The organism is Desulfobulbus alkaliphilus, from assembly GCF_016918545.1.
GTDB classification, from domain to species: domain Bacteria; phylum Desulfobacterota; class Desulfobulbia; order Desulfobulbales; family Desulfobulbaceae; genus Desulfobulbus; species Desulfobulbus alkaliphilus.
On sequence record NZ_JAFFQC010000028.1, the window covers coordinates 1 to 47,544 of the forward strand.

The window sequence follows — 47,544 nt, forward strand, 5'->3', positions numbered from 1 at the left end:
CTGCCGGGGCATTATCGCCCTGCACTGGATCTTGGTGGCATGGTTGCTGTTCAAACAGAGTCACCCTCCTCCGTAGTAGCTGTTGAATAGTGTATTGACCCCAGGGCTATTTGTGGGGAGTTGACAGATCGAAGATGCCATCTCGTTTCACGAGGGCATCTCGGGAAAAATCCTGGTGGAAAAGATGAATCCCGCCTGGCTGATTTTTTCTGATGGGTTTAACTACAGCAAAATATCATCACTGCTTAAACGGATTCTTGATTTTTTCCTGGCTTTGTTCGGCCTTGTTGTCAGCCTGCCTATTACCGTGATCACGGCGATCCTGATTAAGCTTGAATCGCCAGGGCCGATTTTTTACCGGCAGGAGCGGGTGGGGGCGAAGGGCAGGGTTTTCTCCATTATCAAGTTCCGCTCCATGCGCCAGGACGCGGAGAAAAACGGTGCGGTGTGGGCATGCTCCAACGATGCCCGGGTTACCCGAGTGGGAGGATTTATCCGCAAGGTGCGCATCGATGAAATCCCGCAGATGTGGAATGTGATCAAGGGGGAGATGAGTTTTGTCGGACCTCGGCCGGAGCGACCGGTGTTTGTCGAGCAACTGGTGGATACATTGCCCTATTACGCTCTACGTCATTTTGCCAAGCCGGGCATCACCGGTTGGGCCCAGATCTGTTACCCCTATGGCGCGTCGGAAGAGGATGCCCTGCGAAAACTGGAGTATGATCTGTATTACATCAAGAATCAGTCATTTTTTCTTGATTTGCTCATTGTGTTCAGAACAGTCAAAACCGTGCTTTTTCAAAAAGGGTCACGCTGATTTTTTTACGGATTGCCCCGGGAAATGAAAGCAGGTTGGTGTTGGGATTCGTGCCTCACCCCAACGGGTCTCAATTTTATGCCGGGGTCAATGGATGTCTTTGATTTCCCTTTATGTTTTTCCGCCTGAATCGAACCTGCGTGGGCAAACGATACAGCCGTTTGCCCACCCTACGGAGCATCGGTGTTGATTGCTGTTTGGTCAGTAATATCGTGGGGTTGGTAGGGTGAGCAGGAGTCTTTTTTCCTGCCCACGGCCCACGCGGTATCGTACAATCTCTTTCCCCCGCCTTGAACCATGAGAAAACCAGACAATGTCGCAAGAAATTGACAATCCCCATGACAAATTGATCAAGCAGGTGCTCGGTGAACCGGAAAACGCCGCCAGTTTCCTGGCCGCCAACCTCCCCGCTGAACTGGTGACGCACCTGGATCTTGATAGCCTGGCCGTGGTGCAGACCTCGTTCATCGATGCGCAATTTGCTCAATCCGAAGCGGATTTACTCTTCTCGGTCACTGTTGCCAACCGGCCGGGATACGTGTATCTTTTAATCGAACATCAGAGTAGCCCGGATGGGTGGATGATGCTGCGCCTGCTCAGCCCTGAATCCGTGACGGCGGGCTTCTTGTTTTGGATATATTTGTCTGTAATCAGAGTATAAGTGTAGATACATTTTTCATAAAACGCCTTCACCCGCCGCCCTTCGGGGCGTCCGTCCGCACGCCATCTTTATTGCCCGTAACCGTTCGATAAAGTTTACTTTAATCGAACGGTTACGGACAACAAAGCTGACGCACGGATGAACGCTCACGGATCCAGGGCAGTTACATGGTTCAGGTGTGGAAACGGTTTCAACGAGAGACACCTGGCTGCGAACGGTTGCCGCCCATCATTCCCTTGGTGGTGTTTCATGGCTCCAGGGGCTGGCAGGGGCCAGTGACCTTTGCGGATCTTGTGGATGTGCCTCATCAGTGCTTTCTGCCCTACACGCCGGCCTTTCAATGCAAGCTCTTTGATTTGTCTCCTCATGGCATGGAAGAATTGACCGGTAATGCCATGGTACGGATTTTAAGCGATTTGTTCATCGCCCATGGGTTGCCCGAAAGAGACGGCTTGGGGAAGCTGGAAAAAGCGTTTACAACCTTGAATGAACTCCTGCAGGCTCCAGGGTTTGCTCAATACCTTGAAATCGTATTCCGATATGCCCTGCAGATAGGCGATATCCCCAAAGAACAACTGGGGCGGATGGTCATCGAGACCATTAAAAAACACGATGTGGAGGATTTTCTCATGACCACTTATGAACAATTGAAACAGGAAGGCAGGATGGAAGGCAGGTCAGAAGGTGCCAGCCGGGTGCTGCTCCGCCTGCTTGGGAAAAGATATCCCGAGGGTGCGGATCGGCTCCTGCCTCTGCTTCAGGAGCTGACCCCGGAACAGCAGGATGCCTTGAGCGAGAAGATCCTCGATGCCGTCAGCTTTGAGGAGATTCACGCCTGGCTTACGTCTATCCGGGGTAATTGAAGTTAATCTTGTTGGGGTTCATGCTTTATCCCAATGAATCTCAATCTTCTCCCAGGGTCAATGGATGTCCCTGATTTCCCTTTACGGTTTTTCACCTGAATCGAATCCGCGTGGGCAAACGATACAGCCGTTTGCCCACCCTACCCAGACATCGGTGGTTTTAGGATTTTAGTCAACAATATCGATGGTTTTGTAGGGTGGGCAGGCGTCCTTTTGCCTGCCCACGCGGTATCGTACAATCTCTTTCCCCCGCCTTAAACCATGAGAAAATTACACCATGTCGCAAGAAATCAACAATCCCCATGACAAATTGATCAAGCAGGTTCTCGGTGAACCGGAAAACGCGGCCAGTTTCCTGGCTGCTAATCTGCCTGCCGAACTGGTGACCCACCTGGATCTTGATACCCTGGCCGTGGTGCAGACCTCGTTCATCGATGCGCAATTTACTCAATCCGAGGCGGATTTACTCTTCTCGGTCACGGTTGCCAACCGGCCGGGATACGTGTATCTTTTAATCGAACATCAGAGCAGCCCGGATGGGTGGATGATGCTGCGCCTGCTCAGTTACATGGTTCGGGTGTGGAAACGATTTCAAAGAGAGACACCTGGCTGCGAACGGTTGCCGCCCATCATTCCCTTGGTGGTGTTTCATGGCTCCAGGGGCTGGCAGGGGCCAGTGACCTTTGCGGATCTTGTGGATGTGCCTCATCAGTGCTTTCTACCCTATACACCGGCATTTCATTGCAAGCTCTTTGATTTGTCTCCCCATGGCATGGAAGAATTGACCGGTAATGCCATGGTACGGATTTTAAGCGATTTGTTCATCGCCTATGGGTTGCCCGAAAGAGAAAACCTGGGGAAGCTGGAAAAAGCGTTTACAACCTTGAATGAACTCCTGCAGGCACCAGGGTTTGCCCAATACCTTGAAATCGTATTTCGATATGCCCTGCAGATAGGCGATATCCCCAAAGAACAACTGGGCCGGATGGTCATCGAGACCATAAAAAAACACGATGTGGAGGATTTTCTCATGACCACTTATGAACAATTGAAACAGGAAGGTAGGATGGAAGGCAGGATGGAAGGCAGGATGGAAGGCAGGTCAGAAGGTGCCAGCCGGGTGCTGCTCCGCCTGCTTGGGAAAAGATATCCCGAGGGTGCGGATCGGCTCCTGCCTCTGCTTCAGGAGCTGACCCCGGAACAGCAGGATACGTTGAGCGAGAAAATCCTCGATGCCGTCAGCTTTGAGGAGATTCACGCCTGGCTTACGTCTATCCGGGGTAATTAAAATCACGACGTGATGTTGGGGTACGTGCCTCACCCCCATCTACGGGCTCTTGCTGAGGTAATGCCGGCAAACATCTTAAGGGCGACACCTCGGAACCGCGTGGGCAAACGATATGACCGTTTGCCCACCCTACCCGGGCATCGGTGGTGATTGCTGTTTGGTCAATAATATCGGAGGGTTTGTAAGGGTGGGCAGGCTTCTTTTTGCCTGCCCCCGCGGTATCTCTTGCTTTAATTGCTTGCATCGTGATACAATGAAAGCAATTAAAGCACATGGATGAGGTGAAATCATGCCATCAGTCACTATTAGAAACGTGCCGGATGAGGTTCATCGCGCTTTGCGGGTAAGAGCCGCACAGCATGGCCGAAGCGCCGAAGCTGAAATGCGTGAGATACTGGAAAAAGCCGTCCAGCCGGAAGGAAGGATAAAACTTGGTTCTTTACTTGCCTGCATTGGTCGCAAAATCAATTTGAGCGATGATGAGTTTTTGTTTCTTGAGCAGACCCGAGATAAAACTCCGGCCAAACCTGTGGATTTTGCATGATACTCTTGGATACAAATGTCATTTCCGAGCCGTTGCGTCGTGCTCCTGAAACCCGTGTTATTAACTGGATTGATGCACAATCACTGGAAACGCTCTATTTATCAGCAATCACCGTGGCAGAACTGCGTTGTGGAGTTGCCAATCTTCCCGTTGGCAAGCGACGAGATGAACTGCAAACCAGTCTGGAAAATCAAATTCTGCCGCTGTTTGCCGGACGTGTACGTCCGTTTGATATCGACTGCACAACCGCTTATGCTGAGCTCATGGCAAAAGCCAAATCCGTCGGCGTAGCAATTGCCGCAGCAGATGGATATATTGCGTCTATTGCTGCTACGAACAGATTCAGCGTCGCGACACGAGATGTCAGTCCATTCCAAGCCGCGGGTGTCAACGTTATCAACCCTTGGGATGATTAAAAAGCGAAAAGGGGTCAGGCCTCCAAGTCGTTAAGTTGCCGTAGTGGAGAATTAGGGGTTTCCTCCTGATACCTGGCCTTTATTGGGACCTGAATCCGTGACGGCTGGACTCTTGCTTTGAATATATCTTGCTGTAATCATGTTATAATTACAATAGAATCCTTGACAACACCTTTCACCAGCCGCCCTTCGGGCCATCCGTCCGCACGTCATCTTCATTGCCCGTAACCGTCCGATAAAGTGTACTTTAATCGAACGGCCACGAACAACGAAGCTGACGCACGGACGAACGCTCACGGATTCAGGTGGGAAATAATAAGGTCATTCAAGGTACGTATTGTCAAGGATGTCCGTATGTTTCCAACCATGCACCGATTTTTGCCAACAAACCAGGACCTCTTTCCCATGGCTGTGAAAATCAACACGATGGATCCGGATCCCAAGGATTGAATATCTGGACACCTGTCCCTTTAAAATCATCGACATTGCGAGTGACAACTGCCATACCGTGAACCAAGGCTGTGGCCGCGATCAGTCCATCCCGGATCGGATGAGGGTTCGGAACGTGTAATTTTGCGCTCTGGAGAGCGACCGCCAGGTCGATCGGCAGAATACGGCCCGCAAAGGCTGGGAGAACATGGCTGTCAAGCCAGATCCTGAAAATGGCCCCTTTTTCCGGATCACGTCGTTCGGCAAGAAGTACCCCGATCTCTAATTCCTGAATTGTTACCACTGAAAGATAGAGGTCGGGCGTGTCGACGCTATCAGCCCATTGAGCAACATTTTCATCAGCCTTGCCGAGGCGGACTTTCCTCAGCTCGGAGACTACATTCGTGTCAAGAATGAACATTACAAAAGCTCAGCAGTACGTGGGACCTCACCAGACCGGGGGATTTCCAACTCAAGGTCTTCGCTGCCGGGCATGGCCAGAAGATCGGCAATCTTCTGCCTGCTCCCGGAAAGCTGTTGATACTCTTTCATGCTCAAAAGAACATGGGCCGGCCGGCCTCTGTCGGTGATAAACACCGGGCCATTATTTGCGGCCTTTTTTGCCTCGCTGATATGTTGATTGAATTCACGGCTGGATATTGTTGTGATAGGCATAATGCACCTCCTTTTGGATTTTCATGTAGTAACATTGCTACATGCGCTGCCATTGTGCAAGGAAATAGTACAATATACGGGGTCAGACCACCTAGTTGCCATGCCAGCAGGTGGAAACAGGCTTGGATGCTAGTTTCTTATCAGGACACGAGCGCACCCACGAGCCAAGAGTTGTAGGGTGGGCAGGCGTCTTTTTGCCTGCCCACGCGGTAGCTGTTTCTCAATCCAATCGCCGGACGGCATCAATGTATATTTCCTTATCGCGCCGAGGGCCAACCGCCAGAACATAAACAAAAACCTTGGTGGCGACGACGCGGTATACCACCCGGTAGTCGCCGACTCTCAGTTTACGGAAACCGGCCAGGTTCTGGGAAAGCGGGGCACCGAACTGCAACGGTGCTTGCGTGAGCTTTACGTTAATTGCCCGCATCACCCGGCGGGCTGCTGCCGGGCCGATGCTTTCCAGATCTCCGGCCACATCCCGATGGTAGAGTATGGTCCAACGCATCAGGCAAATTTGTTCATCATTTCTTCATGGGAGATACCTTCAGCCGGTTCAAAGGTATGCAGGCGGGCCAAGGCCAGGGCGGCGAGGCGCAAATCTTCCATTTCCTCTTCCATGGCCTCGTAGGCATCGATGGACATGAGTATAGCCTTGGGAGCATTGTTTTTCAGGATAACAAATCGATCTGTGTCGCCTTTTTCCAGGGCTTCAAGGGTAACGGACGTCTTTTTTGCGAGTGCAGTTGCTGATAAGTAATCTTTCGCGCGCATAATTTTCCCTTTTCTTTGTGCGTTATTTTGCACATAATAAGCTGATTTCATGGTGGTGTCAACGAGCAGAATGGGGTCAGGCCTCCAAGTTGTTAAGTTGCCTGTTTTGTTCACTGCTGAAGGGTGATATTTTGCATCCGCGTGGGCAAACGATACGGCCGTTTGCCCACCCGTAATAAGGGGTAATAAGAGGTCAAGTCTGCTTTTGGCTTTTTTGTCACGGAAGAGGGGGCAGAAAGATAATGTGAGATGGTGGGGTTCGTGCCTCACCACCAACCTACGGCCTGGTTTCCATGGAGGGTGTTGACCTTTATGCAGCTCGAACGCCCGGTATTGCGGATGACTTCCAGGCAGATTTCCATCGCGTTGCAAATATTAGACAAAACGGTTGTCCTCTGCTAAAATTCAAATTATCCATTTTTTGTTCGCGAAGGTTGCTAATGGCCAGTTTTTCTCCCAACCTCTCCATCTTGCCTCCGCCGCAATTGCAGCTTTAGCCCGAGCTAGACGCCACACCTGGTTATTGTATGTTCAACGGCCGGAAGGAGGATGGCATACACCATGAAACCTTTGCCAACCACATCCGAACTCTTGAAAGTTGCTCGTCGTGTTGTCTGGTTCAAAGAACCGGAGGAGGCTTTAGCCGAGCCGGTGCATTTCCTTGCCCATGTGATGACGTATGGGACTGTCGAAGATCTCCAGGCCTTGCAGGGTGTTGTCGGGATGGAAGATTTTCGCGAAGTTCTGGAGAAGGCCCCCGCCGGTGTATTTGATGCCAGGTCATGGGCCTACTGGAATCTCAAATGCGGGCGTGTTCCTTGTCCCCCTCTTCCTGTGCGGCAGGGTCTGCAACCCATTCGCCCTTTGTCGTGACTATCGATGATGAAGGATAGTGTGTACCATGGAACCGCGTGGGCAAACGATACGGCCGTTTGCCCACCCTACGCGGGCATCGGTGGGGATAGATTTTTGGTTAATAATATCTGGTAAATAGAGATTTCCCCTGCTATCGCACGTAAACTTTTTCGAAGTATGGAAAAACAAGGGCAGCGAGAATGGAAAAAGAAAAAATTATCGACACTCTGCGTATGTATAAAAAAGAACGAGCCGATCATTACGGTATCATAACCATCGGTATTTTTGGTTCGACAGCACGGGGTGATGCTCGTGAGAAGAGTGATGTGGATATTGTCCTCCGTATCCGGGAACCCGACCTGTTCATGCTTTTAGGAATAAAGGAAGAATTAGAAGAAAGACTCCATCGTCCGGTTGATATTGTTACCTATGGAGACAATATGAACCTTTTCCTCAAAAAAAGAATCGACGAGGAGGCAGTGTATGTATGACCAGGAACTCTGCTTGGAAATCCTTCGGCAGATAGAAGGGGCCGCAATCAAGATCTGTGATCGTTTCCAGGTGATACACCAACCATCCGACTTCACTGATAATCCAGCTGGAGTCGAAAAATTGGACTCCATCTGCATGATGTTGATCGTTATAGGAGAGTCACTGAAAAATCTCGAAAAAGTCACCGGAGGAAAGCTCCTTGCGAAATATCCTCAAATTGATTGGAAAAAAGCTATGGGTATGCGCGATATCATTACTCACCATTATGCGGATATCCATGCGGAAACTATTTTTTTTACGTGCCAACGTAAAATTCCTCCACTCCTTGAAACAGTGAGAAAAATGACCCGAGATCTGCGGTGAACTGACGATGCTTTTGAATCGTTTTCAGGTTTGGGCTAACTTGCACAGGCTCTGGGATCTGCCCAATACCTTAAAGGCGACACCTTGCATCTGCGTGGGCAAACGATACGGCCGTTTGCCCACCCTACCGAAGTATCGTTGGGGGTATATTTTTAGTCAATAATATCGAGGGGTTTGTAGGGTGGGTAGGCGTCTTTTTGTCTGCCCACGCGGTGGTATAATCATCCTATTGGGGCAATATGTCGCATTCGTTATCTGTTGAATATTCGGAGAGCTTGCTGGTTCATTTCCGTCGGGCCGAGGTTTTGCGGACAGAAGCTGTTGGCTTGACCGCCATCGATTTGAACAGTCGTCAATTATGTGATCTTGAATTGCTGCTGAACCGGGGTTTCTACCCCTTGAACGGGTATCTGGGGCCTGATGATTATAATCGGGTGCTGGAAGAGATGCGCCTGACCGATGGCACGGTATGGCCCATGCCGATCAGTCTGGATGTCTCCGAGGCGGTGGCTTCGCGGCTGCAAACCGGGCAGCGGGTGGCCTTGAACGATGAAGAGGGTTTTCTGCTGGCGATTTTGACGGTGGGTTCGATCTGGCGGCCGGATAAAGCCCATGAAGCGGAGCTTGTGTACGGCACGCGAGATGCGGAACAGCACCCTGGAGTGCAGGCGCTGTATCACAAAACCAGGGAATGGTATGTCAGCGGCCAGGTTGAAGGACTAGCCTTGCCCATTCATCATGATTTCCGTACCCTGCGGGCGACCCCGGCGGAGACCCATCGGCGTTTTACCCAGTACGGCTGGCGGCGGGTGCTGGGTTTTCACTCCCGTGATTATCTCCATTGCGCCCATCGGGAAATGGTATTGGCCGCGGCCCGTGACATCAACGCCAACATTTTCATTCAGCCGGTTGCCGGCCTGGATCATCCCGGTAATCGCGCCCATTACACCCAGGTGCATTGCTACCAGGAATTTGTCAAGCAGTTCCCGGCCAACATGATTTTTCTCGGTCTTCTCGTGCTTGCCGACCGCTTTGCCGGCCCGCGGGAAGCGCTCTGGCATGCCATCATCCGCAAAAATTACGGCTGCAGCCATTTCATGGTGGCTGGCGACCATGGCGATCCCTTTGCCCATTTCGGGGACAAGCTTTTTTATCCTCTGGGAGCGGCTCAGCAGTTGGTGGCGGACAGGGCCGCCGAGACCGGGGTCGAGATGGTGCCGGAACGGGCCATGGGCTATGACGAGGACAAGGCCCAGTATGTTTTCCTGGATGCGGCCGGTGCGGATTCCGCAGTGAAAACCATCACTTCCCAGGAGTTGAAGCGACGTTTGCAATGGGGACTGGAAATACCGGCCTGGTATTCTTTTACCGGTGTCATCGATGTGCTGCGCCGGGCCTTCCCGCCTCGATCCCGGCAGGGGTTCACGGTGTTTTTGACCGGTTTGTCCGGGTCGGGCAAGTCGACCATCGCCAAGGTGCTCATGGTGCGGTTCATGGAAATGAATGATCGACCGGTGACCCTGCTGGATGGGGATATTGTCCGCAAGAATTTGTCGTCCGAGTTGAATTTCAGCGAAGAGCACCGCAATCTCAATGTGACCAGGATCGGCTTTGTTGCCAGTGAGATCACCAAGAACGGCGGTATAGCGTTGTGTGCGCCCATTGCCCCGTATGAGGCCTCTCGGGCAGCTAATAGGGAGTTGATCAGCCGGTATGGCGGGTATATCGAGGTCTATGTGTCCACCCCGCTGGCGGTATGCGAACAACGGGATCGCAAAGGGTTATATGCCAAGGCGCGCCAGGGGTTGGTCAAGGGGGTGACCGGAATTTCGGATCCGTATGTGCCGCCGGTTAATCCCGAGTTGACCATTGATACCAGCACCATGACCCCGGCGGAGGCGGTGCAGGAGATTTTGCTGTATCTGGAAGAACAGGGGTTTGTGGCGTAGGGGGTTGGGGAGGGTATACACGCGTGGGCAAACGATACAGCCGTTTGCCCACCGAAGTATTGATGTTTATATGAAACTTCTCTCTGCCACAGGAAATTAGGGACACTTCCCCTATTTCTCCTTTTCTTTGCAGAAAAGGAGAAATAGGGGAAGTGTCCCTAATTTCCTAATTTCCTAGGGGAAGTGTCCCTAATTTCCTAATTTCCTAGGGGAAGTGTCCCTAATTTCTGCATCCGGTTCCGCTGCCGTGCGGAACCGGATGGACACGAGCGAAAATCACTCGTCAATGGTAATATTGTCTTTTATTCTTTCCAGGGTTTTGTCGCCGATACCGCTGACCTTGGTGAGATCGGCAACGGATTTGAAGTCGCCGTTCACGGTGCGGTACTCGATGATGGATTCAGCCTTGACCTGTCCGATTCCTGGCAGGGTAGCCAACTCATCGCCATTGGCGGTGTTGATGTTGACTCTGGCAAATCCAGCGGTTGCCAGGAAAAGTACGAGCATCAGGGCCACGATCAACTTTTTCATACCTGTCTCCTTTGGTGGTTTTTGTTGCAAAGCAAGGTTAATGTTCTTTACATGATAGGCCTCGTAAAAAAGGAATGTCAAATGCATCTCAGTGCTTAACAGGCTGAAATCACCCATCAATAGTACGAGATTTGTTCTGCTGCAGGCAATTTGGGGTTTTCATTTTTTTTATTTTTTTCTGTGTGATGTTTGGGAAATTAGGGAAATCAGGGACACTTCCCCTATTTCTCCTTTCTTTTGGAGAAATAGGGGAAGTGTCCCTAATTTCTTCTTTCTTTTGGAGAAATAGGGGAAGTGTCCCTGATTTCCTCTGTTGGTACTGATTATGAATTTGAAACGTATCCTGCCCATCTTTCTGCTCACGGCCTTGCAGGTTTCCTGCGCGCCGCAGTATTACCAGGGTCCGGTCACGGATCATTTTGATGGCGTCCGGTTTGCCAATCCCGGGTCCCCCATGGATAAAAATTATTTTGATCTGCTGAAATGGATGGTGAACCGTGATAAACAGCCATGGCCGCCGTACCGGGAATTGGAATACACCGATAAACCACCGGCCCTGGTTGAGGGTGATCTGCTGCGGGTTTCCTTTGTCGGTCATGTGACCCTGCTACTCCAGACCCAGGGACTCAATATTCTCACCGATCCGGTATGGTCGGACCGGGCCAGTCCTTTTTCCTGGGCCGGACCCAGGCGGGTGTATCCACCAGGGATCCGTTTTGAAGATCTGCCGCCGGTGGATCTGGTTCTGATCAGCCACAACCATTACGATCATCTTGATCTGGCCACCATTGCCACTATCTGGCACCGGGATCAGCCCCGGATCATTGTCCCCCTGGGCAACGACACCATCATCCACGCCCGTATTCCAGAGGCCGTGGTGGAGGCGTATGATTGGGGCGACCGGGTGGAGGTGGCCCCTGAAGTCACCGTGTACCTGGAGCCCATGCACCACTGGTCGGCCCGCGGTCTGTTTGACCGCAACCGGGCCCTGTGGGCTGCCTTTGTCATTACCACGCCCGGAGGCAATTTGTACTTTGTCGGGGACTCCGGCTACGGCGAAGGTAAAAATTTCCGGGCCGCTCGGGAGAAATTCGGGACCTTTCGGTTGGCTGTTCTGCCCATCGGTTCCTATGAACCCCGCTGGTTCATGGGCTCCAACCACATGAATCCGGAGGAAGCGGTCCTGGCCTACCAATTGTTGGGGGCTCCCTTGACGATTCCCATCCATTATAACACCTTTCAACTGACAGATACCGGATATGAGGCACCCTTGCGGGATCTGCAGACTGCCATGGAGGAGTACCAGGTACCTGAGGGTCGTTTTCGCGCAATGAAGGTAGGGGAGCATTGGTGGGTCCCCTGATGCGGGAACCTAAAATTAGGGACACTTCCCCTATTTCTCCTTTTTTTTCGGGAAAAAGAGAAATAGGGGAAGTGTCCCTAATTTTAGGAAGTATTTTTGGTGAATTTATCGGCAATCCCCTTTACCATCCAACTGGAGAGTGTCCATTTCCCGCCTTGTTTGCGCTGTTTCTTTTTGAACCGATTGGAGTTATGAATATTGTTGTGGCCATACCTGGACAACCGATACACTGTCGGTACCAACGACCTGTTCCTGCAAATGGACCAGGGGCCTGGGGGGGCCGGTAAGCGTGAACCATACACGGTACATTCAAGCCGGTTGCCTGGTGCTGATGTTGATCGGCACCCCTTTTTTTTTCATTGGCGGCCCCGGTTATTATAGTTCACGATCGTTCCAGGCTGCCTGGAACCTCGGGCATGTCCTCTTTTTTTTCCTCTTTTCCCTCTGGCTCTTTGAACAGCTCAGGGGCAGGAAGTATGTATGGTCTCGGGCCAAGAGTTTTGTGTATGTGTTTGTGGTTGTTTTCCTGGTCGGTCTGCTGGTGGAGTATCTGCAGTTGCTGGTCAACGGCCGTGCTCCCGATCCTTTTGATCTGCTCCGTAACCAATTGGGCTGCCTGCTGGCTTTTGCCCTGGTGACCCGTCCACCGCTTTTCAGTCGGCACAGGTGGCAAGTCCTGTTCAGAGGTGTAGTTCTGGTTTTGTTGGCCATAACTTTGTGGCCGCTGACCAAAGCGGTGTTTGACGAACGCCTGGCCGTGGCCCAGTTTCCAGTGCTGTCCGATTTTGAGACACCCTTTGAACGATTTCGCTGGATGGATCCCCGTCAGCTCCGGGAGGAAAAGGAACAGGTCCGCCACGGGAGAAAATCGGTGCGGGTCCAATTGTCCACCGCCAAATACTCGGGTGTCTCGCTGTTTCATTTTCCCGGCGACTGGCGTGGGTATCAAACCCTGCATTTCAGCGTCTATAACCCCCTGACGGAGAATCTTGAACTCCATTGCCGGGTGCATGATCTCCTCCACCGAACCAGCGGCGCCGGTTTTCATGATCGTTTCAACCAGCGCTTTTCTCTGGCCCCGGGATGGAACGATCTGGTCGTTTCCCTGGAAGCAGTGAAAAATGCCCCCAGGGAACGGAGCATGGATATGAGCCGTATCCATGGATTTGGTCTTTTTGTAGTTCAGCAGCCTGATCCACTGGCCTTGTATCTGGATCATGTGTATCTCAGCAGGTAAATAGCGTGCATCGTCTTTTTCGTCCCCGTTCCTTTGTCTCTCTGCTCCTCACCGGGTTTGTCGTTGTTGTCCTGCCTCTGCTCATCGCCCTCGGCAGTTCCATTCACATTCTCGATGGCCTGGTGCAGCAGAGCGCGGTGGCGGTCTATCGTACCGTAGGTCGCATCGACAACTCCAGAAAGATGGTCAACCTGCTCCAGGCCCAGGAGCGCGCGGCACGCTTATTCACCGTCCTTGGGGATCGCGAGCATCTCAAGGACGTCAATGCCCGCCATCAGGATCTGGAAGAGCTGCGTCAGCAGATGCGGCAATTGTCGAACGGCGACAAGGAAATGATAACCCTGATCGAACAGTTGCAGGCTCAGGAACGGCATCTGGTTGCAGTTTTGAATCTGAGGACAGGCGATCCGGAGACCAGAAGAAAAATACGCAATGAGGCGTTGAACGGCTATGAAACGATTGGGTCCCTGGCCCTGCGGATAGAAAATTTAAGCAACATGTTGATGGTTCAAGAAATCGATCTTCTCAAGGACCAGGTTCGGATCAATAAACAGGCGCTTGTCTGGCAGGTTTCGGGTTTGATCTGTTTCAGTGGCCTGCTGGTGGTTCTTTTTGTCGTTTTGATCGTCAAGCCCGTCACCCAGGTGGATCGGAGTATTGAACGGCTCGGGGATGGCGATTTTGAAACCCCAATCAATGTCCGCGGCCCCAGGGACCTGGAGGCCATCGGGAGTAAACTCGATTGGCTGCGCAAACGCCTCAAGACCCTGGATAAGGAAAAAATTCGGATGCTGGCCCACATCTCCCATGAACTGAAAACGCCGCTTTCCTCTATCAAGGAAGGAGCAGGGTTGCTCAAAGACGGCCTGGTGGGGCCGTTGGGCCGACAGCAGGCGGAAGTGGTGACAATCCTGGACAGCAATTGCGATAAACTGCAGAAGCTCATTCAGGACATTCTTGATTTCAATATGGCTCGGGCCAAAGAGGTCCCATCCGATCTTGAACAGGTCAGGCTGGACCACCTGCTGACCGAGGTGGCCGGCGACCATCACAATGCCATCCTGGCAAGAAATATCCGTCTGATCACTGAGCTGATACCAGCCATGGTCAACGTCAACCGCAACCAGTTGAAAGTCGTGTTTGATAACCTGCTCGCCAATGCGGTCAAGTTTACGCCTGACAACGGTGACATCGCCATTTTCATGAAAAAGAAGAACAACAGGGTCAATGTGCTGATTGAAGATTCCGGACCAGGGGTGAGTGAAGAGGATCGATCGCAGATTTTTCTCCCTTTCTACAAGGGAAACAGTCGTGATCACTCCGTTGTTAAAGGTTCTGGCCTTGGTCTTGCAATAAGTAAAGAATATATCCAGAATTGCAGCGGAACACTCCGTCTGCTGCCCAGCAGCAGAGGGGCCCGTTTTTCAGTGACCCTGCCTACCGCGGGGGGAGTACAAACATGAGTAGATGGAGTGTGGTGGTCATAGGCCTTGTGGGGTGTCTTGTCTCTGGCTGCGTCGGCTTGATGCCGGGATCTTCCCTGCCTGATCAGCCCGGGGCCACGGTGATTTTTCAGCCATCGGAAACGGACATGATTTTATCGTGTCTGGCCGAGCGAGAGGGGTTGACCCGCAATGAAATGCGGGCGGAATATGCCGTCATCGAGGAGCAGGTCAGTGGAAATGATACGGATAGTATACCGCACCTGATTTGTCTGAGCCTGCATCGTCAAGCCAGTTATCAGCAGTTCAAGGATGGAATGGAATACCTGGCCGATCTCATTGATGCCAAGCCGGACCAAGCCGCCAGTCTGCGGGGTATTCTCATTCTTGCTCAACGCATCGACCGGGAAAAAATCAGCAGGTGGACCCTTGCCAACAGAAATCTTGATGAGAAAGAAGGGTTGGAAGCCGAAAATCGAGAACTGCTGGAACGGAACGAGGCGCTTAAAAACAACGCTGTGCAGGATCAGGCCCGGATTACAGAGTTGCAGAATCAGATTGAACAGTTGAAGGATATTGAAAATATTCTCAAGAGCCGAGAGCGTTGATATGAAAGCGCATCATCACAGAATACTGCTGGTCGACGATGAGGCCGATCTCCTTCGTTTATGGAAATTACGCCTGGAAAGCAAGGATTATGAGGTTGCGGTCGCGGAAAGCGGGGAAGAGGCTCTGGCCACCTTTGCCGCTTTCAAGCCGGATGTGGTGCTCACGGACCTGCGTATGCCGGGCATTGACGGTATTGCCCTGTTTGAGTCGATCCGCGCCCTCAACAAATCGGTCCCGGTCATTATCATCACCGCCCATGGCTCCATCCCCGAGGCCATTGATGCCACCCGGCAGGGGGTATTTTCCTTTTTGACCAAACCCATCGAAGGTGTGGCCCTGGTTCGGGAAATTGAGAGGGCCCTGGAGGCCTCCGGGAGCCTGCGCTCGGAAGGGGAAGCCCGGGAGGAGTGGCGGCAGCATATTGTCTGTCAAAGTGCGGTGATGGAAGAATTGCTTTCCCGTGCCCGCCTGGTTGCGGAAACGGATTCCACCATCCTCATCCGCGGCGAGAGTGGTACAGGCAAGGAATTGCTGGCCATCGCCATTCACAAGGCCAGTAAATACCGAAAAGGGCCTTTTATTCCAGTGAACTGTACCGCCATCCCGGAATCGCTACTCGAATCGGAGCTGTTTGGCCATGTCAAGGGGTCGTTCACCGGGGCCATGAAAAGCTATGCCGGCCTTTTCCAGTCCGCCCACAACGGCACCCTGTTCCTCGATGAAATCGGCGATATGCCGCTCCATATCCAGGTTAAACTGCTCCGGGTCCTTCAGGATCGGCAGATCCGTCCGGTGGGCAGTTCCCGGCCGGTGCCGGTCAATGTGCGGATTATTTCCGCCACCCATAAAAACCTGGAGGAAGCGATCCGCAACAACACCTTTCGCGAGGACCTGTTTTACCGGCTCAACGTGGTCAGCCTCGAGCTGCCTCCCCTGCACAAGCGCAAGGAAGACATCCCGCTGCTGGCCGAGCACTTTGTTGCGATTCTTACCGATAAATCAGATGCTCAGGCGAAACGCTTCACCCCGGAAGCAATGAAGCTTCTGGTGGAAGCCGAATGGCCGGGCAATATCCGTCAGCTTTATAATGTGGTGGAGAATGCGGTGGCCTTGGCCACGTCAACCTTTATTGGTGAGGAATTGCTCTATGACGCCATTAAGCAACACCAGAGAAAGGTTTTACCCCTGGCCGAGGCCCGCCGTCAGTTTGAACAGCAGTATCTGATTCAGCTCCTGCGCACGACCCAGGGCAATGTTTCCCAGGCTGCCCGGCTGGCGCAACGCAACCGCACCGATTTTTACAAATTGCTTAACCGTCATCACATAGTCCCAGCCCAGTATAAGGATTGAGGGGGTCGATGGTGGGGTACCGCGTGGGCACGATACAGCCGTGCCCACCCTACAGATCCCCGGTTGTGACCGAAAGGGCTACGAATCGACCGGTGGCGTGGTGCCGCGTGGGCAGGCAAAAAGACACCTGCCCACCCTACGAATCCCCGGTTGTGACCGAAACGGATACGAATCGACCGATGCCGCGGTAGGGTGGGCAAACGGCTGTATCGTTTGCCCACGCGGATATTGCGGATGTCGCGGATGTGAGGGCAAACCCCGACAAACCGGACAGGGAAACACCTCTCGCCTGTCTTTTAAAAGCGACATATTCAGCAGGCAAATATGTTTTTTGTTGTAAAAACAAAATTTTAAAATGTATGTTATTTGCGACAAAAAGCCACATCCTTATTCCTCGCCCTACGTCACATCCCGTCCATCATCGGTTGGCAGGCGGGGCACCAATAGGTCGCCCGCCCGGCAAGGGTGGCTTTGACGATGGGGAGAGCACAACACCGGCAGGGCAGTCCCTGGCGGCCATAGACCTGATGCTGCAATTGAAAATACCCGGGATGGCCACTGGAGCCGAGGAAATCGGCTATGGTCGAACCACCGGCATCAATGGCCTGCTGGAGAATGATCCGGCTATGGCGGGCAATGTCCTCCCAGGCCATGCCAGGAAGCTGACCAGCGGAAATCCGGGGGTGGACGCGGGCGGCAAAGAGAATTTCGTTGGCATAGATATTACCGATTCCAGCCACCAGTTTTGCGTTCATCAGCAGGGCTTTCACCGGTACCCGTCGGCTTGCCGCGAGCTGGAGCAGTCGGCTGCCGGTGAATGCCGCGTCGAACGGTTCGATCCCCTCACCCTGGCAAAAGTTTTTTTCGCATGAGGCGGCCTCGTCCGCCGACCACACCGCAACGGAGCCGAATCGACGTGAGTCATTGAGCCGCAGTTCCTGACCATTGTCCAGGCCCAGCATGAGGTGATCGTGCCGATGCCGAGGACTCGTTGCCGGCAACAGCCCGATTTTGCCGGTCATGCCCAGATGGATCACCAGCACCGCGCCACTGGCCATCCGCAGCAGCAGGTACTTGGCCCGCCGGTCAATGGCGATCACCTGCTGCCGGGCAATATGCGCCTGGAGGTGCTCCAGAGGCATGGCGGTGCGCAGGCGGTGACCGCTGCAGGCCAGGGTCATCACGGTTCGCCCGGGCATCTGGTCCTGCAAACCTCTTCGGGTCACTTCCACCTCGGGGAGTTCAGGCATGTTCACCTCCCGTGGCCACAGCCACCAGGTACTCATCAAATCCCATGATGCGGACTAGCGCACGCCCATGATCCCGCACCTGCAGACAAGTGGTCCAAATCTCATGGGACTCCACCGTCCTTACTTCAGTCAGGCTGATACGGTCAAACAGGCTCGGTGCATCGGGCAGCCAGCACTTCTTGACCGCCTCCTTGGCAGCCCACAGCAGGGTCAAGCGCACCAGCGGGTCGGGGATACAGTTGAGTCGGGCCAGTTCCGCTGCCGAGGTAAAACGTTCCTGCACGGCATGCAGTCGATCGGTCTTGTGCTGAATGTCGATGCCGCAGGGACCAGCAGCTGTCGCCACGGCCGCTGCATAGCGTCGGCTGTGGGAGATGGAGATCCTGGTTTCGGCCAGCTCTGCTGGTGCGGTGAGGACCGGCTGGCCGCTTGCTCCCGGCAGGAGTGCATAAGCGCTGTACGGCCATGATACCGCTTGCCTCATGCCACCCAGACGGGCAAGGCAGTGCTTGGCAACCAGTCTGCCGCCCAGCCATTCCAGTCTCCGTTTGGGATAGGCAAAGCGGGTAAAGATCCGGGCTTCGGCCGGAGCAAGCAGCGCGTGCAGGGAACTGCAATGCGCTTCCTCATCCAGCAGTGGCCGCAGTTGTTCAAGATCAAGGAGCGTCAGCCGGGCACCATGCGCTGCCAGGGGGGCGAAGCGAACGGCAAGGCGGTCCATCTCGGCCCAGAGGGGACGACAGGCAACGGCAATGTCATCCGGCACAGAGCTTGTTTTCTCTGCCAGATCCGGTATAATTGAATATTGTATCATTTTCGGGTGTTGCGCACGCGCTCACCAGTTTTCCGCCAAGCAATCTCTGGTCAAGCAGGTATGCCGATATTCAACGAAATGACCTATTTCGACCTGGTGGTCGCCTTTCTGTTTGTTTTTTTTCTCGTCCGGGGGGTATGGATCGGCTTCATGCGTCAGTTGGCGGCCTTTCTTGCCCTGGTGGGCAGTTATTTTGTGGCTGCCCGGTATGCCGACGACATCATGCCGTATGCCGAACGCTTTGTTGACAATCCCAAACTGTCGTTTTTTCTCTGTTTTGCCGGTCTTTTTCTGGTTGCTGCCCTGGTGTTCACCCTGTTGGGCAAGGTGCTGCAGGGGGTGATGCGTATTACCCTGCTGGGCTGGTTTGACCGACTGCTGGGCATGCTCCTGGGGGCAGTCAAGGCCGGGGTCATGGCCTCCCTGCTCTATATGTTTCTGGCGGCCACCCTGTCGACAACCAACGATCTCCTGCGTAATTCCATCACCTCCCCCTATCTGAAACAGGGGGCCGCCGTTCTTCGATCGCTGATTGATGATCCCCGTCTCAAAGAGTATTTCCTGCACAAGGAACCTGCCATTCTTTCCGATCTGCTGCCGGCACAGCAGCAGACGGACACGCCGGATGAACTGTAACTTTTGCCAACATAAACATAGTTGATTATTCTTCGGCTTCCCGCAGCAATTGGTCCCGGTACCGATCGACAAAGGTAAGGATATCCTCTTGCCAGTCGGCCATGACATCGAGACCGGCGGCCTTGAGCCGGCTGTTTTCGAGGATGGAATTCGCCGGACGGCGGGCCGGAGTCGGATACTCGGCGGTGGTGCAGGGGATCATTGAGTAGGGCACCTTCATGGCATCGAGAAAAAATCGGGCGCCTTGATACCAGGTCGAGTGGCCCGCGGCGGAAGCATGGACAATGCCGGTGAGGTCGCTGTCCAGGAGGGTCTCGATCTGGCGGGCCAGGCGCCAGGACCAGGTCAGAGAACCGTGCTGGTCATTGACCACCCTGATCGTCCGGGAGGGATCAATCAAGGCCAGGCGGAGCATGGTCTTGAGAAAATTTTTATTACCGATACCATACAGCCAGGCGGTTCGAATGATGAGGTGATTGTCAACGCTTTGCGCTGCCTGTTCGCCGGCCAGTTTGCTTTCCCCGTAGACCGAAAGAGGATGGGGAGGATCGTCCTCCAGATAGGGGTGCGGTGCCGGTCGGAGGCCGTCGAAGATGTAATCGGTGGAGATCTGCACCAGCCGACTGCCATGCTCGGCACATTGCCGGGCAAGAATCTCCGGGCCCCGGGCATTGACCTCCAGGCAACGCTGCCGGTCATGCTCGCAAGCGTCCACTGCTGTGTAGGCGGCACAGTTGATCACCACCTCCGGGGTACAGTCGGTAAAAATTTTTGCCACCTGGTGTTCGTCGGTGATATCGATCAGGGGGACATCGCAGCAGGAGGTGTCGTGATGCTGCGCCAGAAGGTGGTGGCAATCTCTGCCCAGTTGGCCATTGGCGCCGGTTATGAGGATTTTCATGGGTAGGTGAGGAGGCTGAGGTTATCTTGTTTCTGGAGGAACCCTGGTCAGGTTCCGTTGAGCATGTCCATGAGGTAGGTGCCGTACTGATTTTTCATCATCGAGGCAGCCAGTCGTTCGACCTGGTCGTGGTCGATATAACCGAGACGAAAAGCGATTTCCTCGAGGCAGGCGATCTTGAGGCCCTGCCGTTCCTGGACGGCCTGGACATAGCTGGCAGCCTGTTGCAGGGATTCGTGGGTGCCGGTGTCCAGCCAGCAGAATCCGCGGCCAAGCAGTTCCACGGTCAGTTTTCCCTGCTGAAGATAGTGCAGGTTGACATCGGTGATTTCCAGCTCACCCCGGGCCGAGGGGCGGATCGACTTGGCAATGGCCACCACGTCATTGTCGTAGAAATACAGACCAGGAACCGCATAGCGGGATTTAGGGCGGGCAGGTTTTTCCTCGATACCGATAACCCGGTTGTCGGCATCGAATTCGACCACCCCGTACCTCTGCGGATCCTTGACCAGGTAGCCGAAGATGATGCCGCCTTCGTTGAGAGTGCTGCAGCGGCGGACAATGGCGGCGAAATTGTGACCGAAAAAGATGTTGTCACCCAGAACCAGGGCGACCGGGTCCCGGCCGATGAAGTCCTTGCCGATGAGAAAGGCCTGGGCCAGGCCTTCCGGTCTGGGCTGCTCGGCATAATGCAGTTGGATGCCGAGCTGAGAACCATCCCCGAAAAGTTCCTGGAAGCGGGGCAGATCCTGGGGGGTGGAGATGATGAGAATATCGCGGATGCCCGCCAGCATGAGCACGGACAGGGGGTAATAGATCATCGGTTTGTCGTAGACCGGGATCAGTTGCTTGCTGATGACGCGGGTGAGCGGATAGAGGCGGGTGCCGGAACCGCCGGCGAGAATGATTCCTTTCAAATTGTTTCTCCCCTGAGGGTGGGCAAGGGAATACTTGCCAGGTGGTGAAGGGCTGTGATACCCTCTTTGCATGGACTTGAACCCGTGAAGGCGAGTGAAAAGTCATTGTCAAGGGTTCTGCTGCAATTGTAGTATGATTACAGCGAGATATATCCAAAGCAGGCGTCCAGCCATCACGGATTCAGGATTATTTTTTGCCTGCACTTTATACCGTATTTTTCTTATCTTTCAAACACGGTTTGAGGATACACCATGACAACCGCGCTGCGTTGCTTTACCGCCTACGATGTCCGCGGCAGGATTCCCGAGGATTTCGATGCTCACCTTGCCCGCCGCATCGCCCTGGCCTGCGCGGCGTTTTTTTCCATGCGTAAGGTGGTTCTTGGTCAGGATATGCGGCTGAGCAGTCCGGAGATTGTCGAGGCCATGACCGCCGGGCTGCTGGCCCGGGGAGTCGATGTCATCGATATCGGGCTCTGCGGTACGGAAGAAGTCTATCATGCCGTGTTCAGCGGTGTCGATGCCGGGGTGGATGGGGGTATAATAGTCACCGCCAGTCACAACCCCGCCGAGTACAATGGGATGAAGATCGTCCGCCGCGAGGCCCGACCGGTCTCCAACGACAGCGGCTTGCGGGAAATCGCCGCCATGGCCGGAGATGAGAAGTGGTATCAAACCCTGTGCGCCCAGCCTGCGCAACAAGGGGGTTTCCGCACCGTGATGGCCTCCAAAAAAGCCTACATCGAGCATCTCCTGGGCGCTGTCGACTGCCGGGGGATGCGGCCGCTGAAACTGGTCGTCAACAGCGGCAACGGCTGCGCCGGGCCGGTGGTCGATCTGCTGGCCCCGCATCTGCCTTTTGAATTCATCCGCCTGCAGCACCAGCCCGATGGCCGTTTTCCCCATGGCGTTCCCAATCCTCTGCTGCCGGAAAAGCGTGCAGCCACCGCCGAGGCGGTCCGTGCTCATGGGGCCGACCTGGGTATTGCCTGGGACGGCGATTTCGACCGCTGTTTTTTCTATGATGAAAACGGTCGTTTCATCGAGGGCTATTATATCGTCGGCCTGCTGGCCACGGCTCTGCTCACTCTTCATCCGGGGGCCACGATTCTCCATGACCCCCGCCTGACCTGGAACACCAGGGAACTGGTCACCGCTGCCGGCGGCGTGCCGGTGATGACCCGCACCGGCCATGCCTTTATCAAGGAGGCCATGCGCGCCCAGGATGCGGTCTACGGCGGCGAGATGTCGGCTCACCATTATTTCCGCGATTTCGGCTACTGCGACTCGGGTATGCTGCCCTGGCTTTTGGTCTGCCAGTTGATGAGCCAGACCGGCCAACCCTTGTCCGCTCTCTGCGATGCGCGGATGACGGCTTTTCCGGTGAGTGGAGAAATCAATTCCCGGGTAAGCGATCCCGATGCCGTCCTGGCACGGATCAAACAGCACTACCGGGACGGCAGCATGGATTATACCGACGGCATATCCGTCGAGTTTCCCGCGTATCGTTTTAACCTGCGGGCCTCCAATACCGAGCCGGTTCTGCGGCTTAATGTCGAGACCAGAGGGGATGTGGAACTGCTTGAACGGAAAACCAGAGAACTTCTGGACCTGATTCGATCCTGACCTTGAAGGGGGCAACCCGGCGGAGGGGTCGAGTGGCCCCTGACAGTTTCCCAATCCTGAATCCGTGAGCGTTCGTCCGTGCGTCAGTTTCGTTGTTCGTGGCCGTTCGATTAAAGTACACTTTATCGGACGGTTACGGGCAATGAAGATGGCGTGCGGACGGATGGCCCGAAGGGCGGCTGGTGAAATTTAGTACCAAGGATTCCGCTCCAATTAAAACATGATTACAGCAAGATATATATAAAACAAGAGTCCAGCCGTCACGGATTCAGGCCAATGAGAACATTCAAAGTATGAGGTAATCAAGGTGGCAATCCAACCTGTCATTCTTGCCGGGGGGACTGGTTCCCGGCTCTGGCCCTTGTCCCGGGAGCTGTATCCGAAGCAGGTCATCAGCCTGACCGGAGAGTTGTCCCTGCTGCAGACCACCGTGCAGCGGGTTGCCGCTCTGGAAGGAGCGTCCGCGCCCATCATCGTGGTTGGCGAGGAGCACCGCTTCATGACCAAGAACCAGATCGAGGATCTGCAGATAGCCGATGCATTCCATATTCTCCTCGAACCCTTCGGCAAGAATACCGCCCCGGCCATCTGCGGCGCCGCTGCCTATGTGCTCAACCAGGGACGGGGCGAGGATGTCCTGCTGGTCCTTCCCGCTGATCACCTGATCATCAAGACCGAGGCCTTTGCCAGGGCGGTGAAAGAAGCCGCGGTCCTGGCCCGGCAGGGTCGGATTGTCACCTTTGGCATCGTTCCTGATCATCCGGAGACCGGCTACGGGTATATTGCCCGTGGGCAGGGATCCGAGGTGACCGGATTTGTTGAAAAGCCGGATCAGGCTCTGGCTGAGCAATACCTGGCGCTGGGCAATTATCTGTGGAACTCGGGCATGTTCGCTTTCACTGCCGAGGTGCTTTTCGAGGAGATGGCCCTGCATGCCCCGGAAATTGTCGCCAGCATGACCGAGGCCGTCCACCGGGGACGACCGGACGGCGTGTTTTTCCGCTTCGACGGTGCGGCCATGACATCCTGCCCCTCGGATTCCATCGATTACGCCCTCATGGAAAAGACTTCCAGGGCCGCCGTGGTGGAGGCGGATATCGGCTGGAGCGACATAGGCTCCTGGCGCGCGCTCTGGGAGGTTGCCGATAAGGATGGCAACGGGAACGCTGTCCGCGGTGATGTGCTGCTTGAGGACGTGCATAATTCGCTGATCCGCTCCGAGCATACCCTGGTGGCGGCGGTGGGTCTTCGTGACACCATGGTGGTGGAGACCGCCGATGCGGTGCTGGTGGCGCCCATGGACCGATCCCAGGACGTCAAGAGCATTGTCACCAGGTTGAAAAAGGAAAAACGGGGGGAGTTTCATGTCCACCGGACGGTACACCGTCCCTGGGGGAGTTATACGACCCTGGAGGTCTACGATCGTTTCCAGATCAAGCGGATCACCGTCAAGCCCGGAGAGCGATTGTCCCTGCAGATGCATCACCACCGGCACGAGCACTGGGTGGTGGTGTCCGGCACCGCCAAGGTGCAGAAAGGCGATGAGACCATCCTGCTCAAGGAGGATGAAGCCACCTATATCCCCTCCTGCACGGTGCACCGGCTGGAAAACCCCGGGGTGATCCCTCTCGAACTCATTGAGGTGCAGATCGGCAGTTATCTGGGCGAGGACGATATTGTCCGCTTTGATGATCAGTACGGCCGGCAGCAGAAGGAGCAGGGATAACCGATCAGGCGTAAACGCCTACAGGCCCGGAAATTGTTCAGGAGTAACGGTCCGTTTTAGTAGCGCTATGCGGCCAGTGGCGACCGTGTCAATATCCTGAATCCGTGAGCGCTGTCCAGCCGTCACGGATTCAGGTATGTCCTATCACTCGTCTCTGGTGGGCAGGGGGTGCCTGGTGGATGCGTCGGTATGCAGGGCGTGAAAGGCGGCCACATAGCTGTCGAGAGCACGTTTATCTCGATCCGAGACGTGGAAGAATTCAACACCGTTCTGGTGGCGACCGGCTACGCTGGTCGAGTAGATGATATGTCCCATCACATCGATCAACTGGTCCTGTAATCCCAGGGTGATCATCACCTGCTGTCCCAAGGGCAGCGGTCTGTGTGTTTCCATCAGTATCCCGCCCTTACTGACATTGAGAGTCCGGGCCATGGAGTATTCTCCCTGCCGGCCTTTGGCGTCGACCACGAGGTAATCGAGCAGGTTTAACGCTTCAGGCCTGGGAAATCGTCTGCGTTCGGTGGTCATGTACTAACCTGCGCATGGTTTTGTAAGGAGGTCGGCATGGTTTGCTGTTTTTGCCGATACTGTGCCTGGAAATACCGATAAAAGACTCCGGATGATGGGTGCGGCTTCCACGCTGACACCCGGTCAACGGTTCGCCCTGTTTCCGCTGCTTTCGGCCGTTCATCTGCTTCCGCATGCGTGTTGCATCGGAGGCGGTTCGTTACCATGGCCGCGTTCGGTGAAGGCGCCACGGTTGCAGTTACTTATTTGTACAGCTACCAATGGGTTTTGTCAAACAGATGGACAATCAAAGAATGCAGCACTGCCGTGTCGCGGCGCGAATCGACATTTTTGTTATATATCCCGGACAGCGTGACAAATATGTAGGCTCTGTTTGATGCGAGATGGTTTCTTTTCTGGAATTTTTTTATATTATTTTAACATGTTATAAAATTTTTTTTAGCGTTGGCACATTTTTTGATATATCCAGGGTGTTCAGGGTTGATGCCCTTCCGTGTCAGGAGCGGCGGTGTTTTGATGGTCCTCCCTGCTGGTTCAGTTTCTTTTTGAAGAAGAGTTGCCTGGAAAGCTTGATTGTTTTTCTGTCTTGTGACAGTATTGCGAAAAAATCTGACAATATTGTCTGGTTTCAGATGGGGCGGCGATGGTGCATGGTGCATATCCGCCGACAGCGACTGATCGTGTTCGACTCGTGGCTGTGTTCCGCGGCAAAACGGGCGGAACCGGTCAGCAGGAGCGAATCAGGACCGGAGTCGACCAAACATGCGGACACTGCAAAAACGCATGGATCCACTTGAACGTAAGGGAATTGAGCGAGGAAAGAATCATGAAAAAAATTGAGGCCATCATCAAACCGTTTAAACTCGATGAAGTCAAGGATGCCCTGAACAGCATCGGCATCAAAGGAATGACCGTCAGCGAGGTCAAGGGGTACGGACGGCAGAAGGGGCACACGGAGATCTATCGTGGTGCGGAATATATCGTTGATTTTGTTCCGAAAGTCAAGCTAGAGGTCATCGTTGACTCGACCTTGGTCGACCAGGTTGTCGATACCATCATCCAGGTGACCAGAACCGGGAAGATCGGCGACGGCAAGATTTTCATACTTCCGGTGGAGCATGTGATTCGGGTTCGAACCGGGGAGACGGGCAGCGAGGCTGTTTGATGGCAGGGGCTTTCCGCTTCCACAGAGAAACGCTGGCGGAATCCTGGCGGCAAGGTGTCGGTGGCCTGGACATCCTCCACCGCTACGCTGGGCTGGTGGATAACTTCATCGTCGAGCGCTTCACCACCGCCGAGGCGGTGCAGGCTGCCAAGGGGTCGATTGCAATCATAGCCCTGGGCGGATACGGTCGGAGCGAACTCTATCCCTCCTCGGACATCGACCTGCTCATGCTGCATGACCGGCGCGCCAGGAAGGCGATGCAGGGAGTGGCGGAGGCGTTGCTCTACCCACTCTGGGACGAGGGGTTTGAGGTTGGCCACAGTGTCCGCGGAGTCAAGGATGCGGTGGCCTTTGCCCAGGAGGATTTTCATTTTCAGGTGGCCCTGCTCGATGCCAGGCTGCTGGCTGGCTCGCAACCGCTGTTCGACGGTCTCCTTCATCGCTACCGGAAAAAGGTGCTTGATGGGCGAAGGAACAATTTTGTCCGGACCATGGAGGCCTTCAAGGCGGAACGATGGGCCAGATTCGGCAGTCATACCTTTCTGCTCGAGCCCCACATCAAGGAAGGCAAGGGGGGGTTGCGTGATATCCAGGCCATGTTCTGGGTTGCCAAGGGCGTGTTCGGTTTGAAGGATGCCGAGGCCATGCAGTCCGCGGGCATGCTGGCAGGAGCGGATCGCCAGGCTCTGGAAGCATCCTGGTCCATGCTGGCCCGGCTGCGAATGGGATTGCACCATCTCGGGCGCAGGAAAAATGATCACCTGATCTTCGAGTTTCAGGAAGAACTGGCCACAGCCTTTGCTTATCGTGATCATGGTGGCATGCGGGCGGTGGAACATTTCATGCGGGATGTCTATAGCCACCTGCAGACGGTTTCCCTGGTCACTGATCTGTTCTTTGAGCATGTGCATGAGGTTCTGGGCATGACCAGCGGCTCCTCGGTCGAGCAGCAGCTGGAGCGTTCCATAGTCCTCCGCGGTGGGACGGTTCGTCTGGTGGACAAGGATAGCCCCCTGGAGCGTCCGTATCTGCTGATGCGGTTGTTTCTGCAGTCCGGACGGACCGGCATGCCGCTCCACCACCGTACCCGGCGGATAATTACCGGTCATCTTGATCTGGTGAATGGTGCGTTTCGGACCTCCAGACGCGTGGCGCGGTTCTTCCTGGAACTGCTGACCGAGACTGCTGAGGTGTTCCCGGTGCTGGAAACCATGCTGGCCACCGGCCTGCTGACCCGATACCTGCCGGAATTCGCCGCTGTGGAGTCGCTGGCTCAGCATGACCTGTATCACCTCTATACGGTGGACCGGCATCAACTGCAGACGTTGGCTGAACTGACGCGGGTGCGGCAGGAGATGCCGGAGTTGTTTGCCGAAATTCAGGAGGCGGAAGTTGTCTATCTGGCGGCGCTTATTCACGATATCGGCAAAGGGCGACAGACCGACCATTCCCTCCTGGGGGAGCAGATGGCGCTGGATATTGGGCGACGTCTGCACTTGACCGAGGAGGGGCGCGAGACCCTGGCTTTTCTGGTCCGCTACCATCTTTATCTGCCGGAAAACGCTTTGCGTCGTGATTTCAGTGATCAGGAGTTCATCCGTCAGGCAGCGGAGTTGATCAAGACAGCCGAACGGTTGACCATGCTGTACCTGCTGACCATCGCTGATTCCAAGGCCACCGGACCTTCGGCCTGGTCAAACTGGAAAGCCAGTCTGCTGGGTGAGCTGTACCTGACCATCAAGAGTCGCCTTGAATCAGGCGGCCAGTCGTGGATGGATGAAGGAAAAGGGGAGGAACAGGGAATCAGTTGGCTGCGGGAACAGGTGCTGGCCGGATTGAACGGTCAGATTGTTGCGATAGATGTCATCAGCCTGCCTCCCGATTACCTGATGAGTTTCAGCCCGGACACGGTAGTCCGGCACCTGATTCTGCACCGTCAGGAGGCGGGCCGCCTCGGTCAGCGGATTCTGCTTTTCCCTGATAAGGGAGAGCGGTCCTGGTCCCTGTTGGTCATGGGCCGGGATCGGCCAGGGTTGCTGGCCAAGTTCTGCGGGGTGCTGGCCCTGCATAATCTCTCGGTACGCTCGGCACGGATCTTCACCTGGCCGGATGCCACGGTGGTGGATGTCCTCGAGGTCGCCCCGATGACCGGAAAAACCTTTGCCGAGCAGAACTGGGAGCGCATTGCCGAGGATTTGAACCTGGCGGTCAATTATCGTCTTGATGTCGGTTACCGGCTTCATGAAAAAATGGCTGTGCCGCTGTATGGGCATGGGTATGGATCCGGTCGCCAGGTTCAGCATCTGGAGCGCAAGGTGCATCTTGACAACCAGAGTTCAAATCAGTTTACCCTGATCGAGGTCCATGGCAGCGATAACCCGGCAACCCTGTATCAGTTGACCCAAACCCTGGCCGATTTCGGTTTGACCATTCACCGGGCGCGCATCGCCACCGAGGTGGAACAGTTGATTGTGGTTTTTTATGTACTGACCCGGGAAGGTGGCAAACTGACCGACCCGGTCGCGATGGAAAAGGCGGAAATGACCCTGATGCACATCATCGGCGGCGAGGTGAAAAGCCTGGCCGTTGATACCCACCTGAATCCGTGACGGCTGAACGCTCACGGATCCAGGGCAAACACAACATGAACAACATCCGGAGCAAGCCGGATTTCGTGACAACCAACCAGAGAAAAGGAGCCAGTTATGACACGAGACGAAATAATGAAAATCATCAAAGAAAAAAACGTCAATTTTTTCCGCCTGCAGTTTGTGGATATTTTCGGGTTTTTGAAAAATATCGCCATTCCCAAAAGCCAGATCGATAAGGCCCTGGACGGTCAGATCATGTTTGACGGGTCATCCATTGAAGGGTTTGTGCGCATCAACGAGTCCGACATGTACCTGAAACCGGATTACGACACCTTCACCTTGCTCCCCTGGCGGGAAAAGGACGGTAAAAATGCCGCCCGCATCATCTGTGACGTCTACAAACCCGATGGAACACCCTTCATGGGTTGTCCGCGTAATAACCTCAAACGGGTACTGGCCGATGCCCGTGGCATGGGTTTTACCATGAACGTGGGCACCGAGTGCGAGTTCTTCCTGTTCAGGCGCGATGAAAATGGACGCCCCACCGCGATCACCGATGATGTCACCGGCTATTTCGATGTCGAACCCGATGATAACGGTATCGACTGCCGCCGTGATATCATCGAAACCCTGGAGGCCATGGGTTATGAGATTGAGGCATCTCATCACGAGGTGGCCGAGGGTCAGCATGAGATCAATTTCAAATATGCCGATGCCCTGGCCGCAGCCGACAACACCGTGACCTTCAAGTGGGTTGTCCGTTCCATTGCCGCCGAGTACGGTCTCCACGCCACCTTCATGCCCAAACCGGTGTTCGGTATCAACGGTTCCGGGATGCACACCAACCAGTCGCTGTTCAACCTCGACGGCACCAACGCCTTTTTTGATGAAAAAGGAGAATTGCAACTGAGTGAAACTGCCTATAAATACATTGCCGGGATCATGAAAAACGCCACCGGATTCTGCGCGGTCACCAATCCGTTGGTTAACTCTTACAAGCGTCTGGTGGCCGGTTACGAGGCGCCGGTGTATGTGGCCTGGTCGGCCTCCAACCGTTCGGCGCTAGTCCGTATTCCCGCCTCCCGCGGCATGGGAACCCGGACCGAGGTGCGCTGCCCGGATCCCACCTGCAACCCGTACCTGGCCTTTGCGGTGATGCTTTCCGCGGGTCTTGACGGTGTCAAGAACGATCTGCCGGTGCCGGCGTCTGTCAATGTCGATATCTTTGAGATGACCCCTGCCGAAAAGGTGGAGGCAGGTATTGCCAGCCTGCCGGCCAACCTTTACGAGGCGGTGCAGTCCATGAAGGCCAACCCCATTATTCAGGAAGCCCTGGGACCGCATATTTTCGAGAAGTATGTCGAAGGCAAGGAAAAAGAATGGGATTGCTTCCGTACCACCGTCACCGAGTGGGAGCTTGATAACTACCTGCGCCGGTATTGATCGTTCTTTCCGGTAAACAACAGTAATGGACAAAAGGCGGCCCCCGGATGGGCCGCCTTTTTTGTTTGCCCGATATGTCAGGGAAATTAGGGAAATTAGGGACACTTCCCCTATTTTCCACGCCTTGTGGAAGGTTCCTGTTTTTTTCCATAAAAATAGGGGAAGTGTCCCTAATTTCTTCCGTACCTGGCCTTTGCCGTCATGCTTTCCGCCGGTCTTGACGGCATCAAAAACGATCTGCCAGTGCCGGCATCGATCAATGTCGATATCTTTGAGATGACCCCTGCCGAGAAGGTGGAGGCCGGTATTGCCAGCCTGCCGGCCAACTTGTACGAGGCGGTGCAGTCCATGAAAGCCAACCCCATCATGCAGGAGGCCCTGGGGGGAAATTAGGGACACTTCCCCTATTTTCCACACCTTGTGGAAGGTTCCTGTTTTTTTCTATAAAAATAGGGGAAGTGTCCCTAATTTCTTCGGGATTCGGGGGGATTTTCCGAAAAAACGGAACCGTATTCAAGGTTCCGGGTCAGCACAAAAAAAGGCCGCTCCAATGGAGCGGCCTTCTGGGCATGCGCGAGGTCAATCTTAGTTGTTGTGCCGCCGTCGGGCAAATCCGGCCAGCCCAAGCAGGCCACTACCGAAGAGGAGCAGGGTGCTGGGTTCAGGAATGGGAGCACCGGTGATCTCCATGCGGAGAATGTCGTTGGCACAGACCTGGGTGAACTGCATCAGCAGGTTGGAGGTGCCGTCCCATTGCATTTCAGCTAGGTCTATAGTTATGGTGAGGGTGTCCCAGCTAGTTTCTCCATGGAATACATCATATGCTATTGCCCAACTTCCTGTCTTCAGTGGTTTTTCACCTTCATCCGGGGTAAAGTAAGCATAGGGTTCTGTATCGCGAATTGTTCCAGGGTTATGATTTCCTTGTTCAATTTCAAACAAACTAGCAGTGCCCTGAACGGGATATTTTTTATTGTCAGATACGTAACTTGTATAGTCTAAGTCAACCACATAATCCCATCCCGAAAAAACAATCTCACCAACGTCGGTGTACTCGGTAGCGATAAAAAGGTCACCTAGACCCCATTTCCCAATCCCAAAATCATTACGAAAATATCCAGGGCCTTTGCTGGATATGCTGGATGCATAGATAACCAAGTCTATGGTAGTATTTTGCACGCTGTATGAATACCCATACAGGTCAAAAGCGTTACCAGTATTCAAACCCTGTCCTGTATTATCCCCGGCGTAGGAGTCCCAATTCTTGTGCTCAAAACTCGGGCGTGTAGAACCGTTAACTATATTAGAAGCGAAAAAATCAGGTCCAATGTAATTGTCTTCAATAATGCCTGCCTGGGCGGTAGCAAGACTCCCCAGGGTCAAACCGGTAATCGCCAGTGCGGTAATCAATATTTTTTTCATAATTTCCTCCTGAGAAAGAGTTGCAGTTTACTGTTTGTCTTGCAAAAAAATGTCCTTCTGTTGTTTATTTTGATTGTTTGTTTGATTTTATAATGATTTCATGGTGTTGATCCCATGTCGAAATGGTTTGAATATATTGTCTCTGCGCGAAAAGCTTGTGTTTTTAAATCGGATTTCCGGGAATTACTTATAAAATCCGCACAAGAGGAAAAACAGGCATGATCTTTCCGAAATTTCGGAAATAAATTTTAGCATGATTGCAACCAGATAATGATGCTTTGTGACTGGTCGGTTCAACCGTGTTCCTCATGTATGTCTCTATAATAAACTCTAAAAGAAAAGAGACAATAGTACCATGGTACAATAGACGGTAAAGTTGTGATGTTTTACCCTGAAGTCAATTGAACATGACTTTTCTGGAGGGAAACAAAATGACAACTCATACCACAGAGCCCATTGGGACAGCATTCATTGTCTATGGTACGGTCAAGGCTATCGCCCCGGACGGCACGGAACGTATCCTGACGCCTAACAGCCCCATCCATGCCGGTGAACGACTCGTCACTGGCCCGGATGGCAGCATTTCCGTTCTTTTTCCGGATCAGGACGGCCAACTCGACCTGGGACGGATGTCCGATGTGCTGATCGACGAGGATATCTTCGCTGGTGTGGACCAGGGGGCAACCCCTGATGTCGTGGCCATGGTGGAGGATATCCAGGTCGCTCTCCTCGAGGATGAGGATTTCGACCCTACCGTTGATCTGCCTCCTCCCGCTGCGGGAGGAGGTGTTGCCGGGGCCGGTGGCGGTGGCCGGAACATTGTGGTTTTCACCGCAAACCAGGAGGAAGTACTCCCTGATTCCGGCGCGGAAACCACCGGCATCGGCTACAGCTTTCTTGATCCTCCCGGAGGCATTATCCCGGAAGACGAAACCGTGGAGATTGCCGCAGCTCCCCCGGCCACTCCTCCAACTGTTCCCTCGTTTGTTCCACCTGCTCCGCCCCCATTCGATCCACCGGAGGATCCACCGGACGACCCGCCGGATGATCCAGTCGAGTATCCCATTGGCATGGCGGTACGTTCCCTTCGCGAGGCCAATCTCGCCGACGGAACCGACCCTGACAGCACCGCATTGACTGTTGAGGGGACCTTGGCGGATCTTGATGTCGATTTCGGTTCCAGCACCACTGGTGTTCTTGATTTTGGTTCCGGTTCGACCATCGTCATCGACGGTAATAGCGGCAGTAGTATCTCCATTTCCGGGGACTACGGAGACTTGATTATCAGGGGAGACGGTACCTGGAGCTTTACCCTGGTTGATAATACCCTGGATCATTCCGTTCCCGGAGGGGTTGAGTTCGATGATGTAGTCAATGATCTCTTTCCTTTTGCTGCCATCTATCCCGATGGGACCAGGGTGGAAGGTGGCAGCGTCCTCATCAAGGTCCTTGATGACGGGCCTTCGATTTTGCTTGACGGCGAGATTACCCCAATATTGGTGCACGAGGATGCCTTGGGAAATCCGGGCTTCAGCAACGACCCCGATGCAGACCATTCGACAGGTATTATCGAACCGGGCGGTGAAGACAGCTTGGGGAATACGTTTACCGATATCGGTAGTATTGACTTGTCGACCTTGGTTACCTTGCAGTTTGGTGCCGATGGTCCAGGTTCGATTTCCTATCAGATCACCGGGATCGGTCCGGACGGCGTTACTTCGGGCCTGACATCAAACGGTGTTGAAGTGTTCTATTACATTGAGGGGGAGGTACTGGTGGCGCGGGCCGGTGGACCGGAGGGCCGCGATGTGTTCACCTTCCAGGTCGATGGAAATGGCCTTGCGACCTTTGACCTCAATGATCAGCTCGATCATCCACCAGCGTCCGGTGATGACGCCTTCCTGACTATTGATAACCTAGGTCAGTATGTCCAGGTTAGCATCACCGACGGTGACGGCGACACAGCCACCGCCACTTTTGCCGGGTATGTGCAGGTGGAGGTGGAGAACGATGTACCTGAACTAGTTGAAGTTGACAAGGTTCCTGTGCATTATGTTGCAGAAAATGGGGTTTTTAATTTTCCCACAACAGTTGCAGTGGCCCTGGATCCATTTGTGACTCCAGGGGCAGATGAACCGCTGTCCTATTTTTGGGCACCAATCGATGACGATTATGATACGGGTCTTTCATCACAAGGCATGGCGGTGCAATACGCGGTGAATGAAGGGCGTGATCTTTTGAACGCATATACGAAATTCATGGATGAGGACTCGGAAACCATTTTTACAGTCACCTTGAACTCAACAACCGGTCAGGCGGAATTTGAGCTTACCGGCACCTTGGATCACTCCGCGGATGATCGTGGCGTCATATTTCTTGACTTCGGTGAATTAATTCAGGCCACCGATGCCGATGGTGATTATGTAACAATGGATGGTTTGGTGAACATTGGTGTCATCGATGATCCTTCCTCTGACAATGGTGAAGTTGTGATGCGCACCAGTGGAACAGGCGAAGGCGAGCCTGTCGCCATGATGGCTGGAGCAACAACCCTTGCTTTCCCTTCGGATGAAGATCAGGGAACACCAGCGATAACCGATGACGGGAAAGAAATTGATCAGGATGAGGATGCTGTTCATTCCGAGGTGAACTCAGCGGGCACCGGTGCCGACAGCGAGAAGGAAACTGAAGGGCAACAAGAGGGCAAGTCCGAGAAAAAGGACGAGTCAGAAAACAATCCCGAAGAACGTAAGACCGATGGACAGGAAGTATCGGAAGGCGAAGAAGGGGCCGATTCCACCGATGACCTGGCCAGTGGTTCATCGGATTCCACCGATGACCCGGATAGTGGCTCTTCGGACGGGGAAGATCTGGCTGCTATCGACGGTGGAGTAGAGGAGAACACCTCGCTTTCCTGAACCTTCACAACCCCCACTCCTCACAACCCGCAACACCCCTGGTGTTGCGGGTTTCTTATTTCTGCTTCATCAATAAGGCCAGACCCAGGCGGCTGCGGATGGCGGTTTTAAAGTAGACCGCACTGAGGTGGGCCTTGACCGTCCGTTCAGTTATCCCCAACTGTTCGGCGATCTCCAGGTTGGCGAGACCGTCCGCCACCAGGGTGGCGATCTGGAGTTCCCGCTTGGATAACTGAGCCAGGAGTCGTTGCCGTTGTTCCTGGTCCGGGTCGGTGTTCTCCTTAGGGGCTGGCGCGGTTCCGGCGATGAGCCGCTGCATCAATTGCCGGTTGATCCAGACCGCCCCGGCGGCCACGGCTCCGGCGGCCTGGGATAAGCGTTGCGGGCTGGTGTAACTGTTGGCATAGCCCACCACCCCCAACCGGAGAAACCCGAGCCCTTCCTGGTCATCGGGGCGGTCAGAGAGGACAAACAGGCGGCAATCGGGCAGTCGGTCCCGGATATAGGCGATGATCTCCGCATCCACCAGGGGGCGATGGAGCAGGAGCAGATCAAAGCTGACCCGGTCCTGTACCAGCAGGGTGAGGTCGCGCAGCGAGGCGGCCTGGTGCACGGTGAAGGCGGGAGTCAGGGCCTGGTGCCAGCGCTTGCGCAGATCGGAGACGGTGCTGCAGAGAATGAGGTTCATGGTCAACGCTCCCGGAGGGCGGTATGCCTGGCACGCAGGACGGGTTTGAGCAGATAGGAAAGGATGGTCTTCTTGCCGGTCATGATATCCACCGAAACCACCATCCCGGGGATGATGGGCAGGGGGGCTGTTTCGCTGCCCAGGTGGGTCTGATGGGTACGCAGGCGGACCAGGTAGTAGTCATCCCCTTGGTTGTCGGTGATTGAATCGGCGCTGATATGCTCAAGGACAGCCTCGAGGCCACCGTAGCTGGTGAAATCATAGGCGGTGAATTTGACCATGGCCTCCTGGTTGGGATGAAGAAAGGCAATGTCCTGGGGTTTGATTCGGGCTTCCACCAGCAGGCTGTCTTCCAGAGGGACGATTTCGATCAGGTCCATGCCCGGCTGGATGATACCGCCAACGGTGTTAACCAGGATCTGGTTGATGGTACCGCGCACCGGTGAACGGACCGCGGTGCGGTCCAGGCGGTCCATCAGGGCCACCGAGCTGGCGGCGATGCCCTCCAGCCGGGCATGGGCCTCGTTCAACTCCCGGCGAGCGGTGGAGTGAAAGCTCAGACGTTCGTCTTCCATGGCCTTCTCAGCTTCGATGATCTTGGATTCGACCCTGGGAATGGCCAGGCGGGTGGCCTCGATATTGCCCCGCATTTCACTGGCCTGGCGCTGCAGCCGCAGTACTTCGACTTCAGAAACCGCACCTTGGGCCACCAGCGGTTCGGTCAGGGAGAGTTCCCGTTGCAACAGAGTCTGGGTGCGGTTCAGTTCCGCCAGCCGGGATTTCAGTTCCGCCAGTTCCTGTTGCCGTTGCCGGCGCTGTTCCTCGAGGATCTGGATCCTGGCCGCCAGTTGCTGGGCGCGGGTGTCGTAGAGTTGTTGCTCGCGTCTGCCCAGCTCCGGTCGCTCCTGGGTCACCTCGTCGGGGAGGACAAAGGCATTGTCATGGGTTTCCGCCTCCAGACGGGCGATCTGTGCCTTGAGGGCCAGATAACCGGCCCGGCTTTCCATATAGGGAGCGGCAAAGCGGGTTCTGTCGATTTCCAGAAGCAGTTGACCTTCGTTGACGATCTCACCGACTTGAACATGCAGTTGGGAGAGAATGCCTCCTTCCAGGTTCTGCACCACCTGAATCTGCCGTGATGGAATGACCTTGCCATTGCCCCGGGTCACCTCGTCAATTTCGGCAAAGGCCGCCCAGGTAAGAAACACGACCAGAAACAGCCCGGACAGCCAGATGATGACCCGACCACCCTTGGGGGTCTGGACCAAAAGAGTGGTGCGAATATCCGTGGTCAGGTCCACATCCCCGCTGGGCAGGCGGTGGAAGACTCCGGCCGTTTTCCCGGGCCGGCTGACGGGGGAACTGGGTTTTTCCATGGCGGCGTACAGCGGTTAGAGTTGGATCTGGCCGGATTTCATGGCGTTCAGGACCTGGTCACGGGGACCGTCCGCCACCACCGTGGCGTTGTCGATGAGCACGATCCGGTCGACCAGGTCGAGCAGTGATCCCCGATGGGTAATCAGGATCAGGGTTTTGTTGTTCAGCAGCTTAAGCAGGTTGGTTTTCAGGCGGCTTTCGGTGCGATTGTCCATGGAACTGGTCGGTTCGTCCAGGATCAGGATCGGTGGGTCGTGGAGCAGGGCTCTGGCCAGGGCCACGCATTGTTGCTGACCGCCGGAAAGCCCCCGTCCCTGTTCACCGACCTCCAGATCAAAGCCTTTGGCATGTTTACCGACAAAGTCGTTGACTCCGGAGAGTTCGGCGGCCCGGAGAATGAGGCTGTCATCCACATCCGGCGATCCGAGGATGATATTGTCCCGGATGCTGCCCCGGAACAGGGTGATGTCCTGGGGTACATAGCCGATGAAGCGGCGCAGTTCAGCCGGATCGATCTGCCGGATATCGGTGTCATCCAGGCAAACCATGCCTCCGGTGGGCTGATACAGCCCCAGGAGCAGTTTGCCCAGGGTGGTTTTTCCCGAGCCGATGGGGCCGATGATCGCCACCCGTTCGCCTGGTTCGATGGTCAGGGAGATGTTCTTCAGGGCCGGCGATTTCTGCTCCGGGTAGCTGAATTCGAGGTTGGTCAGGGTGATTCTACCCTGGCAGTGACCGCGATGAAGAAAGGAGGTCTCCGTCGGTCGCTCCACTGGCAGTTCCATGATTTTGTCGAGGGTGGCCAGGGCAATTTTGGCCCGATGATAGCGGGTGGCGAGATTGACCACCTGGGACATGGGGGCGATGGCCTGGCGGGAAAGGATGACCAGGGCAATGATACCACCCTGGCTTAGTTCCCCGGCCGCTATCCGGTAGACACCACCAATGACCACCCCCACCACGGTCAGGTTCATGATGAGGTCGGAAAAATGGCTCACCGAGGAGGAGAACAGTCGGGAACGGCTGCTCCAGATGGCGATATAACTCACCGCCTCCTCCCAGGCCCGCTGGATCTGACCTTCCGCCCCCAGCAGCTTCACGGTTTCGATGCCGGAAAGCCCTTCCACCAGAATGGAGTTTTTCTGGGCCGAGGCCTGGAAGCTCTTTTCCACAGCATGTTTGAGTGGCGCCTGAATGAGGAGACCGAACAGGGCCATGAGCACCACCGCGGTCAGATGGATGTAGACCAGCGGTCCCCCCAGGTACCAGATGGCGGTCAGCGCCAGCACCATGAAAGGCAGGTCGATGAGGCCGGTGATGGAGAACGAGGTGATGAAGTCGCGGACCGATTCGAACTGCTGCAGATTTTTGGAAAAGGCTCCCACTGATTTGGGGCGGACCTCCAGGCGCAGACCGAGTACTTTTTCCAGCAGGGCCGCCGAGATGCGCAGATTGGCCTTTTTACCGGCTTCATCGATAAAATAGCCCCGCAGGCCGCGCATGAGCAGGTTGAAAAAATAGATGATGCCAATACCGACGGCCAGCACCCAGAGCGTATCAAAGGCCAGGTTGGGAATAACCCGGTCATAGACGTTCATGGTAAAAAAAGGCCCGGCGAGACCAAAGATATTGATGAGCAGCGAGGCTAGCAGGACATCGCGGTAAATGCGCCAGGATGAAAAAATCGTGCCCCAGAACCAGTGTTTATGTTCCGGGATACCAACCTTCCGGGACTGGGCGTCCTGGCGGAATCGCGGCCGGACAAAAAAGGCATAGCCGCTGTAGAGTTGTTCGAGTTCTTCAAGAGCGAGTCTGGTCTCTCCCAGGTCGGCCTCCGGCAGGAGGACGGTGGCCTCCTGGTTCTGGAAGTCCACGGCGGCGAGCAGACAGGCCCGGCTGTCCTCGAGGAGGAGCACCGCCGGCAGTTCCAGGCCGGTCATGCGGGACAGCGGTCGTTTGAGAAGGCGTGAAGCCAGTCCGGCCCGGGCAGCGGCTCGGGGGAACAGTTCGACCGTGAGGCGGTTGTCCACCAGGGGCAGGCCGGCCCGCATCGCTGTCCGGGACATCTGGAGATTGTAGAGCCTGCCCAGCTGCATCAGGCAATCGAGCAGCGGGTCGTCGGCGGTTTCGCCCTGGTAGCGAAAAAGGCCGGGGTCGGAGTGTTGGTGGATATCCTGTTTGGTCATGGGCGTGGGGGTAAGGGCGGTTGTCGAACGGCGGACTCTTATGCTATTATGCCGTCATTAGAGAAAGTGTATCACAGAGAAGTCGAGCATATCAAGAGCCGCAAGGAGTTATAACCATGTTGTGTATCGAGCGGGATCAGAGCGGGGCCATCGTGGCCATACGCCGGGTGGAGGGTCGGCCGGGGCTGGAACCTGCCTCGTTGCTGGATGAGGAGGTGCTCGGTTTTCTCCGTGACACCGGGGAGTTGGAAAATCTGACGCATTTGTTGACCCTGACCGATACCGCTATTGTCCGGGTCCTGGAGGATCTCATCGATCTGCTCATCGAGAAAAAACTGATTCTGTTCACTGAATTACCGCCGCCGGCCCAGGAAAAAATCCAGGAGCGGAAACTGTTGCGCAGTCGGATCGGCTCCGCCTCGCTCATGGTCGATGATATCCTCTGAGATTTTCAACGTACCAGTTCGTCCAGCGGGCGAGGGTGTTGAATAAAAAACCCCTGAGCCCCGTCCAAAGGCATGGTTGCCAACGTACGCCACTGAGCCTCGGTTTCGATTCCCTCCACCATCACCTTGATATCGAGGCTGTGGGCCGCGGTGCACAGGGCGTTGATGAAAAAAGAGCTGTCGCCGTGGTCATCCTGCAAGGTGTTGGTGAGAGCGCGGTCGATCTTGACATAATCGGGCAGGAGTGATTGCAGATAACCGAAATGGATCAGGCCCTGGCCAAAGTGGTCGATGCCGATGCAATGTCCCCGCGGCCTGATCCGTCGTGCGAAGGCGGCGATCAGGTCACTGTGGCGGAGGAGACGGAATTCGGGGAATTCGAAATTGAGCCGCAGGCCTTCCCGGGCGCATCGCTCCAGTTGGTCATGCAGCCAGATCACGAAGGTTTGGTCGGTCAGGGAAAGAGGAGAGAGATTGATGGCCGTGGGTAGAGAAGTCCTTCGCAAAAGTGGTTCGGCCAGAATCTGTTCGATGATCATCTTGTCCAGAGCCGGCATGAGGCCGAGACGCTCCGCCGTGGGAACGAACTGACCCACAGAAAGAAGTCTATTGTCGGGTGCGGACACCCTGGTGAGGATTTCAAGATGGATGCTGGTGCGCTCCGGGTCGCGGAGGCTGACCGTAGGCTGGCCATAAAGGATAACGGACCGGTGTTCCAGGATACAGTCCAAAAGATCTCGCCACTGGCTCTGCCCCATGGTGATGGTGTGCTCATCGGAAACCGCTCCCAGCAGGACGGCCGGTGTAGTGTTGCCGTAGCCGGCCGAGGCCAGGGCGGTGTCGGCCTGTTCCAGCAGATGACGGCAAGAGGTTGCCCGCTCATACACTACCCCGCCACAGGCGATGATGACCGGATCGGGCAGATCAGTCGTCGGATGACGGAGAGCGTCCAGGGTGGCGGCCGCAATCTGATGGGCGAGATCAGTACCGAGGTTTGGCAGCAGCAGCGCGAAATCGCCCCCGCCCAGGCGGGCGATGACCGCTTCGGGTAATTCACGGCAAACCTGGCTCATGATGGCAGCGCTTTCCCTGAGCAGGCGATCGCCGGCCTCGTAGCCCCCCGTGCGGTTGATTTCCTGGAGGCCCTGGATCCGCAGGAGCAGAAAGGCACCCTGTATCGTCCCGGTTTTCTCTTCAATTTTTGCTTTGACCTGGGCTTCAATATAGCGTCGGTTGCCGACCCCTGTCACTGGATCCTGGTAGGCCCGTTGCCGCAGGCTCTCGGCAACGGCGGCCTGTTCCTCGAACATCTCCCGGATTCTGCTGGTCATTCGATTCATGGCCAGAACCACCTGGCGGAGTTCCCTGGTCCGCGGCAGCTGATCCTGGATCTGGAAGTTCCGTTCGCAAAGGGCCAGTGCCTGTGCCTCAACCCGCCGCAAGGGGCCGAGCAGGCCACGTAGTCCGAGGCCACCAACCAGGGTGATGATCAGGCCGGTGAACAGGAACCAGCGCCCGGTGTCACGGGCCGACTGCCAGAGCATCCGGTAGGCATAGCCGGGGTGACTTTCCACGGTAACCGACCCGATCTGACGCCAGCCCGCCATGACCAGGGCCTCCCCCCGTGGCGGTTCCAGCTCCACCATGGTGGTGAACCAGGTCGGTACCTGGTCCAGGTTGACGTTAATAGACCGGTCAACCAGAATCTGGCCCTCGATGTCCACCACCCGAATACGCTGGTAATAGCCCCGATCAAACAAGGCACTGACCATGGTTTCCATGACCGGCACATCGACGCCATCGGTGAGGGCGGTCAGGGAAAGGCCAAGGGAGGTGGCCGTGTCCTGGGCATGGGATGTCAGTTGACTGACAAGGTATGCACGGGTACGTTTGAGTTCGGCCACCCACAGCCCGATGCAGAGACAGAGCAGAATGATGAAGGCGAAGCCGAGCAATTGTCGGAACAGGGTCATGGTATATCCTTGAGAAAAGACAGTTCTTGGTCGATTCGGGTCAGCAGATCGCTCCAGCGGCTGAGTCGGCTGCTGTCCCCGACCAGTTTTCCTCTGCCGCGTTGTTTGGCCAGCCACAACCCGGTGCCGTTGATACTGTACACCGGCAGCAGGTCCGTTCGTTGCGACGAGGGATCGATGGTGTCCACCAGGTTGTCGAGTACCAGCGGTTCGGCTCCGGGACTTGGATAATAGGTGAGAACCATGTGGGCCTGATTGAGGTGCAGGGCCTTGGCATAGGTCAAGGTCAGTTTGGCTTCAGGGATGCCGAGCAGGAGCAGGGTGAAAAACTTGGCAATGGCGAAGTCCTCGCAATCGCCGCCGCCACTGGCCAGGAATTCCACCGGCGTGGCCCAGTAATCCTCTTGTTGCCAGTGGATGATATCATCGATGAAGTCCAGGCGGTTGAAGAAGCGGTTGACTGTATCCAGCTGTTCCTTTTCACTGCTGGCATCCGAGGTCTGGATCAGGTGCTGCCATTCAAGTAAACGTTGTCGTGCCGCGGGGCCATACTGTTTTTCCGCCATGCGCAGGGTCTGCTCGGGAATGACAAAGGGTTCATCCGGGCAGACCGTGACCACCGTGACAACGAGAACAAAGAGAAGCAGCGGGAAGAGGAGGACGCCACGTTTGCAAAGGATAGGCAACCGACCCAGGGACATGCTCACCGCGACAGAAAAGAGGGGAAAAAGTGCCGCCCGGAAACCGTGAGCGGTCGTCCATGCGGCAGCCTAGCTTATCGTGGCCGTTCGATTACACTACGTTGTATCGGACGGTTACGGGCAATGGATGTGTGTGGACGAATGGCCCGAAGGACGGAGGGTAAGGCGTGCTGTCAAGGAAACAGTCGCACTTAGCACCTTAATATAACACGATAAAGCAAAAAGAAGTAGTTACCCATCACCGGCTCAGGTGTCGGTGGGCAATCCGTGTACTGCCTGTTTGCCGCTTTTTGCCGGCGGGAGAGGTGAAACCGGCAACCCCTCCACCAGGTATGGAGGGTTTACCGGTTGAGCATGCCTCAAAAGGGAGAAATCTCAGGATTGGGTCCTGGAATCAGTCCGGTGTGAGGTGTTGTCGTTGTCGACAAACCCTTCCTCCGGCCAATCAAGCTGCAGAGCGGTGATCAGCTTGCCGGTGCTGTTCATGATTCTGTAGCGGGCATACAGGCCATCATAATCGGCGGTAACCAGTTGCCGGGCCGCATCGAGTCGTTCCGCTTCGGCATCGAGTACATCCAGCAGGGTGCGCTGGCCAATATTCCATTGTCTGGTGTACGCTTCCGCTGTTGCAGTGGCGAATTGCAGGCGTTGTTCGAGATAGCCGATCTTCATGTTGGCAGCCTCATGAGCCTGCCAGGAAAGACGTATGGATTCGACAACTTGTCGATGGGTATGGTTGCGGATTTCCCGGGCCTCGTTGATGAGTTCAACAGTCTCGTTTTTTCGAGCCTGGTCGTGCCAGCCGTTGAAAAGATTATAGCGCAAGCGAACAAAAACACGCAAGTCCTCGCGTTCCCGGTTATTATCGTAATAGGAGCTGAAGTTGGTGTCTTCCTCGAAGATTTTATCTATTTCAAAATCGATGATCGGCAGGAAGGGACTTTTGGCTACCTCCTCCTGAAGTTTGCGGGCTTCGACATCGGTATAGGCCGATCTGAGCTGCGGATGGGTGGCCAGGGCGGCTTGTTCCGCTTCCTGTAAGCTGAAGGGCAGGAGGTCGTCGCTGATCTCCGGGCGAATCAGTTGCCCGGGCAGATGTCCGACCTGGGCCAGATAATTTGTCCGGGCATCGGCCAGATTCTGTTCGGTAACCACGACATTAGCGCGGGCCAGGTTGAGGCGGCTCTGGATCTGGTCCATATCGGCCCTACGGTCAACGCCCGATTCGCTGCGCAAACGGATTTGATCGGCGATACGTTCGTGGAGAAGCAGGTTCTCCCTGGCCAGTTCGGCAATGGTCTCGTTCTTGAGGACGTCGAGGTACACGTCAACTGTTCGTAGAGCGGTGTTTTCCGCTGTACTGCGGACTACATAGGCCTGGGAATGGACGCGGGCCTGCTGCCGCTTTACTTCATTTTTGGTGGAAAAACCGGCAAAGAGATTCTGGCGCAGGCCGATGCGGACCAGCCGGGGGTCCAGATCGTCGTCAAAGGGCTTTTTAACATAATTCTTGCCGGCTCCGGCCTCTATGTCCAATGTAGGGAAGTAGGCGGCTCGGGCCTGCCGGATCTCCTCGTCCCTGGCCAGGCGATTGTGGGCGACAGCGCGGATATCCGGATGGGTTTCGATCGTTTTTTCGACTGCATCCCTAAGAGTCTCGGCACCTTCGGCACAAAATGGCGAGACGAAAGTAAAGGAGCCCACCAAGGCGATGGCAAGAACAAGGCTAATTTTTCTGACAATCATGGGTAACCTCTTGCTGGTGATGAATACAGGAGAGTGCTATAGTTAAATTATATTAATAATATTAGAAAATGTTCAAGGTCCGCAACGTATTTGTTTGAAAAACTGTTTTTTCGCTCATGGATGGTTGGTGGTCATATCCAGTCCGGGTTGTGGCGCCTCTTTTGGCGGGAGCAAATTATGCAAAGTTTAATGAAAAAATTTTTTGCAAGCATGGAAAAAGAGCGGTATGCGGAAAAGAAAAGCTGAAAGAGCGGGTGGCCCCTTTATTGTCGGTGACAGTCTAGCCGGGTTGTATGCATCGCAACAATGGCAGCAACATTGGCGTTTGTTCCGTTTAGCTCGCGATTGGCCCGGCATTGTCGGTGAACAGGTCGCCCGCCTGACCGCACCGGCTCTCTTCCGCCACAATGTCCTTTGGGTCCATGTGCAGGATTCATCCTCGATGCATCACCTCCAGTTTGTCAAGCTGGACCTGCTGGCGAGGGTGAATCAGGTATTGGGTGATCGCCCTGCCTCCGATATCCGCTGGATGCTGCAACCAGCCTCGCCCCCTGAACCCGAATTCCCAAATGAAGAGCTTCGACCCGTCAGTCCCGAGGCAGAGCAATACTTTGCGGAGATGACCTGCGGCATAGCCGACCAGGAGTGCCGGCAAGCCTTGTATCGACTCTGGCGGAATTATTCGGCCCGCGTCGGGAGCAAGGAATAAATGAACCCTGCCTGAGGCGCTTATTTTGCTCTTTCAGCGCAAATAGGCTATGCTGGCGGCCGAAACAGACCCCTTGTTTTCCTGAACACCTCCTGAGACAGTATGAACATCGTCGAATTGATAGGTAACACCCCGTTGGTTGATTTAAACCGGCTCAATCCCGCGGCCGCCAAGGTTCGACTGCTGGCAAAACTTGAATCACGCAACCCCGGTGGTTCCGTCAAGGACAGGGTCGCCCTGTCCATGGTCGAGGCCGCTGAAAAGAGCGGTGAGATGCATCGCGACAAGATTCTGCTTGAAGCCACCAGTGGTAACACCGGTATCGGCATGGCCATGGTCTGCGCCGCCAAACAGTACCGCTGCCAGTTGATCATGCCGGAATCGGCCTCCATTGAAAGGCGGTTGATCATGCAGGCCTACGGTGCCGAGATCATTCTCACCCCGGCCCGGCGGTCCACCGATGGGGCCATCGAAAAGGCCTACGCTCTGGCCCGTGAACATCCGGATCGGTATTATCTCGCCGATCAGTTCAACAATCCGGCCAACTGGCAGGCCCATTACCGCACCACCGCGCCAGAGATCTGGGAACAGACCGGCGGTATGGTCACCGATATCATCGTTACTTTGGGTACTTCCGGCACCGCCATGGGGCTGTCCCGGTGGTTCCGGGATCATCACCCGCATGTTCGGGTCATTGCGGTGGAGCCCTATCTGGGCCACAAGATCCAGGGGCTCAAGAATATGAAAGAGTCATACAAGCCGGGGATCTTTGACAAAACACTTCCGCACAGTATTGTCAACGTCGCCGATGAAGACGCCTTTGCCACTGTACGTCGTCTGGCCGCGGAAGAAGGTGTGTTTGCCGGCATGAGCAGCGGTGCCGCCATGTTCGCCGCCATCGAGCAGGCAAGGCAGATCGAGGAAGGGTGTGTTGTCGCTGTTCTTCCCGACGGTGGTGAGCGGTACCTGAGCACCACTCTGTTCGTCCAGCGGGAAAAGGTTGCGGAGGAAACTTCGCAGCTGCGGCTGTTCAACACCATGAGCCGAAAGAAAGAGATTTTTCGACCGATCAGTGATCAGCGCATCACCTTGTACGCCTGCGGTCCAACTGCTTTCGAGTCACCCCACCTCGCCCACTGCCGACGTTTCATCGTAGCCGATCTTATTCATCGATATCTGCGGTTCAGCGGTTATACGGTGGAGTCCTACATGAATTTCACCGACCTCGATGATAATACCATCGAGGGGGCTGCCCGGGCCAATGCCGATTTGTTTGCTTTCACCAGTCAGTATATCAATGAATTCATGGAGGCGGCCGATATCCTCAACGTGGAACGGGCCACCGGCTACCCCCTGGCCTCGGAGCATGTGGGCGATATGATCGAAATCACCCATGAGCTCATTCATAAAGGGTATGCCTACGAGAAACATGGATCGATTTATTTCGATATCTCCAAGTTCAAGAAGTACGGGCGGCTATCCGGGGTTGATCTGAGCAAGATCAAAATCGGCCAGACCGTGGATCTGGATAACTACGAAAAAGATAATCCCTGTGATTTCACCCTGCTCAAGCGCTCTACCCTGGCGGAGCTCAAGCGGGGCATTTTTTATGAAACCGACTGGGGTAATATCCGCCCTGGCTGGCATATCGAGTGTTCAGCCATGGCAACCCGCTATCTGGGCGAGACCCTGGATATTCATACCGCCAGCCAGGATCTGGTTTTCCCGCATCACGAAAACGAGATCGCCATTGCCGAGGCCCTCACCGGCAAACCTTTGGCCAATTACTGGCTCCATTCCGGCCAACTGCTCAAGGATGGCAGGAAAATGGCTGATGAGACCGGCAACATTGTCACTCTGCGGGAGGTTCTGGACAAGGGATACACTGGCCGCGAACTGCGCTTCATGCTGCTCGGAGTCCATTATAGCAAGCCCTTGTTCTTCTCCTATAAACGACTCGATACCGCCCGGACGGCCCTCAGGCGGATTGATGAGTACACCCGTAAACTGCTCTGCCTGCCCGCCGGACTGCCCCATCCCGAGGTGGCGGCCTATGTCTCGCAACTGGAAAAGCGCTTCACCGAGGCCATGAACGATGACCTCAATATTTCCGGTGCCATCGGTGGTCTGTTTCATTTCATCAAACAGACCAATCCCATCGTACAGGCAAGCCAGCTCGATCGGGATCAGAAAAACGATGTCCTCGAAGCCCTGCGGACCATAAACACGGTTCTCGGTTTTCTCCGTCTGGAGCAGTGTCCCCTGACCCCGGAGATCGACCGGCTTATCCGCCAGCGGGAACGTGCCCGGCAGCTCAAGGACTGGACCGCTGCCGATTCCGTCCGCGAGGAACTGCTTCGCCAGGGCGTCACCATTCATGATACCGCTTCTGGGCCGATCTGGGAGCGCATCAACGAGGGTGTTGAGTAAAGGGGTTGTCCTCGTGGATATGGCATTGACAAGGAGAAGGGCATCGCATAATGGTTGCGTTCTCCGCTGTTCCTCTGTACATTGCCGACGAAATTACGTGATGCGCGCCAGTAGCTCAGCTGGATAGAGCAACGGCCTTCTAAGCCGTGGGTCAGGGGTTCGAATCCCTTCTGGCGTGCCAGTACATCAAGGGTTTAAGTGCATTTGCTTGAACCCTTTTTTTGTTTTGTTCCGTGCCTGGTGCAGGGAAAGCGTCTGTATCCTTTTCCTTCACCGGGGAAAGAATGCATCAGTTGCTGGCCAGAAGATGCCTTTGGAGAAATTTCAGGGAGATCCATTATGCAAGAGCAACTTCGGGAAACATTGCAGCGTCGGTTGGATATACTCCGCGAGGAAATGGCCTCATTCCCGGAAGACATGGGGATAGGGCCAAAAGAACTGCTCAAGGAGACCATGGAGGAGAATCTGGCGATTGCCAAGGTGGACGGCAACCAGAAGGAGATCGAACAATTCAAGCTGGCCTTGCTACTGATCGACGAATTGGAATAGTTTGTCGGTCATTGTTCACCCTGAAAATCGGATAAAGCGAACACTTTAATCCCTCAACACAGCTCCATGAGCACGGTTTAGTTGAAAATCCGTGTTTTTTTCTTGCCCTTTAACATGTACGTATTATATTTATACGCACATGTT

General features: G+C 54.9%; 44 protein-coding genes and 1 tRNA gene. 28 read left to right on the forward strand and 17 right to left on the reverse strand.

Going from position 1 to position 47,544, the window contains the following annotated elements; genetic code table 11:
- Positions 1-139 precede the first annotated feature (139 nt).
- The 6 genes from JWG43_RS13515 to JWG43_RS13540 all read left to right on the forward strand — a co-directional run bounded on the left by JWG43_RS13515 (position 140) and on the right by JWG43_RS13540 (position 4,589).
- Positions 140-817 (forward strand): exopolysaccharide biosynthesis polyprenyl glycosylphosphotransferase, encoded by a 678-nt coding sequence (locus JWG43_RS13515; protein ID WP_338033272.1) that lies wholly within the window; start codon positions 140-142, stop codon positions 815-817.
- Positions 818-1,130: 313 nt separating this feature from the next.
- On the forward strand, positions 1,131-1,478 hold the full coding sequence (locus JWG43_RS13520; RefSeq protein WP_205243474.1) for an Rpn family recombination-promoting nuclease/putative transposase: 348 nt from the start codon (positions 1,131-1,133) through the stop codon (positions 1,476-1,478).
- A gap of 167 nt (positions 1,479-1,645) precedes the next feature.
- Positions 1,646-2,341 (forward strand): Rpn family recombination-promoting nuclease/putative transposase, encoded by a 696-nt coding sequence (locus tag JWG43_RS13525; RefSeq protein WP_205243475.1) that lies wholly within the window; start codon positions 1,646-1,648, stop codon positions 2,339-2,341.
- Between the two features lie 277 nt (positions 2,342-2,618).
- The gene (locus JWG43_RS13530; RefSeq protein WP_205243476.1) at positions 2,619-3,629 is read left to right on the forward strand and encodes an Rpn family recombination-promoting nuclease/putative transposase; all 1,011 of its coding nucleotides are present in this window, start codon (positions 2,619-2,621) and stop codon (positions 3,627-3,629) included.
- Positions 3,630-3,918: 289 nt separating this feature from the next.
- A complete protein-coding gene (locus JWG43_RS13535) occupies positions 3,919-4,173 on the forward strand; it encodes a FitA-like ribbon-helix-helix domain-containing protein (protein ID WP_205243477.1) in 255 nt (84 codons plus the stop codon).
- Positions 4,170-4,589 carry a type II toxin-antitoxin system VapC family toxin gene (locus JWG43_RS13540; protein ID WP_205243478.1) on the forward strand — a complete coding sequence of 140 codons (420 nt, stop codon included), beginning with the start codon at positions 4,170-4,172 and terminating at the stop codon, positions 4,587-4,589. Before JWG43_RS13535 ends, JWG43_RS13540 begins: the two co-directional genes overlap by 4 nt.
- Before the next feature lie 418 nt (positions 4,590-5,007).
- Here JWG43_RS13540 and JWG43_RS13545 read toward each other — a convergent pair whose 3' ends face one another.
- From JWG43_RS13545 to JWG43_RS20060, 4 genes are all read right to left on the reverse strand, one after another.
- Positions 5,008-5,439: a type II toxin-antitoxin system VapC family toxin gene (locus JWG43_RS13545; RefSeq protein WP_205243479.1), complete on the reverse strand. Its 432-nt coding sequence runs from the start codon at positions 5,437-5,439 to the stop codon at positions 5,008-5,010.
- Positions 5,439-5,693 carry a type II toxin-antitoxin system Phd/YefM family antitoxin gene (locus tag JWG43_RS13550; protein ID WP_205243480.1) on the reverse strand — a complete coding sequence of 85 codons (255 nt, stop codon included), beginning with the start codon at positions 5,691-5,693 and terminating at the stop codon, positions 5,439-5,441. Before JWG43_RS13550 ends, JWG43_RS13545 begins: the two co-directional genes overlap by 1 nt.
- 220 nt (positions 5,694-5,913) lie before the next feature.
- On the reverse strand, positions 5,914-6,201 hold the full coding sequence (locus JWG43_RS13555; protein WP_205243481.1) for a type II toxin-antitoxin system RelE family toxin: 288 nt from the start codon (positions 6,199-6,201) through the stop codon (positions 5,914-5,916).
- Complete coding sequence (locus JWG43_RS20060; RefSeq protein ID WP_338033270.1) at positions 6,201-6,737, reverse strand: type II toxin-antitoxin system Phd/YefM family antitoxin; 537 nt, start codon at positions 6,735-6,737, stop codon at positions 6,201-6,203. Before JWG43_RS20060 ends, JWG43_RS13555 begins: the two co-directional genes overlap by 1 nt.
- A gap of 291 nt (positions 6,738-7,028) precedes the next feature.
- Here JWG43_RS20060 and JWG43_RS13565 point away from each other — a divergent pair, with 291 nt between their 5' ends.
- The 4 genes from JWG43_RS13565 to JWG43_RS13580 all read left to right on the forward strand — a co-directional run bounded on the left by JWG43_RS13565 (position 7,029) and on the right by JWG43_RS13580 (position 10,126).
- A complete protein-coding gene (locus JWG43_RS13565) occupies positions 7,029-7,340 on the forward strand; it encodes a hypothetical protein (protein WP_205243482.1) in 312 nt (103 codons plus the stop codon).
- 182 nt (positions 7,341-7,522) lie between these two features.
- Complete coding sequence (locus JWG43_RS13570) at positions 7,523-7,813, forward strand: nucleotidyltransferase family protein (protein WP_205243483.1); 291 nt, start codon at positions 7,523-7,525, stop codon at positions 7,811-7,813.
- Positions 7,806-8,177: a HepT-like ribonuclease domain-containing protein gene (locus JWG43_RS13575; RefSeq protein WP_205243484.1), complete on the forward strand. Its 372-nt coding sequence runs from the start codon at positions 7,806-7,808 to the stop codon at positions 8,175-8,177. The genes JWG43_RS13570 and JWG43_RS13575 overlap by 8 nt, the downstream gene beginning before the upstream one ends.
- A gap of 239 nt (positions 8,178-8,416) precedes the next feature.
- Positions 8,417-10,126, forward strand: a complete 1,710-nt coding sequence (locus JWG43_RS13580; RefSeq protein ID WP_205243485.1) for a bifunctional sulfate adenylyltransferase/adenylylsulfate kinase — start codon at positions 8,417-8,419, stop codon at positions 10,124-10,126.
- Positions 10,127-10,402: 276 nt separating this feature from the next.
- Here JWG43_RS13580 and JWG43_RS13585 read toward each other — a convergent pair whose 3' ends face one another.
- Positions 10,403-10,657 (reverse strand): ComEA family DNA-binding protein, encoded by a 255-nt coding sequence (locus JWG43_RS13585; RefSeq protein ID WP_205243486.1) that lies wholly within the window; start codon positions 10,655-10,657, stop codon positions 10,403-10,405.
- 325 nt (positions 10,658-10,982) lie between these two features.
- Here JWG43_RS13585 and JWG43_RS13590 point away from each other — a divergent pair, with 325 nt between their 5' ends.
- The 5 genes from JWG43_RS13590 to JWG43_RS13610 all read left to right on the forward strand — a co-directional run bounded on the left by JWG43_RS13590 (position 10,983) and on the right by JWG43_RS13610 (position 16,658).
- The gene (locus tag JWG43_RS13590; RefSeq protein ID WP_205243487.1) at positions 10,983-12,020 is read left to right on the forward strand and encodes an MBL fold metallo-hydrolase; all 1,038 of its coding nucleotides are present in this window, start codon (positions 10,983-10,985) and stop codon (positions 12,018-12,020) included.
- A 289-nt stretch (positions 12,021-12,309) separates the two neighbouring features.
- Complete coding sequence (locus tag JWG43_RS13595; RefSeq protein WP_205243488.1) at positions 12,310-13,257, forward strand: VanZ family protein; 948 nt, start codon at positions 12,310-12,312, stop codon at positions 13,255-13,257.
- Positions 13,258-13,262: 5 nt separating this feature from the next.
- The gene (locus tag JWG43_RS13600; RefSeq protein ID WP_205243489.1) at positions 13,263-14,720 is read left to right on the forward strand and encodes an ATP-binding protein; all 1,458 of its coding nucleotides are present in this window, start codon (positions 13,263-13,265) and stop codon (positions 14,718-14,720) included.
- Positions 14,717-15,307 (forward strand): DUF3450 domain-containing protein, encoded by a 591-nt coding sequence (locus JWG43_RS13605; protein WP_205243490.1) that lies wholly within the window; start codon positions 14,717-14,719, stop codon positions 15,305-15,307. The genes JWG43_RS13600 and JWG43_RS13605 overlap by 4 nt, the downstream gene beginning before the upstream one ends.
- Before the next feature lies 1 nt (position 15,308).
- Positions 15,309-16,658 carry a sigma 54-interacting transcriptional regulator gene (locus JWG43_RS13610; RefSeq protein ID WP_205243491.1) on the forward strand — a complete coding sequence of 450 codons (1,350 nt, stop codon included), beginning with the start codon at positions 15,309-15,311 and terminating at the stop codon, positions 16,656-16,658.
- Between the two features lie 404 nt (positions 16,659-17,062).
- Here the strand turns inward: JWG43_RS13610 and mutM are convergent, their stop codons facing one another.
- Complete coding sequence (gene mutM / locus JWG43_RS13615) at positions 17,063-17,908, reverse strand: bifunctional DNA-formamidopyrimidine glycosylase/DNA-(apurinic or apyrimidinic site) lyase (RefSeq protein WP_205243492.1); 846 nt, start codon at positions 17,906-17,908, stop codon at positions 17,063-17,065.
- Positions 17,901-18,722, reverse strand: coding sequence for a 4'-phosphopantetheinyl transferase family protein (locus tag JWG43_RS13620; protein WP_205243493.1), 822 nt, complete (start codon positions 18,720-18,722; stop codon positions 17,901-17,903). The genes mutM and JWG43_RS13620 overlap by 8 nt, the downstream gene beginning before the upstream one ends.
- Before the next feature lie 60 nt (positions 18,723-18,782).
- Here JWG43_RS13620 and JWG43_RS13625 point away from each other — a divergent pair, with 60 nt between their 5' ends.
- A complete protein-coding gene (locus JWG43_RS13625) occupies positions 18,783-19,358 on the forward strand; it encodes a CvpA family protein (RefSeq protein WP_205243494.1) in 576 nt (191 codons plus the stop codon).
- A 25-nt stretch (positions 19,359-19,383) separates the two neighbouring features.
- Here JWG43_RS13625 and rfbD read toward each other — a convergent pair whose 3' ends face one another.
- Together rfbD and rfbA are read right to left on the reverse strand one after the other, a co-directional pair.
- The gene (rfbD, locus tag JWG43_RS13630; RefSeq protein WP_205243495.1) at positions 19,384-20,259 is read right to left on the reverse strand and encodes a dTDP-4-dehydrorhamnose reductase; all 876 of its coding nucleotides are present in this window, start codon (positions 20,257-20,259) and stop codon (positions 19,384-19,386) included.
- A gap of 47 nt (positions 20,260-20,306) precedes the next feature.
- A complete protein-coding gene (gene rfbA, locus JWG43_RS13635) occupies positions 20,307-21,176 on the reverse strand; it encodes a glucose-1-phosphate thymidylyltransferase RfbA (RefSeq protein ID WP_205243496.1) in 870 nt (289 codons plus the stop codon).
- A 252-nt stretch (positions 21,177-21,428) separates the two neighbouring features.
- On the opposite strand from rfbA, the gene JWG43_RS13640 reads away from it, so the two are divergent.
- Both JWG43_RS13640 and JWG43_RS13645 read left to right on the forward strand, forming a co-directional pair.
- Entirely contained in the window at positions 21,429-22,802 is a 1,374-nt protein-coding gene (locus JWG43_RS13640) for a phosphohexomutase domain-containing protein (protein WP_205243497.1), read from the forward strand.
- A gap of 313 nt (positions 22,803-23,115) precedes the next feature.
- Positions 23,116-24,528 carry a mannose-1-phosphate guanylyltransferase/mannose-6-phosphate isomerase gene (locus JWG43_RS13645; protein WP_371925196.1) on the forward strand — a complete coding sequence of 471 codons (1,413 nt, stop codon included), beginning with the start codon at positions 23,116-23,118 and terminating at the stop codon, positions 24,526-24,528.
- A gap of 144 nt (positions 24,529-24,672) precedes the next feature.
- Here the strand turns inward: JWG43_RS13645 and JWG43_RS13650 are convergent, their stop codons facing one another.
- The gene (locus JWG43_RS13650; protein ID WP_205243498.1) at positions 24,673-25,056 is read right to left on the reverse strand and encodes a PilZ domain-containing protein; all 384 of its coding nucleotides are present in this window, start codon (positions 25,054-25,056) and stop codon (positions 24,673-24,675) included.
- 826 nt (positions 25,057-25,882) lie between these two features.
- Between JWG43_RS13650 and JWG43_RS13655 the strand changes: the two genes are divergently transcribed.
- The 4 genes from JWG43_RS13655 to JWG43_RS13670 all read left to right on the forward strand — a co-directional run bounded on the left by JWG43_RS13655 (position 25,883) and on the right by JWG43_RS13670 (position 30,648).
- Positions 25,883-26,221, forward strand: a complete 339-nt coding sequence (locus JWG43_RS13655; RefSeq protein ID WP_205243499.1) for a P-II family nitrogen regulator — start codon at positions 25,883-25,885, stop codon at positions 26,219-26,221.
- Positions 26,221-28,830: a [protein-PII] uridylyltransferase gene (gene glnD, locus JWG43_RS13660; RefSeq protein WP_205243500.1), complete on the forward strand. Its 2,610-nt coding sequence runs from the start codon at positions 26,221-26,223 to the stop codon at positions 28,828-28,830. Before JWG43_RS13655 ends, glnD begins: the two co-directional genes overlap by 1 nt.
- A 96-nt stretch (positions 28,831-28,926) precedes the next feature.
- Positions 28,927-30,255: a type I glutamate--ammonia ligase gene (glnA, locus tag JWG43_RS13665; protein ID WP_205243501.1), complete on the forward strand. Its 1,329-nt coding sequence runs from the start codon at positions 28,927-28,929 to the stop codon at positions 30,253-30,255.
- Between the two features lie 186 nt (positions 30,256-30,441).
- A complete protein-coding gene (locus JWG43_RS13670; protein ID WP_275888468.1) occupies positions 30,442-30,648 on the forward strand; it encodes a hypothetical protein in 207 nt (68 codons plus the stop codon).
- 192 nt (positions 30,649-30,840) lie between these two features.
- On the opposite strand, the gene JWG43_RS13675 is transcribed toward JWG43_RS13670, so the two are convergent.
- Complete coding sequence (locus tag JWG43_RS13675) at positions 30,841-31,677, reverse strand: PEP-CTERM sorting domain-containing protein (RefSeq protein WP_205243503.1); 837 nt, start codon at positions 31,675-31,677, stop codon at positions 30,841-30,843.
- A 431-nt stretch (positions 31,678-32,108) separates the two neighbouring features.
- Between JWG43_RS13675 and JWG43_RS13680 the strand changes: the two genes are divergently transcribed.
- The gene (locus tag JWG43_RS13680) at positions 32,109-34,595 is read left to right on the forward strand and encodes a retention module-containing protein (protein ID WP_205243504.1); all 2,487 of its coding nucleotides are present in this window, start codon (positions 32,109-32,111) and stop codon (positions 34,593-34,595) included.
- 55 nt (positions 34,596-34,650) lie between these two features.
- Here JWG43_RS13680 and JWG43_RS13685 read toward each other — a convergent pair whose 3' ends face one another.
- Genes JWG43_RS13685 through JWG43_RS13695 form a run of 3 tightly spaced genes read right to left on the reverse strand, consistent with a single transcriptional unit; the run spans position 34,651 to position 38,846 of the window.
- Entirely contained in the window at positions 34,651-35,283 is a 633-nt protein-coding gene (locus JWG43_RS13685; RefSeq protein WP_205243505.1) for a response regulator transcription factor, read from the reverse strand.
- A 2-nt stretch (positions 35,284-35,285) separates the two neighbouring features.
- A complete protein-coding gene (locus JWG43_RS13690; protein ID WP_205243506.1) occupies positions 35,286-36,659 on the reverse strand; it encodes an HlyD family type I secretion periplasmic adaptor subunit in 1,374 nt (457 codons plus the stop codon).
- Positions 36,660-36,674: 15 nt separating this feature from the next.
- Entirely contained in the window at positions 36,675-38,846 is a 2,172-nt protein-coding gene (locus JWG43_RS13695; RefSeq protein WP_205243507.1) for a type I secretion system permease/ATPase, read from the reverse strand.
- Positions 38,847-38,962: 116 nt separating this feature from the next.
- Between JWG43_RS13695 and JWG43_RS13700 the strand changes: the two genes are divergently transcribed.
- Complete coding sequence (locus tag JWG43_RS13700; protein WP_205243508.1) at positions 38,963-39,292, forward strand: hypothetical protein; 330 nt, start codon at positions 38,963-38,965, stop codon at positions 39,290-39,292.
- Positions 39,293-39,297: 5 nt separating this feature from the next.
- On the opposite strand, the gene JWG43_RS13705 is transcribed toward JWG43_RS13700, so the two are convergent.
- The 3 genes from JWG43_RS13705 to JWG43_RS13715 all read right to left on the reverse strand — a co-directional run bounded on the left by JWG43_RS13705 (position 39,298) and on the right by JWG43_RS13715 (position 43,712).
- Complete coding sequence (locus tag JWG43_RS13705; protein WP_205243509.1) at positions 39,298-41,265, reverse strand: EAL domain-containing protein; 1,968 nt, start codon at positions 41,263-41,265, stop codon at positions 39,298-39,300.
- Positions 41,262-41,966, reverse strand: a complete 705-nt coding sequence (locus JWG43_RS13710) for a transglutaminase-like cysteine peptidase (protein WP_205243510.1) — start codon at positions 41,964-41,966, stop codon at positions 41,262-41,264. Before JWG43_RS13710 ends, JWG43_RS13705 begins: the two co-directional genes overlap by 4 nt.
- 375 nt (positions 41,967-42,341) lie before the next feature.
- Positions 42,342-43,712: a TolC family outer membrane protein gene (locus JWG43_RS13715; protein WP_205243511.1), complete on the reverse strand. Its 1,371-nt coding sequence runs from the start codon at positions 43,710-43,712 to the stop codon at positions 42,342-42,344.
- 226 nt (positions 43,713-43,938) lie between these two features.
- On the opposite strand from JWG43_RS13715, the gene JWG43_RS13720 reads away from it, so the two are divergent.
- The 4 genes from JWG43_RS13720 (at position 43,939) to JWG43_RS13735 (ending at position 47,400) form a co-directional block, all read left to right on the forward strand.
- Positions 43,939-44,421: a DciA family protein gene (locus JWG43_RS13720; RefSeq protein ID WP_205243512.1), complete on the forward strand. Its 483-nt coding sequence runs from the start codon at positions 43,939-43,941 to the stop codon at positions 44,419-44,421.
- Between the two features lie 102 nt (positions 44,422-44,523).
- Positions 44,524-46,851 carry a cysteine--tRNA ligase gene (cysS, locus tag JWG43_RS13725; RefSeq protein ID WP_205243513.1) on the forward strand — a complete coding sequence of 776 codons (2,328 nt, stop codon included), beginning with the start codon at positions 44,524-44,526 and terminating at the stop codon, positions 46,849-46,851.
- Between the two features lie 104 nt (positions 46,852-46,955).
- Positions 46,956-47,032, forward strand: a tRNA-Arg gene (locus JWG43_RS13730).
- Between the two features lie 158 nt (positions 47,033-47,190).
- A complete protein-coding gene (locus tag JWG43_RS13735; protein ID WP_205243514.1) occupies positions 47,191-47,400 on the forward strand; it encodes a hypothetical protein in 210 nt (69 codons plus the stop codon).
- Positions 47,401-47,544 lie beyond the last annotated feature (144 nt).

What these genes read in the sequence shown, in the direction of transcription:
- JWG43_RS13520 (WP_205243474.1), top strand. Translation starts at nt 1,131, where the DNA reads ATGTCGCAAGAAATTGACAATCCCCATGACAAATTGATCAAGCAGGTG.
- JWG43_RS13525 (WP_205243475.1), top strand. Translation starts at nt 1,646, where the DNA reads ATGGTTCAGGTGTGGAAACGGTTTCAACGAGAGACACCTGGCTGCGAA.
- JWG43_RS13530 (WP_205243476.1), top strand. Translation starts at nt 2,619, where the DNA reads ATGTCGCAAGAAATCAACAATCCCCATGACAAATTGATCAAGCAGGTT.
- JWG43_RS13535 (WP_205243477.1), top strand. Translation starts at nt 3,919, where the DNA reads ATGCCATCAGTCACTATTAGAAACGTGCCGGATGAGGTTCATCGCGCT.
- JWG43_RS13540 (WP_205243478.1), top strand. Translation starts at nt 4,170, where the DNA reads ATGATACTCTTGGATACAAATGTCATTTCCGAGCCGTTGCGTCGTGCT.
- JWG43_RS13545 (WP_205243479.1), bottom strand. Translation starts at nt 5,439, where the DNA reads ATGTTCATTCTTGACACGAATGTAGTCTCCGAGCTGAGGAAAGTCCGC.
- JWG43_RS13550 (WP_205243480.1), bottom strand. Translation starts at nt 5,693, where the DNA reads ATGCCTATCACAACAATATCCAGCCGTGAATTCAATCAACATATCAGC.
- JWG43_RS13555 (WP_205243481.1), bottom strand. Translation starts at nt 6,201, where the DNA reads ATGCGTTGGACCATACTCTACCATCGGGATGTGGCCGGAGATCTGGAA.
- JWG43_RS13565 (WP_205243482.1), top strand. Translation starts at nt 7,029, where the DNA reads ATGAAACCTTTGCCAACCACATCCGAACTCTTGAAAGTTGCTCGTCGT.
- JWG43_RS13570 (WP_205243483.1), top strand. Translation starts at nt 7,523, where the DNA reads ATGGAAAAAGAAAAAATTATCGACACTCTGCGTATGTATAAAAAAGAA.
- JWG43_RS13575 (WP_205243484.1), top strand. Translation starts at nt 7,806, where the DNA reads ATGTATGACCAGGAACTCTGCTTGGAAATCCTTCGGCAGATAGAAGGG.
- JWG43_RS13580 (WP_205243485.1), top strand. Translation starts at nt 8,417, where the DNA reads ATGTCGCATTCGTTATCTGTTGAATATTCGGAGAGCTTGCTGGTTCAT.
- JWG43_RS13585 (WP_205243486.1), bottom strand. Translation starts at nt 10,657, where the DNA reads ATGAAAAAGTTGATCGTGGCCCTGATGCTCGTACTTTTCCTGGCAACC.
- JWG43_RS13590 (WP_205243487.1), top strand. Translation starts at nt 10,983, where the DNA reads ATGAATTTGAAACGTATCCTGCCCATCTTTCTGCTCACGGCCTTGCAG.
- JWG43_RS13605 (WP_205243490.1), top strand. Translation starts at nt 14,717, where the DNA reads ATGAGTAGATGGAGTGTGGTGGTCATAGGCCTTGTGGGGTGTCTTGTC.
- JWG43_RS13610 (WP_205243491.1), top strand. Translation starts at nt 15,309, where the DNA reads ATGAAAGCGCATCATCACAGAATACTGCTGGTCGACGATGAGGCCGAT.
- mutM (WP_205243492.1), bottom strand. Translation starts at nt 17,908, where the DNA reads ATGCCTGAACTCCCCGAGGTGGAAGTGACCCGAAGAGGTTTGCAGGAC.
- JWG43_RS13620 (WP_205243493.1), bottom strand. Translation starts at nt 18,722, where the DNA reads ATGATACAATATTCAATTATACCGGATCTGGCAGAGAAAACAAGCTCT.
- JWG43_RS13625 (WP_205243494.1), top strand. Translation starts at nt 18,783, where the DNA reads ATGCCGATATTCAACGAAATGACCTATTTCGACCTGGTGGTCGCCTTT.
- rfbD (WP_205243495.1), bottom strand. Translation starts at nt 20,259, where the DNA reads ATGAAAATCCTCATAACCGGCGCCAATGGCCAACTGGGCAGAGATTGC.
- JWG43_RS13640 (WP_205243497.1), top strand. Translation starts at nt 21,429, where the DNA reads ATGACAACCGCGCTGCGTTGCTTTACCGCCTACGATGTCCGCGGCAGG.
- JWG43_RS13650 (WP_205243498.1), bottom strand. Translation starts at nt 25,056, where the DNA reads ATGACCACCGAACGCAGACGATTTCCCAGGCCTGAAGCGTTAAACCTG.
- JWG43_RS13655 (WP_205243499.1), top strand. Translation starts at nt 25,883, where the DNA reads ATGAAAAAAATTGAGGCCATCATCAAACCGTTTAAACTCGATGAAGTC.
- glnD (WP_205243500.1), top strand. Translation starts at nt 26,221, where the DNA reads ATGGCAGGGGCTTTCCGCTTCCACAGAGAAACGCTGGCGGAATCCTGG.
- glnA (WP_205243501.1), top strand. Translation starts at nt 28,927, where the DNA reads ATGACACGAGACGAAATAATGAAAATCATCAAAGAAAAAAACGTCAAT.
- JWG43_RS13675 (WP_205243503.1), bottom strand. Translation starts at nt 31,677, where the DNA reads ATGAAAAAAATATTGATTACCGCACTGGCGATTACCGGTTTGACCCTG.
- JWG43_RS13680 (WP_205243504.1), top strand. Translation starts at nt 32,109, where the DNA reads ATGACAACTCATACCACAGAGCCCATTGGGACAGCATTCATTGTCTAT.
- JWG43_RS13685 (WP_205243505.1), bottom strand. Translation starts at nt 35,283, where the DNA reads ATGAACCTCATTCTCTGCAGCACCGTCTCCGATCTGCGCAAGCGCTGG.
- JWG43_RS13690 (WP_205243506.1), bottom strand. Translation starts at nt 36,659, where the DNA reads ATGGAAAAACCCAGTTCCCCCGTCAGCCGGCCCGGGAAAACGGCCGGA.
- JWG43_RS13695 (WP_205243507.1), bottom strand. Translation starts at nt 38,846, where the DNA reads ATGACCAAACAGGATATCCACCAACACTCCGACCCCGGCCTTTTTCGC.
- JWG43_RS13700 (WP_205243508.1), top strand. Translation starts at nt 38,963, where the DNA reads ATGTTGTGTATCGAGCGGGATCAGAGCGGGGCCATCGTGGCCATACGC.
- JWG43_RS13705 (WP_205243509.1), bottom strand. Translation starts at nt 41,265, where the DNA reads ATGACCCTGTTCCGACAATTGCTCGGCTTCGCCTTCATCATTCTGCTC.
- JWG43_RS13710 (WP_205243510.1), bottom strand. Translation starts at nt 41,966, where the DNA reads ATGTCCCTGGGTCGGTTGCCTATCCTTTGCAAACGTGGCGTCCTCCTC.
- JWG43_RS13715 (WP_205243511.1), bottom strand. Translation starts at nt 43,712, where the DNA reads ATGATTGTCAGAAAAATTAGCCTTGTTCTTGCCATCGCCTTGGTGGGC.
- JWG43_RS13720 (WP_205243512.1), top strand. Translation starts at nt 43,939, where the DNA reads ATGCGGAAAAGAAAAGCTGAAAGAGCGGGTGGCCCCTTTATTGTCGGT.
- cysS (WP_205243513.1), top strand. Translation starts at nt 44,524, where the DNA reads ATGAACATCGTCGAATTGATAGGTAACACCCCGTTGGTTGATTTAAAC.
- JWG43_RS13735 (WP_205243514.1), top strand. Translation starts at nt 47,191, where the DNA reads ATGCAAGAGCAACTTCGGGAAACATTGCAGCGTCGGTTGGATATACTC.